Raw genomic sequence first — 55,602 nt, 5'->3', positions numbered from 1 at the left:
GCCGACGTGACGAAGCTGCGCAAGTCGACTCAAGCGGCGCGCTAGCTGTAGCGTAAAGCGTGAGCGCATGAAAAAGCGTCAACCGTCTTTCGGCGGTTGACGCTTTTTTCCATTCTGCGACGCACGCGGCTCGCGCGGTCTAGCGATGCTGTCCGACCTTTTGCCGCTTCTCCAGCACGCGTGCGTACCAGGTCAGCGGAAAGCACATCGCGAAGTAGATCATTGCGACCATCCCGTAGATCGGAAACGGCCGGAACGCTGCGTTCGTGATCATCGTGCCGGTCTTCGTCAATTCGGTGAAGCCGATAATCGACGCCAGCGCAGTGCTCTTGACCACCTGCACGAGAAAGCCGACCGTCGGCGCAACGGCGATTTTGAGCGCCTGCGGCCAGACGATATAACGCAACTGCTGGCTGAACGTCATGCCGAGACTCGCGCCGGCGGCCCACTGACCGCGCGGCACGGCTTCTACACAGCCTCGCCAGATGTCGACCAGATACGCGCTCGTGTAAAGCGTGAGCGTGACCGTGGCGGCGACCCACGGCGACACGTCCACGCCGAGGAGCGGCAGACCAAAAAACGCGAGAAAGAGTTGCATGAGTAGCGGGGTGCCCTGAAACACCTCCACATAGAGCACGACGATGCGGCGCAGCCACGCGAGCGGCGACACACGCATGGCGAGCAGGATCAGGCCAACGATGCCGCCGCCGACAAACGCGATCAACGAGAGCAGCACTGTCCAGCGCGCCGCCAGCAGCAGATTGCGAGCGATGTCCCACAGGGTGAATTCGACCATGATCAACGCTCCGCGGGCAGGGTGCGGGCGCCGCGCCACATCAGGCGGGCGCGCCAGCTGCGAGGCGCGCTGTCGGCGCCGCGCGCGGTGCGGCCCGCGAACAGGCCGCGTCCGAACCTGTTGAGGATTTGCCGCAGCACGATGGACAGCAGCAGATACGTCGCCGTGATGATCAGGTAGCTCTCGAACGAACGGAAATTGCGCGACTGGATGAAGTTGGCTGCGTAGGTGAGATCGGGAACGGAGATCTGCGACACCACCGCCGAGCCGAGCATCACGATCAGCACCTGGCTCAGGAGCGCGGGAAACACATTGGCGAGCGCCTGCGGCAGCACGATGTAGCGAAACACTTGCCGTCCGTGCAGACCGAGCGCTTGCGCGGCCTGAACCTGGCCGCGCGAAATGGAGTCGATGCCCGCGCGCACGATTTCGATTGCGTAGGCACCCAGGTTGACGGTCATCGCCAGAATCGCCGCCTGTATTTCGTCGATATGAACGCCGAGGCTCGGCAGGCCGAAGAACACGAAGAACAACTGCACGATGAACGGCGTATTGCGGATCAGTTCCACATAGCTCGCCACGACCCAGCGCGCCCATTTTGGTCCGGCCACCGCGACGCTCGCGCCTGCGATGCCGACGACACCGCCGAGCAAGGTCGAGATCGCCGTGAGTCCCAATGTGACGGCAACACCGCGCGCGAGCATCCCCGCATAGAGGCCGAAGCCGCTGAAATCGAACGCATAGGTCATGGCGTGGCGCTCATCGTGAAGTCAAACTCCGTACAGGAAATTCAGAGGTCGGCCGGCAACGGCGTGCGCAGCCATTTCTGCGAAATCGCGTTCATGGTGCCGTCCTTGCGGGCCTTGGCTATGGTTTCGTCGACTTTCTGCTTCAGACGCGGCTCGTTCTTGTTCAAACCGACGTGATCCGGCGAGCTGAAAAGCGAGAACTTCTGCTCGGGATCGTTCGCGGGATGACGCGCGAGAATCGTGGCGCCGACGTCGTTGCCGACGACCATCAACTGTACCTGACCAGAAAGAAACGCCGAAATTGCTCCGTTAGGATTGTCGAAACGTTTGATGTTCGCGCTGGGCGGCGCAATCTTCGTCACGCTCAGGTCTTCCAGTGTGCCGCGCGCGACCGAAATGGACTTGCCTGCCAGATCGGCGGCGTTTTTCACCGGCAATGCTTTCGGGCCGAACACGGCAAGGTAGTACGGCGCGTACGGCTGCGAGAAGTCGATCACCTTCTCGCGCTCGGGCGTCTGACCGACCGACAGCAGCATGTCGGCCTTGCGGTCCGCGAGGTACGCCATGCGGTTGTCGCCCGTCACCTGCACCAGTTCGACCTTGGCGTTGAGCGCGCGGCCGATCAGATTCGCGACGTCGATGTCATAGCCCATCGGCTTCATGTCCGGCCCGATCGAGCCGAACGGCGGATAGTCCATGAACACCCCAATGCGCACGGTGCCCGATTTGGCAATGCTGTCGAGCGCATCGGCATGAGCGGCCGGCGAGAACGCGCTGAGCGCGCCAGCGCCGGTGAACGCGAGCGTTGCGGCCAGCGTGGCGAATGCGCGGCGCGCTGTCGATCGAACGGGCTTGAGTTGATTCATGAGCTGATTCATGGTCTGTCCTCTGTCGAGTGTGTGCAACTGTTGTGTTGGAATGCGATTGATATCACTGCACCGCGCGCGCGGCGATCAGCTTGCACGCGTGCGGCGGCAGTTCGGCCAGCACCGGCATGCCGAGCGCAAGGCCAGGTGTTTCGCGCGGCGTGGTTGCGGCAGTCAGCGTAAAACCGGCGCAATCTATCGTCGCCTCAAGCGAGGCGCCCACGTCGCGGATGAACGTGACCGTACCGGCCAGCCGGTTTGGGCCCGCGGCGGCGGTCGCGGATTTTACGCAGACGTCCTCGGGACGTATCAGCAAGCGGATGTCGCTCGTGGACTCCGGAACGCGAGCCGCCTGCGACACCGCGATGCGCACGCCGCCCGGCAGACTGACCGCGCCCGCGCCGTCGTAAGTGACCGGCAGGATATTGCCCAGTCCGATAAAGTCGGCCACGAACTCGCTGACCGGATCGCGATAGATGTCGAGCGGCTTGCCGACCTGAGCGATGCGGCCTTTTTCCATCACGACGATTTCATCGGCCATCGTCATTGCTTCGCGCTGGTCGTGCGTGACCATGATCGTGGTGATGCCGAGGCGCTGTTGCAGCAGGCGGATTTCAACCTGCATCGCTTCGCGCAGTTTGGCGTCGAGCGCGGAAAGCGGTTCGTCCAGAAGCAGCAATTTCGGCTGCGACGCGATCGCACGCGCAATCGCCACCCGTTGCCGCTGACCGCCGGAAAGCTGGGTGACCGGCCGGTTCGCCATGTGCGGCAACTGGATCAGTTCGAGCAGTTCGGCGATCCGGCGCGCCTGTTCGGGCTTCGGCGTCTTACGCAGCTTCAGCGGATAGGCGACGTTTTGCGCGACGCTCATGTGCGGAAAGAGGGCAAGCGACTGGAACACCATGCCGAAGTCGCGCTGATTGGCCGGCACACGCGTGATGTCGCGGCCCGCGAATTCGATGCTGCCCGAGGTCGGCGTTTCGAGGCCGGCGATCATCCGCAGCAAGGTGGTTTTGCCGCAGCCGGACGGGCCGAGAAAGCACACGAGCTTGCCGTCCGGCACGCTCAGATCGACGCTGTCGACAGCATAGGCCGCGCCGAAGCGCCGGGTCACGGCCTGCAAGGTCAGATGAGTCATCGAATGCTCCAGCAAGAAGGCGTCGGAAAAACACGAGCGGTCACAGCGCAACCCCTTCGTCGCCGATCAGCTTTTCGAGCAGCCAGATCAGCGCGAAATCGATCGCGACGATAAACACCGCGAAGCAGAACACGGTCGGATCGAGCGACGACACCGTGCGGCTGTAGAGCCACACCGGCAAGGTCATCGTGTCGATGGTGTACAGGAAGAACGTCACGGTGAATTCGTTGAACGACACGATGAACGCGAACAGCATGCCGGCGAGAATGCCAGGCCGCATCAGCGGCAGGATCACGTCGACGAGCGCGCGGGCCGGGCTCGCGCCCATCACGCAGGCCGCTTCCTCGAACTCGGGACCAATCGAGGCGACCGACGCCGCGCAGTTTTTCACCGTGAAGGGCAGGGCCAGAATCACGTGCGCGATGATCAGGCGGAAGACGCCGAGTTCAACCGGCAGCACGTTGAAAACAAGCAACAGCGACAGGCCCAGCATCACGAGCGGATAGACGAGCGGCAGCGCGACCAGTTGCTCGACCGCCGGTTTGCCGTGAAAGCGATAGCGGCTGAGCGCGTAAGCCGCGGGCACGGAGACGAGCGTCGCGATCAGCATGGTCGACAGCGCGACGATCAGGCTCGTGCTCAACGCGGCGCCCATCGAAAGTGAACTGGTTGCGTCCGGCGACACGAAGCTTTGCCATGCGGCGCGATACCAGTGCAGACCGTACGCGCGCGGCGGGAATTCGAGCGTGTCGGCCGCGCTGAACGACATCGTGATCATGGTGAGAATGGGCAGCGCGGCGACGAACAGCACGATAGCCGCGAGCAAGGCCGTGGCCTTGCCGAGCTGACCGGGCAGAGCGTTGGATAGACGCGGCCAGCGGGGCGGCGGCGACGCGCGATGCAGGCGCGCACTCGGGATGGGCGTGCTCATGCGTGGGGCTCCTCGGCGAGACGTTGCGTGCGGCGCACGAGTCGTTGTGAAAGCGCCATCACGGCGAGCGTCGCGATCATCAACACGACACCGGATGCCGACGCGGCCGGCCAGTTCAGCAAAGGCGCGACCTGATCGTGAACCAGTACCGCGAGCATCGGCACGCGGCGCCCGCCGAGCAAAAGCGGCACGGCAAACGCGCTGGCGTTATAGGCGAACACGAGTAGCGCGCCCGACACCAGACCCGGCATGGCGAGCGGCAACAGGACATGCCGCAGCGTTTGCCAGCGCGTCGCGCCGAGCGTCGCCGCGGCTTCCTCGAATGAACTGGAGACGGCGCGCATGGCACTCGAAAGCGGCAGCACGGCAAGTGGAAACGCCGTCTGGATCAGGCCGAGCAGCACGCCGTTTTCACGGTACAGCCACATCAACGGACGATGCATGAGACCGCTGCCGAGCAGCGCATGATTCAGCAAACCAGCCGGGCCGAGGATGATCAGCCAGCCATAGCCTTGCAGCAGCAGATTGACGAGCAGCGGCAGCAGCACGCCTGCCAGCAACAGCCGCCGCGCGAGACGCGACTTGGTGCGCGCCATCGCGAGCGCGACCGGAATTGCCAGCAGCACCGCGCAGACCATGCTCTGGAACGCGAGCTTCAATGTGAGCCACAACGACCGCATGAAGTAGCCGTCCAGCAGATCAGCGTAGTTCTGCAGCGTGAAGCCATGCCATTCGTTGCCTTGCGTGCCGAAGCTCATGCGTAGCACGACGAGCGCCGCCGCGCCGAGCACCGCGAGAAACAGCAGGATCGGCGCGAGCAGCAGCCATGGCCGCGCCTTCTGCGCGGCGCTGGCCGCAGGCGCGTCGGGTCCTGCGGCGTCGGGTTTTGCGTTCAGTGCCGCGCGGGACGCGGCGCCCATGCCAGGCGCCGCCTCGTGAGCCGTAGCATCGGAGGAGGCCGCTGAAGCACGCCGCGAGAAGCGCGCGGGCATCGTCGTCATGCCGAAAAGATTTCGGTGTAGCGCTTGATCCACGCAGGCTGCACGGCGGCGAGCGCCTTGTCGTCATGCAGTACGGCTTTCTCGGCGATCTGCTGCGCGCTCGGCACGAACGCGCGACTCTCGGCAGGAATCACCGCTTTCGAATTGACCGGGCCGTTGAGCACGTCGGCGGCCATGCGGCCTTGCACGCCAGCATCGAGCGAATGGTTGATGAAGGCGTGGATGAGATCGATGTCGCCGGGATGCGATTTCGGGATCACGGTGAACATCAATTGCGTGGCGAAGCCTTCTTTCATGCCGTACGTCACGCCCATCTTGTATTCGGGCTTGCGGATCTGAGCGGGGAAAAACGCCGGCGAATAGATGCCGCCAATATCGAGCGAGCCGGTGCGAAAGAGATCGGCCACCTGATTCGGATTTTCACCGAGCGTCATAACGTGGTCTTTCAGTTGCATCAGTTTCTTGAAGCCGGGCTCGATGTTCTGCTGGGAGCCGCCGTTCATCTTCGCGGCGATGATCGCCAGGTCGACCGCTTCGGCCCATTCCGGCGGCGGCAGGAACAGGCGGCCGGCGTATTTGGGGTCCCACAGCGCTTCATACGACGACGGCGCAGTTTTCACCGTCGACGTGTTGTAGATCAGACCGTCGGACCACAGCAGGTAGCCAATGCCAAAGCCGTTCGCGCCAGTGCGGTATTGCGGCGCCACTTCTTTCAGGTTGGGCAGCTTGTCGAGATCGGGCTTCATCAGCAAGCCCGCGTCGCCGAGACCTGCTGCGCCCACGCCCGCGAGCGTGATGACGTCGTAGGTCGGGCGCTCGCCCGCAGCCTTGACCTTCGCGACCATGCCCGAGGTGCCGTCCGCTCGGTCGGCGATCACCTTCGCGCCGGTCTTCGCGGTGAACGTCGCGGCGATGTTGCGCAGCGCAGCCGCGCCCGTGTCGTCCGACCACGTCAGGAGCCGCAGCGTTTTGCCGCTGAAGTTCTGCTGCTGCGCGCGCAGATTGACGAACGGCATCGGCAACGTGGACGCCGCGAGCGCTGCGCCAATCGTCTTGATGGCCTGCCTTCTGCCCCGTTTGATCTCTTGCATGGCGGTCTCCCTGTGTTGAACGCCTGTTGCCTGGTGATAATCGCTGTGACCGCTGCGGCCGCATGGCACCGTTGGTTGGCGTTGGCGGATGCGTACTGTTGATGCACTCTAGGTTTGCCAAAATCCGTCAACAAACGAAATATGTGCATGGAGGGCATGACGTAATCTCATGCCGGGCACGTCTCGCGAAGTGCCGGGAGCGCGCCACGGGATCCGCTCGAAGGTTGAGCCACCGGCGCATTCGGGTTAACGTCCATGCTTTTCCGCACTCTGCGCCTGTCCGTAGGTATGAGCAAAGCTCGGTTCTGGTGCGCCGTGGGGGCCTCGTGCCCCGCTGCAGTGCGCGCCGCGCACCTTCGGCGCGTGTTTCGATCGATGCATGAGCGCAACGCATGGCGCCACGCGTTGCCACGACTCGTGCGGCGACGCGCGATCGCGTATCCTGTGGGCAGGCGACGAGCGTCGATATCGATCCTTCTCGCCGCACCCAATGATTTTTTCTAATCCGGATACCTGTTACTTCGATGCGACGCCTTCCGCCGCTCAACGCGCTGCAGATTTTCGAAACCGTTGCGCGCCACCGCAGCTTCACGCGTGCCGCCGATCATTTGTGCCTCACGCAAGGCGCGGTGAGCCGGCAGATCATCGCGCTGGAGGACTACTACAAGTTTCCGCTCTTCAAGCGCCACGCGAAAGGGCTGACGTTGACCGCCGAAGGCGAGTTGCTGCTGCCGGCGGTGAAGGAAAGCTTCGCGCGAATCGAAGAGATTTCGCTGCGCTTGACGCGCCAACGCACGGACCTCGCGCTGAAGGTGCCCACTTGCGTCATGCGCTGGATGCTGCCGAAAATCATGCGCTTTCAGGCCGAATATCCGGACCTGCATGTGCAGATCACCACGACATGGCAGCACGACGTCGACTTCCAGCTCGAACCGTTCGATGCGGCGATCATTTATGGCTCGTCGCCCGGTGCTGATGTGCAGGCGGTGCCGTTATTCGAGGAGCGTCTCACGCCCGTGTGTGCGCCCGATCTGTTGAAGGACAAGCCGCTCGCGGCCGTCGGGGATCTCGCGCGGCATACGCTGTTGCATCCCACGCGCGATCATCGTGACTGGAAAATGTGGCTTGCCAAGGTCGCCGAAGCGGACACGGCAAATACGCGCGAGATCGACGCCGAGCACGGGCCGAGCTTCGACACCCTCGACATGGCAACCAACGCCGCGTTGCAGGGCTTCGGCGTGGCGATCAGCGACCTGGCGCTAATCGACGAAGACGTGGCCGCGAGGCGTCTCGTGCGGCCTTTCGATATGGTCCTCAAAACGGGTTGGCGCTATTACTTCGTGTATCCCGATTCGGTTGCGCACCAGCAGAAGCTGAATCTCTTTCGCGACTGGATCGCCGCGCATTGGGAAGAGTAGGTGTCGATGTTCCGCGCGTTTGAAGGCGGAGCGGTAGAGCGCAAACCTTACGGCGCGAACGACAGAAACAGATATGCGGCGAAGAGCGACAGGTGCACCGCGCCCTGAAGGATCGTCGTGCGTCCTGTGCTCAGCGTCAGTGTGCCGACAATCAGCGTAAGCACGAGCAGCACGGTCTCCTTGCCGTCGAGGCCGAGCACGAGAGGTTGCCCCGTCGTCAGGAATACGGCCGCCACGGTTGGAATGGTCAAGCCGATACTCGCGAGCGCGGAGCCGAGCGCCAGATTCAGGCTGTTCTGCAAACGGTCGGCGCGCGCCGACCGCACGGCGGCGAGGCCTTCCGGCAGCAACACCAGCGCGGCGATGATGATGCCTACCACCGCCGGCGGCGCGCCGGCATTCTGAACCGCTGTCTCCACGACCGGCGACAACACTTTCGCGAGCAGCACCACCGCGACGAGGCACACCACTAGCAAGCCGCCGCTCGTAAGCGCGAGTCCGGCGCTGGGCGGCTCGGCGTGCACGTCTTCGTCCGGCACGTCGGCGAGAAAGTAATCGCGATGGCGAACCGTCTGCACGAATACGAACACGCCGTACAGCACTAGCGACGACACGCCGGCGAAAGCAAGTTGCGACGGCGACAGCATCGGGCCGGCGCTCGTCGTCGTGTAGTTCGGCATGACGAGGGTCAGCACCGATAAGGACGCCAGCACGGCGAGAGCCGCAGCCGCGCCGCGGCTCTGAAAATCCTGCTCGCGATGGCGAATGCCGCCCACCAGCAGGCACAGTCCGACGATCCCATTGCAGACGATCATGACCGCGGCGAACACGGTATCGCGTGCCAGGCCGGCTTTCTCGGGGCCGGACGTCAGCATGACGGAGACGATCAGCGCGACCTCGATTACGGTCACGGCGACAGCGAGCACTAGCGTGCCAAACGGCTCGCCGACGCGGTGCGCGACTACTTCAGCGTGATGCACTGCCGTGAACACCGCGGCGCAGAGCGCGATACCCACTAGCACGAGCAGTAACTGGTTGCCCGGCAACGCGTAGGCCGCGCCCAGTACGATCCACGCAACCAGCGGCACGGCGAGAGTCCAGCGGGGCAAGACGGTCGGCGGATTGGCCATCGGGCTTCCTTTTGTCTGGTACTTGTTCGTGAATCGTGCGACGAGGCGGGCTTTGGAAACGGGAGCGACGAATTAAACCGATGCGTTAGCAGGATGGTGCAACGGTCTGGATGGTAGAGCTTTTTGTCAGGCGCGGGGAAGGTTTGTTGATGGCGGCGCGGGTTCTGGCAGCGCGAGATTGCCACGCTGGAGGCCGCGCTGGAATGGCTTGGTCGGGATTGCCGACTGCGAACCGCTACACGTCAAAATGCAGCGACGCCTGCCAGGAGAGTTGCTCGAACCTGTTACGCCCGGCAGAGTGCCAACGTCAGGCAACTCGACGCCGGCACTCGCCTATATTGCTGCCGGCGCCACGTAAGCGCCGGCTTCTGCTCGTTACTGGCCGACCGGACGAACCGTCAATGCGTTCTTCACCGACGTCACGCCGGCCACGCCTTGCGCCGCTTGCGTTGCGATGTCGACTTGCGACTGGTCAGGCACCGTGCCGGCCAGCGTCACAGCACCGCCGCGTGCGCGCACGTTGATGTTCGCGACGCTCAAGCCCTTGGTCTTGGCGAGCGCGCTACGGACCTTGCGTCCGAGCGCACGGTTGGCAGCCTTGGCCTGCTTGCCCGTTGCCGCCGACGACGCCGCGGTTGCCGGTGCTGACGCCGCCGCGTCGCTGCTTTGTGCGGATGCGTTGAGCGATGCCAATACGATCAGCGCGCCGCCGACCATCTTCATTGCCGTGGATGCTTTCATGCGAGTTTCTCCTTGTCGTGAATATGCTCGTCCCCTGGCGGAGACCATGTGTTGCACTACGGGTACAGCGGAATCAAATCGGAAGGACGTTACTGCGGGTCTTGCAAATGCTTGAGTCTGGCGAGCTCATCGCGGCTGCTTCGACGGGCCGAAGCCCGCGTGAGCCGGCGCAGGCTTGCTTGGGGCCGGAAGCAAACGATACTCCAATTGGTTCCATGGTGAACGCGACGGTGCCCGGAATGAGGCTTTGCTACAACGGTGAAGCCATGATGAGCAAAGCTTTGCTGCATATCCGTGCGGGCTGGTGTAGGCCGTGGCGTCCCTTGGTCCCAGAGAGTGGACTAACCGTGGACTAACCAACCGTCAGCCCGCGGCCGAGCCAACGCATCAATCACTGCAACAAACAACGCATTCAAAAAAGGCACGCTGCATGAGCAAATCATTGCTTCCCATCATCCCGTTGTCGCGTAACGATTTGCCCGTGGGGGCGGCGGACCTCGCGCGTTTCATGATCGGCAAATACCTCGTGCACGATGTGCCCGAAGGGCGTATGAGCGGTCGCATCGTCGAGACCGAGGCATATCCGGTAGGCGATTCGACCAGCCATGCCTTCATCGGACGCCGTCCATACAACGGCTCGATGTTTCTCGCGCCCGGCTACGCCTACGTGCGGCTCACCTACGGGCTATCGTACATGCTCAATATGTCTGCCGAAGCGGAGAACGTCGGCGCGGGCATTCTGATTCGGGCGATAGAGCCGCTCGAGGGCCTGCCGCTGATGGAAGCGCGCCGCCCCGGCGTGCCGCTGCGCGACCTGGCGCGCGGACCCGGCCGTCTCACTATGGCGTTGGGCATCGGCCAGTCCTTCGACGGCCACGACCTTTGCGGCGGGCGTGAGCTGTGGATCGGTGTCATCGAAAAAGGTGATGTGCCGGTCGGTGTGACGACACGCATTGGCTTGTCCCGGGAAACGCATCGGCCGCTGCGCTTCTTCGAGCCGGGCAGCGCGTTCGTCAGCGGCCCGCGCAAACTGCTTCTCGCACCTCACGCAGATCTCGGCGGCAATTCGCAAATTTGACCGTCTCGCGTCTACGGACCTCCCGGATAAGTACCGCAGCTCCGGAAGACCGGAACGCAAGCGTGGCACGTCGGCGAAATTATTACGGCAACGATGCAAGCAGCATTTCGTGTGGCGGCAATTCAGTTTGACTTTTTCGATTACGACAATTATGTATCTCACAATTAGGGGTTTTCCCTTGGTGCCGCGGTGACTAGACTGGAATCACTCGCTTCCACACGGTGTGGCAAGCAGCAAATAAAACCAAGTCTGGAGGTAATAATCATGAAATCGCTTATCAAGGCAGTCGCCATTGCAGCCGTTCTCGCCGCTCCGGTCGCATCGTTCGCTCAATCGAGCCAGCAACCCGTGACGCGTGCCGAAGTCCGCAACGAGCTGATCCAGTTGGAACAGGCAGGTTACAACCCGGCAGTCAGCAATGACCCGAACTATCCGGCCGACGTCCAGGCCGCCGAGCGTCGCGTCCAGGCGCAAAATCCTGCAATTGCGCAAACCCAATTGCCGGTTGCCGACACCAGCGGCTACGGCGGCGTGGCGAATGGCTCGTCGCAATCGGGCGGCGTGCGTGAGCCCATGACCGGCCCGAAGTCGGTTTATTTCGGCAACTAAGGTTGGCAACTGAGTTTCCAACTGAGTTTCGGCAACCAGGCCGCGTCGGCAGAATCAACTAGTTGAGTCTGCAACCGGCCGGTCAGTTTCTTACGGCCGCAGAGCGTTGGATTCATCAAGCGCGATCCGCTGCTGCCGCAAGCATTGCAAGTCTGGATGGGAGCAGGAGAGCGCGCCGCTAGAACCGGCGGCGCGCCGGTCTCCCAGCCGGGATTGAAATACCGAATCACGTGGTTCTGACACGTTGGGCGGGCTAGCGCAAAGACTCAAATCCGTGGCCTATACCCGTCAGTCGGCGCCGTGGCCGCATGCGCTAGCGAGGCGGGTAGCTGGCAAAGCGTTGCGCGGTGTCACATACCGCCCAGGAATTCACAGGAACCTCCGCTGCCGCAAGGTAGCTTGGCCCAACCGTTCAGCGATTGGGCTTTTTTTGCGGCTCGTACATGCGGCAGGCGCGGCGCGTCAGGGACGCTCGCCGTGAATATAGAACTCGAGTTGCTGAATGGTGAACTGCTGTTCGGCGATGATGTTCTTCACGAGGTCGCCAATCGACACCATTCCCACCAGCCTGTCGTTTTCGATCACCGGCAAGTGGCGCATACGCCGCTCGGTCATGAGCGCCATGCAGTCGTCGGTGGTCTGCTCGGGGCGCACGAAGCGCACGGCTTTGCTCATGATCTCGCGCACCGGCGTGGCCTTCGATGACCGGTCCATCAACACGATCTTGCGCGCGTAATCGCGCTCGGTGACGATCCCCGCGATGCTGTCGCCGTCCGTAACGACGAGCGCGCCAATGCCTTTCTCAGCCATCAGCTTGATCGCTTCGTACACGGAGTCGTCGGCCCGTATCGTGTAGACGGTCGTGTTGTTCGGTTTGGTTTTAAGAAGCTGTGCAACGGTTGTCATGGAGCGGCTCCGTTTCGCGGTGCAGCACGCCGGCGCGGCGGCTGTCGAGGACCAAGCAATTCCAGTATAGGCGCGAGACGCCAGCGAGTGTGTTCGGGAATACCTGGAGCGCGCGAAGCGTTTACTTCGGGTAGTGCGGCCTCACACTGTTGCACTTGCGGTGCGTCGCGCGCTTCGCTGGTGCAAGATCCGTGCGCCATGCATGGGCATACGGTGTGGTCGGCCGATTAGCGGTAAACTCCTGTCCGTACCTTATCCCCGGTTTCATCGGGTTCATGTTCAGCACCTTTGTCTAACGCCATGCTCACGTCTCACGATCCGTCGCCCGCAGTAGACGGCGCCATCAACGGCGAATGCGTCGTTCTCGACGCCACCGCCACGCTTCCCACGCGCTACGGCACGTTCACCTCTTACGTGTTTCGCGTGGTCGAAAGTGGCGCCGAACATCTTGCTCTCGTGATGGGCGACGTCGCGAACAGGTCTTCGGTTCTGACACGTTTGCACTCCGAATGCCTGACGGGCGACGTGCTCGGCTCCTACCGCTGCGACTGCGGCGAGCAGCTCGATCTGGCGCTGCGCTATATCGCTGCCGAAGGCTGCGGCGTGCTTCTGTATCTGCGTGGGCACGAAGGCCGAGGCATCGGTCTGTCGAACAAGATCCGCGCTTATGCGCTGCAGGAGCAGGGCCGCGATACCGTCGAGGCCAATCTCGATCTCGGTCTGCCGGATGACTCACGCGAATACGACTCGGCGGCGGGCATTTTGCGGACGCTGAAAGTGACCTCGGTCCGCCTGATGAGCAACAACCCCGAAAAGTTCGACACGCTGTCCAAACACGGCATTCCGGTCTGCGAACGCGTCGCGCTCGCCATTCCGATGCGCGAGGAAAACGAGCGCTATATCCGCACGAAGCAGCTTAAGTTCGGGCATTACTTTGATGAGAATGAGTAGGCGGAAATCGGTATTTATGCGTAGTTGTGTGCGGTGAGAACGCCCGGGATTGCGGGCGAAAGCGATGGCCTTTGGTGGCTAATTTCCAAGCACGAGACCGAGGGGCTTCATTACGAGAATCGCGAGCCTTCAGCCTTGCATCATGCGGCGAATGTAGTCCTCCCGTTCCTCGTCATTCCTGTACAGGTGATACGGGTAAGCAAGAGGGTGGTCGTCGATGCCTGCGGCGATCGCCGCGTCCCTGTCCTGCAGCGAGGCGTTCTCCTTAGCCGCCATCCGGTTCGCTATGAGCCTTGACCTGGCCGCCCCCTGCAAAACTCACTTTATTCTCACGACGACCTTGCCCCTGGCGCGTCCCTGGGCCAGGTATTCGAGCGCTTCCTTCGCCTGCTCAAACGGAAACACCTTGTCGATCACTGGACGAAGCTGTTCCGACTTGAGGAGTCCGCCAATTTCAGAGAGTTGCGTTCCATCGGGGCGCACGAAGAGAAATGAATAGGCTACATCCCGCTTCTTCGCGAGCCGCTTGATCTTGCGGCTCATTAGCCCGAATACCAACCTCAGAATGAAGTTCAGCCTGCGGGCGCGGGCGAACGCTGCGTCCAGCGGCCCGACGAGCGACACGATCTTGCTCCCCGGTTTGAGGATGCCTATGGATTTCTCAATCGCATCGCCTCTGATGGTGCCAAGCACAACGTCGTAGCCGCCCAGAACTTTCTCGAACTCCTGCTTCTTATAGTCGACAACGTCGTCTGCACCCAGACTGGTTACCAGTTGTACGTTGCCCGTACTGGTTGTCGTTCCCACCCGGGCACCGAAGTGCTTTGCGAGCTGGATCGCAAACGTGCCAATGCCGCCGGACCCGGCAGGAATGAAAACTTTCTGGCCAGCTTGAAGATTAGCGCGCTCTTTCAACGCCTGCCACGAGGTGAGCCCGACCATCGGAACGGCCGCGGCCTGCACAAAATCGAGGTTGACCGGCTTCGACGCAGCAACGCTCTCCGGCACCGCCGCGAATTCAGCGATTGAGCCCCTGCCGAGATCGAAAAGGCTGGCAAAGATTGCATCGCCCGGCTTGAAACGCGTCACGTTGCTGCCGACCTCAGCCACCACGCCGGCAACATCGCTGCCCAGCGTAGCGGGCAACTCGAACTTGAGGACTGGCTTGAACGTCCCCGACGGAATCATGTTGTCGATTGGATTCAACCCCGCCGCGTGGACCTGGACCAACAGTTCATCAGGCTTGAGCGTGGGGCGGGGCACTTCGGCGAACCCGATTTCGGGTGTCTTGCCGTAGCGTTTAAAGGTGAGCGCTTTCATGGTGTTCCAGATCCAGTGTCGGGTACCTGTCGCCGGCCGCGATGTCTTCAATCATCAATGGCGAGGACTTGGCCCCCACACGGTCGATGCCCCGACCGCCCGCGGGCCCCGTGCCTGTGAGGATGAGCCTGCGCACCAGGTCCGGCGCCTTTAGCGCCACGTCCTGCGCGACGGAACCGCCGAGCGAAAAGCCGAGCAGATCGACCTGACTGAAACCCATCGCGCGAATCAACGCGATCGTGTCGCGCGCCATCTCGTCCACGGTCACGGGCGCGCGGCCGCCAGATAGCCCGATGCCGCGATAGTCGATGGCGATGATGCGATGCTTGCGGGCCAGGCCATCGACGATGCGCGGATCCAAGTTGTCCGGCACGGCGCCCCAGTTGTTGAGCAGGATCAGCGGAATGCCGCCACGCGGGCCAAGCTCGCGGTATGCGAAAGTGGTTCCGGCCGCCCAGACATGGTTGTTCTGTGCGCGGGCATAGGACGTTGCCGACTGGCTAACCCTGCCGGTCGAGTCGATCGTCTGCAACGCGCGCGAGCGTCGTGTGTGCATGATAGTCATCGAGCTACATCTCAAGAACTGAGCCGGGGTATCCGTCGATAAGGCATGGCTGGCTTTCGGGTAAAACAGAAGCCGCAGTGTTCAGGCTTCTGAACGATAGCGATCGGCCGCGTGCGCTTGTCGAATGTCCGACAGGAGCCCTTGACGCGCGCCATCCAGCGCGTCCCAGCGGCCGGCCACATGCAGCGGCGGGATGGTGACCAGTTCGCGGCGGTCGAAGCCGACGAGCGCCGCGTCAACCAGTTCGCCGACCTCCATCACCTCGGCAAGCGAATTGACGTCAATGCCGGCGCGCTCCCAGATCTCCGTACGGGTCGCTGCCGGCAGCACCGCCTGCACGTAGACGCCGCTAGGCGACAACTCGAGGTGCAGTCCCTGCGACAGGAACAGCACGAACGCCTTGGTGGCGCCATAGATCGTCATGCCAAACTCGGGCGCGAAGCCCACCACCGAGCCAATGTTGACGATCGCGCCTGTGCCCGCCTGGACAAAGCGCGGAGCGACTGCGGCTGCCAGCCGCGTCAGCGCGGTGGTGTTGAGCGTGATCAGGCGTTCGATTCCCTCAGTGGTCTGTTGCAGGAAGCCGCCCGACTGGGCCATTCCCGCGTTATTGATCAGGATACCTATGCGAGCGTCCTCCCGCAGACGAGTCTCGACTGCTGCCAGGTCCCCCGGCTGGGTCAGATCAGCCTGCAACACTTCGACGGCAACACCGCTTTGTTCACGCAGGCGTGCGGCCAGCGTATCGAGGCGTGCCTTGTCGCGTGCGACGAGCACAAGGTCGTGGCCGCGGCGTGCGAAGCGCTCGGCGTAGATGGCACCGATGCCGGAGGATGCGCCGGTGACGAGAACAGTCGGAAGCGTGGTCATGAGTGGTTTCCTTCGAATGAGCGGTTTGGATGCGGGAGCAAGCGCTGCGCGCCTCGCGCGGTGATGGGTGGGTAATCGGTGTAGCCCGCGGCGCCGCCACCATAGAGCGTGGCGAAATCGGGCTGAGCCAGCGGGGCGCCGGTCTTCAGGCGTTCGACCAGATCGGGATTGCTGATGAAGGCACGGCCGAACGCGAACAGGTCTGCGGTGCCATGACAAAGCGATTGGCAAGCGTCAGGCGGCCAAGGGCGTAGGGCTCGAAGGGCGTCGTTCCGGTCATGTCGGTCAGTTTCTGGGTTGTCAACGGAAGCAATAATGACGGTCATAATCAAACGTGTCAAGGTTTTGATGATGATCGACATCAATGTATAATCGAGCCATCGAACACATGAACCACTGTGGTCACGAAATGAAGATCACCAAGGCACAGGCGCAGGCCAACCGGGAACGCGTCGTCGAGACGGCGTCAAGGCTGTTTCGGGAGCGCGGCTATGATGGAGTGGGAGTTGCGGATCTGATGGCAGCCGCTGGCTTCACGCACGGTGGCTTTTACAAGCAGTTCGGCTCCAAGTCCGATCTGATGGCGGAATCGGCGGCCTGCGGTATCGCGCAGACCGTGGCGCTGAGCGCGGGTGTCGACGCACCTGAATTTGTGCGGTACTACCTTTCCCGCGAACACCGCGACGCCCGCGCGACCGGTTGCACGATGGCTGCGCTGGGTGGGGATGCCGCGCGTCAGTCGGACGCAGTTCGGGCCGAGTTTGCGGCCGGTATCGAGAGCCTGCTGACTGTGCTCTGCGCTGAAGGCAGTGCCGTGGACGGTGGGCACGCAGGCCAGGCGCGAGCCCGTGCCCTCGACATGCTGGCGCATGCGGTCGGTGCCATTGTCGTGTCGCGCGCCTGCCCCGACGATTCGCCGTTGGCCGACGAAATCCTTGCGGCGTGCCGCGACCAGATTCTGGCGTCAATGAGCCCATCGACGACCGCGGGCGAAGCACCGTAAGGGCATTGGCCGGTACCGGTGCAAGCTCCGCGATCTGTCGCCGTGTGCGTTCTCGGTGGACGGAAGCCAAGCCCGCATGTGCGCGTTCGCCTGGCCGTTGAGCCACCGCGCGAAAAGCAGAGGGCAGATGCGAGAAATTTCTGTGCTGACTGAAAACGCGTGAAAAAATCCCGCCGGGCGGAGTGGCCGGCGGGCCCCGAGATCCGAACCTCGGTGACAAGTCCGGATGGTTCGGCAGGAGAACGAACTACGATGGCTGGACCAACCGCTTGGCCCTCCCGCTGCGCTCCCCTGGTATGAAGCTGTCAGACACTGCAAAGCATCCATCATGCGATCCGGGCTTGCGACTCTCGATCGCTGGACTCATGCCTTGACAAATTGCAGGCCGCCGAAATTCTGGATCGTGGGAATGTCTACTTTCGTGTACGTGCCGATCTGGGTAACCGGTGCGACCACGATACTCGGGCTGGCGAAGCCGCCGCCATAAGCAGCATTGACGTTTCCAAAGTTGTAGTTGCTGCCGCCGCGTACAGCGGACAGAGCCTTGGCGGACAGTTCTTCGCTGTGGGCGATATCTTTAATGGTCAGCGACGTCATGATAGGTCTCCTGGGGCTGTTTCAGTGTTTCGGTTTAAAGAGTACGGTTCGACGTGTAAGCGGGGAGAGCGCACCTCTATGGGATCGAACGGCATCCGATGTGAGCGCGACTCTCCGCGGCGCTTAACTCACGCCTTGGCAAACTGCAGGCCGCCGAAGTTCTGGATCGTGGGAATGTCTACTTTCGTGTGCGTGTCAGTCTGCGTGACGGGCGCCACCACGACGCCCGGGCTGGCGAAGCCGCCGCCATAAGCAGCATTGACGTTTCCAAAGTTGTAGTTGCTGCCGCCGCGTACAGCGGACAGCGCCTTGGCGGACAGTTCTTCGGTGTGGGCGATATCTTTGATGGTCAGCGAGGTCATGGTAGGTCTCCTGGGGCTGTTTCAGTGTTTCGGTTTAAAGAGTACGGTTCGACGTGCAAGCGGGGAGAGCGCACCTCTATGGGATCGAACGGCATCCGCTGTCAGCGCGACTCTCCGCGGCGCTTAACTCACGCCTTGGCAAACTGCAGGCCGCCGAAGTTCTGGATCGTCGGGATCTCGACTTTCGTGTACGTGTCAGTCTGCGTGACGGGCGCCACCACGACGCCCGGGCTGGCGAAGCCGCCACCGTAGGCAAGGTTGAGGTTTCCTGCGTTGTAGTTGCTGCCGCCGCGTACAGCGGACAGCGCCTTGGCGGACAGTTCCTCGGTATGGGCGATATCTTTGATGGTCAGCGAGGTCATGGTAGGTCTCCTGGGGCTGTTTCAGTGTTTCGGTTTAAAGAGTACGGTTCGACGTGCAAGCGGGGAGAGCGCACCTCTATGGGATTGAACGGCATCCGCTGTCAGCGCGACTCTCCGCGGCGCTTAACTCACGCCTTGGCAAACTGCAGGCCGCCCAAGTTCTGGATCGTCGGGATCTCGACTTTCGTGTACGTGTCAGTCTGCGTGACGGGTGCCACTACGACGCCCGGGCTGGCGAAGCCGCCACCGTAGGCAAGGTTGAGGTTTCCTGCGTTGTAGTTGCTGCCGCCGCGTACAGCGGACAGCGCCTTGGCGGACAGTTCTTCGGTATGGGCGATGTCTTTGATGGTCAGTGAGCTCATGGTAAATCTCCTGTGAGGGTCTTCGGTCTGGATGGAAGAGCACTATTTGTCGCGCTCACAGGGGTATTTGCATAGGGTGTGCCAACGTCAATTGTGCAAGGCTGTGATTGGCATTTAACCTGCTGAATTTAAAGGGAAAAATAAAATCGCCCGCGGAATTTTTCATGCGGTTGCGGGGCGCGAGCCAGCAAAAGGTGTCGTGGGATAGCAAACACGTTTTGGCCAAGTGTCTGCCTTGAGAGAACGCCGCCCATTCAGGCGCATTTATTCGTTCGAATGACGGGGCTCGTCAGTTAGTTGACGCGATATCTGACGTACTTGGACCTGCGGCTGCGACAGCTTTAAAGCGCGGTGGTGACGTTCGGAGAAACTAAGCCAAGGCGATCTCGCGGCGTTTCTCGCGACGACGCGCAAGCCGCCCACCATGACTGCTGGCGACAGGCTCGCTGAGCGGCGCCGATATTTATTGTGTCCAAGGCCACCGCTGAGGCCGTCATATCAGCGCAACAACACCGCTTAAAACAAACCAAAATCATCGTTGCTATCGGGAATCGCATTGAGCAGATCCCGAAGCGCACGCCAGCCCACCAGTGCCGATAAAGTCAGCACGAGCGCGAGCAAGCCGCTCGCACGACTGGGCATTCTTCTCGCCTCGCATCTCAAGGGGCAGGTCGACATCTCCATGCTCCTCGATCAAACGTTCTGTGCCGCGTTCTGCGGCACGATAGCCGCTAACGCCTGCGTCAACGTAGTGGGACCGAATCGCCGTTCACTAACCCCCGTTTGCACGTCGATGCGCCCCGCGTTGTGCGCGTCGTAGAGATCCACGATGAGCCGCGCGTGCTGCTCGCCCAAGCCTGCGCCTTCGAGCATCGCGGCCCATTGCTCCCGCGGCACCGCGTGCGGCACGACAGGCCGGCCGGACAGTTTGCCGATAATGCGCGCAACGTCTTTCACACTGACGCGCTCTTCACTTTCTATGCTCACCACGCGAGGCGAACGCTCACGCGGCTCGCCGTCGAGCAGCAATTGAGCCGCCAGCGCGCCGACATCCTGCGCAGCCACAGTAGGAAAGCGCTTTTCGAGCGGATGATGCAGGCTCGGCAACACGCCCTTGGACAATGCGAGCGGCAGTACACGCGCCCAGTTGTGCATATGCTCGGCCGCGCGTAGGAACGTCAACCGGGTGTCGACGGTACCGAGCTGGGTTTCGAGGTAGTGGAAAAGCGTCGTGATGCCCGTTCCGCTCGCCTGCTCGGCGCCATAGTCCGAAAGCGCGAGTACGTGCAGCGGCGGATTTGCGCGCAACGCTTCGACGCTCACATCGATCATGTCGCGCATCGCGTTTGCCGGGTCGTCGTCATGGCGCGGCAGCGGGCACACGATCTGCACCGCGCGCGCGTTTTCCAATGCGCGAGCCACCGCAGCCCGGTCGTGCAAATCCGCGACCGCGACATCGCAGCCGATTCGCTCGAACGCATCGGCCTGCGCCACGCTATGAACCACGGCGCGCACTTCGCGGCCGGCGCGTCGCAACGCGGCTACGCTCACTTTGCCGACATTGCCGCCGGCTCCAAAAATCACGAACATGAGGTGCTCCTTACCGGATCGTCATGAGAGGAGCATAAGGACGCACCCAGCGCAAAGCGCGCACGCAAGGATGCCCATGAGCAGATTCGGATGACTCGTTGCTCGTCGGCGCTGCGCACGAGGAGCGAGGAGGCTTACTGAGCGTAGGCGCGAAAAACCATGCACAATGCCCGCAGACCGACTGCCATCCGCGAGATAAACGATGAATGCCGTCCCCGAGACCCGCACGCAGATCCCACCCGCGCATACCGGCTCCCGTATTGCGCTGCGTTCGAGCCGACTGCTCGGCTGGCAGGGTTTCGGCGCGGAGCTGGTGAACGTGTCAGCCGGCGTGCACCGGATACCTGCTTTCAAGCACCATCGAATCGGCGTGCATGTGGGCGCGCCCGTCCGGGCGCACTGTCATTGCAACGAGAAACCGCACTCGCGCATTCAGGCGCACGGCGACGCCGACGTGATTCCGGTAGGACTCGACGGGCAGTGGAGCGATGAATCGGCCTGCACGATTTTTAGTATCTGGATCGGCGAAGATTTCGCGCGCAGGACCGCTGAACAATTGGCGCTCAAACCGGACGGCGCGCAGATTCGCCCGCAATTCCAGATGCGCGATCCGCGCTTTCAGCACCTGGCGTGGGCGTTGCGCGCGGAACTGGAAGCAGACGTCGCGTCTGAGCCGCTCTATGCCGAAAGTCTGTGCACGGCAATGGTGGTACGTCTGATTGGCGGCGCTGCGTCGCTCGACGACAAGCGGCGCACGCTCGCGCCGAGGACCGCGGCGCGCGTGACGGAGTTTATCGAAGCGCATCTCGACCGACGCCTCACGTTGAGCGAGCTTGCCGCGCTTGCCGAGCTCAGCGTGCCGCATTTCAAGGTGCTATTTCGCTCGACGCTCGGCGTGCCGGTGCATCAATATGTGGTGCAGCGGCGCGTAGAACGCGCGCGAACGTTGTTGCTGCAAGGCCGGCTGAGCGCCAGCCAGGTCGCGCTCGACGCGGGCTTCGCACACCAGAGCCATATGGCGCACTGGATGGGGCGGCTCCTCGGTATCACGCCGCGCGAGCTCGTGAAGTCGAGCGCGCGCTGACGAACCCAATAGACCGTATCCGCATCAGCTCGACGGCGGCGCCGCTGCCGTCAATTGCGAGTACACGTCATGCGACAGTTGCAGCAACTGCTTGCGGTCGATACCGCCTGACACCGCATAGCCGAAATCGCCGTCAACCCAATAGAACACGTTGACCGGCCCGTCCTGATACAGCTTGAACGCTGTCGTGTTCGCGTTCACCTTGCGGCGCGAGATGCACAGCGTCACCCGTTCGCCATTCTGGCCGCGATACATGAACTGCGCGGTGTCGCCGTCCGGACCAGGCAGCAGGCGGCCACCCGAGAGCGCAAAGCCTGCCTTCGACAACATGGGCGGATGCACATTCGTGCCGAGGCGACTCGCCAGCCACTTCACGAAGTCCTGCTCGTGATCCGCATTCATGTCGGTGGGCCGGTCGACCGCCGGCATATAGACGACATGCGCAACCGCAGCCTGACGCGCGAGTACTTCGCTGCTGTCCGCACTGACAGGGCGCGTGTCGGACGAACCTGCCACCGAAGGCAACGTGTCGCGTCCCATATGCGTGCCGACGCCGATGCCAATGCCCATTACCAGCGCCGCCGCCATGCCCGCGAACTGCGGCCAGTTGGCAGCGACGCGCGAGCGGCGCGGCGCGCCCGGCTGTAAGCGCTTCGGCACGGGTTCGTTCAGCACGCGGTCGTAGCGCTCATGGAACATGCTGTTCAGCGAGAAATAATCGCTGATGCGCGTGGCCAGATCCGGATTCTGTTCGAGCGCGCGCTCGACCTCCGCACGTCGTTCCTCGGACAGCGTGCCGTCCACATAGGCGTGCAGTTCTTCTTCGCTAACTGGCGTAATTTGCTCGCTCATCGCACCACCTGTAATTTCGCACCGGGCTGGCTGCCCGCCATCAATGCCCGAAGCCGTTCGCGACCGCGCGAAAGCCGCGACATGACCGTGCCGATGGGCACGTTCAGCGCGAGCGCGACGTCGGCGTAGCTCATTTCCTCCAGTCCCACCAGCAGCACGACTTCGCGCTGCTCGACGGGCAAACGCTGCAACGCGTAGTCGAGATCGCGCATTTCCAGCGAACGGGATTGTTGCGCCGGCACGGCGAACTCGCTTTCATGCACGCTTTCGTCGTCGACCGCGACGTGAACCGCGCGTGACGACGCCTTGCGCGCCTGATTCGCGAACACGTTGTGCATGATCGTAAATAGCCAGGCGCGCAGATCGGTGCCGGCCTGGAACAGTTCGGTGCGGCCGAGCGCGCGTTCGAGCGTGTCCTGCACCAGATCGTCCGCGAGGTCGCGATTGTTGATCAGCGCCCGCGCATAGCGCCGCAAGCGCGGCACGTGTTCCATCAACTCGTCACGAACATCCATTATTCATCCCGGTCATGGGGCCTCTCGTGGACACGGAGCGGCGGCGCTTCGTCGGGCGTCGCACGCGTTTGTAGTGCAAACAGGCGTGAACGCATTTTATTCCGTTGCTCGAGCGACTCGCCGCAAGATCGTGCGGTTTCATTGGATGGTCATGGCGTCGGCGGCGCGCATCAGGCCGTGTGTGCGTGCATTGCCGGCGACCACGAAGCGCTGCCGTTGCGCCGTCCATGTCAACAGACGTACATCGCCGATGCGGCGCGCCGACCATTGCGGCTGAGCGGGCGCGAGCAGTGCGAGCGTCGACAGCACTACGACCGGCTCGTTATCGCCATTCAGATAGATGAATTCGGTGGCGCGCTGCAGCAGACCCAGCGACACGACGCGCTGATCCACGAGCCGCAGCCCGATCGCTTCCAGGTTGGGAGCGGACGGGTCTCTGCGAGTTGGCGATCCGGCAGGAAACGGGGCGGCGGCGGTTTCGGCCAACGCCATGATGGCCGCGTTGTTAAGCGCCTGCCGCGTGACCTCGGTGGCCGCGAACCAGCCGCTCACGGCGATGCACGCGATGACGAGCGCAACCAGCACCCTGAGCGGCTTGCGCAAGCGCAGCCTTACAGCGCTGCCCCAGCGGCTGCCGGCGTTGTGCCGCCCGTTGAACGCGCTGGCCTCGGGTTCGTCGGCGGTCTGAAAGGAGCGTTGCATCTGTTCGTTGAGCTTGCCGTAAAAGGCGACCCGGCGGGCTTCTGCCGGATCGCGGCCGAGGTAGTCGCGCAGAAACGCGGCGCGCGCCGGCGACAACGTGCCGTCGGCGTAGGCCTGAATGTCGGCTTCGGAAAGCGGCGAATCGTTGGGGGCGTCGGTCGGGTTCATGAGAAAAGGTCTCCGGGCAAAATCCGGCTATTGAGGTGCAAACACCGCCGCGCTCCGGTTTATTCCGCTCTCGTAACCGGGTTTGCGCAACATCTTTTACTGTGCCATCGCGACGTCGCGGAAGCTAGCAAACCCGTTCGCGAATTGCTTTATTCCGCGCAATGGAAATGTTTTTCCCACGTGGCTTGCGCAGGAATAAAAGCCGGTGAGGCGTGGTTCTCCCTGATGCAAACCCGCAACCAGCTCACCGGAATTCATCATGAAGAAGATTGCTTTTGCCGCATTGTCCGTCGTCGTTCTGGCCGCATCGTCGAATGTTTTTGCGCAAGGAAAAACCCGTGCTGAGGTCTACCAGGAACTGATCCAGGCACAACAGAACGGTCTCGATTACGTGACCGACGCATCATATCCGGACGTCAGCCCCGTCTTCGCGCATATGGTCGAACAACACAAGCAGGCGCTTGCTGCCGAGGCGGCCGCGAACCGCGTCGCGAGCGACGCCAGGCCGACGGACAGCATGAATTGAGGGCATTTGAAATGCCGATGGCCGGCGCGCGTGGCGAACGGGCGCGCCGGAAATCGAACGGAATAGACTTGCGCCGCGCGTGTTAGCAAATCAACGCATCGATTCAGCAAGGAGTCTCCGTGACAAAAAACACCGTTCCCGATCATCTACCTCGCTGCGTGCCGTGCCGGCTTGCCGCGATAGGCGCCGTCGTGCTTCTGTCCGCAGGCGGCTTCGCTTATACGGCGGGGTGGTTGACGCCGCAACGCCTGAGCGCGCCGCGCATCGTCGATACGCTGCAGGCCGTGGCGGGTCAACCGCATCCGGGCTATCGGCGCAATCATGCGAAGGGCCTGTGCGTCGAAGGTTATTTCGACAGTAATGGCCAGGGCGAGCGTGTCTCGCGGGCCGTCGTATTCGCACCCGGACGCACGCCGGTCACCGGACGCTTTGCGGTGCCCGGCGGCAATCCGTCCGCGCCCGATACGAGTTCCCCGGTGCGCAGTCTGGCGCTGCTCTTTCAATTGAAGGACGGCGAGCAGTGGCGGACCGGAATGAACTCGACACCGGTCTTCGCCGTGCATACGCCTGAGCAGTTCTATCAGCAACTGCTCGCCGCAACGCCCGATCCGGCGACCGGCAAACCAGACCCGGCCCGGCTCAAGGCCTTTTATGCAGCCAATCCGGAGACCCGACCCTTCCAGGCGTGGGTGAAAGCGCATCCGCCTTCGTCGAGCCTCGCGAACGCCGCGTACTACGGAATCAACGCGTTCCGCTTCACCAACCAGAGCGGCGACACGCGCGCGGTGCGCTGGGCGATGGTGCCCGAGACGCCGTACGCGCCGATTACGGACGCGCAAAAGGCCGGGAAGAATTTCCTCGCGGCGGACCTGGACGAGCGTCTGCAGAGCGGCCCGTTGCGCTGGCATCTGATCCTGACCGTTGCCCATCCGGGCGACCCCACCGACGACGCCACGCTGCAATGGCCGTCCGATCGGGAAAATATCGACGCGGGGACACTCGTGATCGAACGCAGCACGTCGCAGGAAAACGGCGCTTGCCGCGACGTCAATTTCGATCCGACGATCGTGCCGTCGGGCATCGCGCCGTCCGACGATCCTTTGCTCGCCGCGCGCTCGGCGGCCTATGCGCTGTCGTTCAAGCGCCGCACGCGCGAGGAAACGCTGCATCCCGAGCTTCATCAAACCCCGACGACACATGGAGAGCGCTCATGACGCGGACCCGCACGCACTTCAGTCCGCTAGCGCGGTTTCTGCACTGGACGATGGCGCCGCTCATCGTCGCGATGCTGTTTATCGGCGTAGGCATGGTCGCAACGGTGTCGCGCGCGCATGACACGTTGATTGCGATTCACAAGCCGCTTGGCATCGCTCTGCTGCTGCTCGTGGTGATACGCGCAAGCGTGCGCATACGGCGCGGCAGTCCGCCATTGCCTCACGACATGCCCGCATCGCAAAAAATGGCGGCGAAGGGCTCGCATGCGGTGCTCTATGCACTGATGTTTGCGATGCCGCTGATCGGCTGGGCGATGCTGTCCGCGGCGGGCTATCCGCTCACGCTATGGGGTCCGCTGCATTTGCCGCCGATCGCGCCGCATAACGTCGAACTTTTCGCGGTGCTGCGCGCGTTGCACACGTGGCTTGCTTTTGCGCTGTTCGGCACGGTGCTGCTGCATCTCGCGGCGGCCCTGTTTCACGGCCTGATCCGCCGCGACGGCGTGTTTTCGAGCATGGCGCGCGGCGGTCGCTAGACGCCGCGCGCTAGTTGCGGATTCGCTCGGAGCGAGGATCGTAAGGCGCTTTCAGGTGCAAAGTAGCCGGCAGCAATTCGCCGGCTACGTCGATCGCATATGCGCCGCTCGTCAGATACGCGGAGTCTGCTGCGCCATCGGAGTTGTTGACGTAGCCCATCGCGACCGGACAGCCGAGCGTATGGCCGAATGCCGCCGAACTCACGAAGCCGACCGGTTTGCCGTCGCGGAGAATCGCTTCGCCGCCCCAGAGCGTGCGATCCGCTGCGCCGTCCACGGTCAGCACCACCATGCGGCGGCGCAGCGGCTTGCCGCGGAGTTCGAGCAGTGCGTCGCGGCCGCGGAATGGAATGTCGGTATCGAGTTTGCACGCGAATGCAAGGCCCGCTTCAAACGGATTCATGTCCGGTGTGAGCTCCCGGCCCCATGCGCGGTAACCTTTTTCGATGCGCAGCGAGTCGATCGCGTAGTAGCCCGCATTGACGAGGCCGAACGCCTTGCCGGCTTCATGCAGGATCTCGTACACGCCCACTGCGAATTCGACCGGCACGTACAGTTCCCAGCCCAGTTCGCCGACATAGGTGAGGCGGGTCGCGCGCACGGGTGCATAGCCGATATCGACTTCGCGGCTTTGGCCGAACGCGAACGACTCGTTGCGCCAGTCTGCTTTTGACACGCTTTGCAGAAGTTCACGCGAGCGCGGCCCCATCACGGCGAGCACCGCATACTGGCTCGTCACGTCGACGAGCGCGCAGTGCTTATCGCGCGGAATTGCTTTGTCGATCATGTCGAAGTCGCGCGTGGTTTGCGCCGTGCCGGTGACGAGCAGGTATTGATCTGCGGCGAGGCGCGTGAGTGTGAAGTCCGATTCGTAATTGCCGCGTTCGTTGAGCATGCCGGTGTAGACCGTGGTGCCCGGCGGCACATCGACGTCGTTCGCAACCAGGTTTTGAAGGACGCTTTGCGCGTCGCGGCCTTTGACAAGAAATTTGGAAAACGACGTCATGTCGAAGAGCGCCACGCGTTCACGGCACGCACGGTGTTCGGCGCCGCTTAACGGCAGCCAGTTCTGCTGGCCGAACGCATAGTCGATGCGTGCTTCGTCGCGCGTCGGCGCGAAGAAATTGGCGCGCTCCCAGCCCATCTTGCTGCCGAAACACGCGCCGTCCTCGTGCAGCAAAGCGTAGAGCGGCGAGCGGCGAAACGGACGGGCGCTGTCGAGTTCGCGATTGGGCCACGGCATCGCATAGTGCAGGCCTAGCGTTTCCTTCACGCGATCGTGCAGCCACGTGTCGTTACCGTTGAAGCGCGCAAAGCGGCGAATGTCGACCGGCCACAGATCCATGGTCGGCTCGCCCGCCACAATCCATTCGGCCAGCGCCATGCCGGCGCCGCCCGCCGAGGCGATGCCCATCGAGTTGAAACCCGCGCCGACAAAAAAGCGCCGCAACTCGGGCGCCTCGCCGAGCATGAAGTTGTTGTCGGGAGTGAACGATTCGGGACCGTTGTAGAACTGGCGTACCTGCGCCGTTTCGAGCGCGGGTACGCGTTGCAGCGCGTTCGTCATCAAAATTTCGAATTGATCCCAATCGTCGGGTAGCAGCTGGAATTCGAAGTGTTCGGGAATGCCTTGCATGCCCCACGGTTTCGCGTTGGGCTCGAAACCGCCCATGACGAGGCCGCCCACTTCTTCCTTGAAATAGATGAAACCGTCCGGATCGCGCATGACGGGCAGGTCGGGGTGCACGCCGGCAATGCGTTCGGTGACGATGTAGTAGTGCTCGGCCGAGTGCAGCGGCACCGTCACGTCGCACAGGCGGCCCACGGCCTTGGCCCACTGGCCGGCGCAATTCACGACGATCTCGGCGCCAATCGTCCCCTCTTCGCCGTTCTTGTTGCGCCACGCAAGCCCAGTCGCTTCCCGCGCGCCGTGCGCGTCGCTTGTGTGGATAGCCGTCACACGCGTGTTCTCGACGATGCGCGCGCCGCGCATGCGGGCGCCGCGAGCCAGGGCCTGAGTCAGATCGGTGGGATTCGCCTTGCCGTCGCCGGGCAGCCAGACGGCGCCCAGCAGGTCGTCGGTGCGCATGACAGGCCATAGATCGCCGGCCTCGCGCGCGCTGATCACGTCGCAGGCCACGCCATACGCGCGAGCCACGGCGGCGGTGCGCTTGAGTTGAGTCATCCGCTCGGCTGTGCGGGCGACCGACAGCGAGCCGCATTGTTTCCAGCCCGTTGCAAGACCAGTCTCGGCTTCGAGTTCCGCGTAAAGCGCGGTCGAATAGCGGATCAGCTTCGTCATGCTTTCCTGAGCCCGCAACTGGCCGACCAGACCGGCCGCATGCCACGTCGTCCCGCAGGAAAGCTGGCCTTGTTCGAGCAGGACCACGTCGGTCCAGCCGAGCCTGGTCAAGTGGTACGCAACCGAGCAACCAATGATGCCGCCGCCAATGATGACGACGCGCGCGTGCTGAGGGATAGATGTGGACATGTGTTGGAATTAGAGGACCGGTACGCGAAGATTGACGCTTAAATGCACATAATGCAACGGGAGGTCGTTGCAAGCTCTGAGGTGGCAGCTTGACATGAGGCTGTCATTTATCGCTTGCGACACTTACTGTACGGGCGCTAATAGCGTGGCGCGGACCCTGAGTCGACCGCTTTGCAATCACTGCAGACTTAAATGTGGCTTTGCGTGGGAATCGATGTGAAGTCTCACGCTGAACTGTGGTTTTTGTTAGACTCACCGAAGTCCACATTTGCGCACTCCATGTTCTCGACCCAACGCCAGAGCGAAATCCTGCAGCTTGTCCGCGAGCAACGCACCTGTACGATCACCGGTCTCGCGGCGCGCTTCGAGGTTTCAGACGAGACTATCCGCCGCAATATCAAACCGTTGATTGCGCAGGGCCTGCTTCTCAAAGTCCACGGGGGCATCATGCTGCCCGAGCGCCTCGACGAACCGCCGTTCGAGCGGCGCATGGCGGCCAGCCTCGCGGGCAAGCGGGCAATCGGCGCGCGCGTCGCTGAACTGGTGCGCGACGGCGACTCTCTGATTCTCGACGGCGGCAGCACCTGCGTGCATATCGCGCGGGCGCTGACGGCGCGCTCGCGGCTCACGGTCGTGACCAACTCCATCGAAGTGGCCCGGCTGCTCGCGCCGCGCAACGGCAACCGCGTGTTCATCGCGGGCGGCGAACTGCGTGCCGACGACAGCGCCGCGATCGGCGACAGCGTTCAAGCTTTTCTGCGCCAGTTTCATGTGCGTTACGCGATCGTCTCCGTGACCGCGATCGACATGCAGGGGCATTTCATGGACGCGCTTCCCGCCGACGTCGCGTATTCGCTCGCGGCGTTCGCTCAGGCCGAGCGTCGCGTGGTCGCAGCGGACCACGCCAAATTCGGACATAGCGCGCTGCTGCACGCGTTTGCCGCCGATTGCGTGGACCTGCTGGTTACCGACGAAACTCCCGCGCCGGCGCTTGCACAAGTGTTGACGGCCGCAGGTGTCGAGGTGCTCGTCGGCGCGCCGCCCGGCGGCGGGGCGAGAAGCGGCGAGAAGGGTGGGCAGGACCAGTACGACCCGAAGAACGGGAACGACGGGAACGGCAAGAACGGCGCGCGCCCGCGCTAGCAACCGGCCTCGCTGAGAGCGGTTCGAACGCGGACACTGGCGAACGCACACCCAACCCCGCCCAGAGCCTCGCCCCACGCGAGCGCCGCCCGCGCACAGCCAATTCCCGCCGACGCGTAAAATGGCCGGTTATCACTGGCAGCCTGGCTCCGGGCGAACGAAGCGGTGGACTGCGCCGTCCGCCGGCAGTTGCCTTCCGCGCCGCCTGCCTTCGCCGGCTTGAAGAGGATGCACCCTGATGTCGTCAGTTTTCTTTGATCGGGAACGGATTGCAGAATGGCTCGGTGAGAACACCGTCGCCAAGGCGCGCGCGGTCGGGCCCGTCAGCAAAGTCGCATGGCACGGGGCCACGCTGACTGGCGACGTACAGGGCTCGCAGCCGCTTCCTTACAGAACGCGTGTCCGTTTTCGCACCGACGGCGGCTTGCCGTGGGCGCAGAGCGACTGCACGTGCCCGGTCGGCCGCAATTGCAAGCACGTCGCCGCGCTGCTGCTGGCCGAGCTCGAATACCACGACGAGATGGACCACATCATCGACGTGGACGGCAATGAGCGCGAAGATAGCGCCGCCGTTTTCGCCCGATCTGCATCGGCGGAACGCGCTGCTTTGCAACCTGGCGTGCGTCCCGAACTGGTCAGCTGGCTCGAACGCTTCCGGGCACGCGTGGAAGCCGCCGATGCGGCTGTCCAGAAGGCAAGCGCCGCGCGCACCGAGACGCTCGCCTATCGGCTGAACTGGTCCGACTTCCACATGCGGCACGAGGTCGTGCTGCACCGCGCGCGCTGCGATCCGGACGGTCGGATCGTCTCCGTCGGCGAAACGTGGGGCAACGTCGAAGCGGCGCTCGTCAAGCAACCGGGGTTCGTATCGGACGAAGACCTCTCCATCTTGCGCGGCCTGTGGCTCGGCCGTTCCCGCGAAGATTTCGGGCAATTCATTCTGCGCGGCACGAACGGCGCGGAGATGTTGCAAAAGCTCATTGCCACCGGGCGCCTCTTCGTCGACTTCAGAATTGCGCCCGGTGATGACGGCCCCACGCCGCTCACGCGCGCGGCCGACCGGCCCGGGCGCATCGAATGGGAGCCGCTTGCCGACCAGCGGCTGCGCCCGGTTCTGTGCACCGAGCCGCGCGCGAGCATGGTGTTGCCCACCGAGCCCGTCTGGTATGTGGACGGCGCGGCAAACGAGGCGGGTGTGGTCCGCTCGTCGCTACCGTTCCAGCAATTGCCCGATTACCTCGCAATGCCGCCGATCTCGCTCGCCGAAGCGCCCCTTGTCGCGTCGGTGCTGCGGGAGGTTGCGCCCGATTTGCCGTTGCCGCCCACGCATGATTCGCGGGCGATCCGGGTGATCGACGTGGAGCCGGTGCCTGTGCTGACGCTCAATAGCCACGCGTTGCCGTCCGCCGGAAAGGCAAAAGGCCTGGCCGTCGAACTGGCCGGCGTGAGCTTCGACTACGACGGCGTCAGCATCAACGTGGACAGCAGCGTGACACTCGTGCCCATGCCGGGCGGCGACGTCATTCATATCCGCCGCCGCTACGAGGTCGAGAAGAAGCGCCTGCTCGAACTTCGCAAGAGCGGGCTGCAGAAGGTGCCCACGAGCCGCGTGTTCACGTCGCGGCAACTGCCCGATACGATGCTCGGCCTGGGCGATGCGGACGCCTGGTCCTCGTTTGTCAGCGACGCGGTGCCGGAACTCGTCAGCAAAGGCTGGCGCGTGACGATGGCGCCCGAGTTCCGCTACAACGTCATCGAGATCGACGCGATCGACGGCACCGCGCATCAGGCGGGCGACGGCTGGTTCGATCTTGAAATGGGTATCCGCATCGGCGAGCGCAATGTGCGGCTCGAGCCGCTGCTCGCCGATCTGTTCCGGCGCGACCGGCGCTGGGTGGGCGGCACGCTGGAGGCGATCGCCGACGACGAGCCGATTGAACTGAAGACCGAAGAGAACAAGCGCCTGCGGCTGCGCGCGGACCGGTTGAAGCCGGTGGTGCGCGTGCTGGTCGATCTGTTCGACTCGCTCGGTGCGAGCCTGGCCGAGGGCGCGCCGCTGCGCGTGCCTTCCGTGGACGCAGGCCGCCTCCAGGCATTGAGCGATACGGGACGCTGGCAATTTCGCGGCGACGATTCCATTCGCGAACTCGCGCAGCGTCTGCAAGCCGGTCCCGGCTTGCGCGAGGTGCCGGTGCCTCGCAGTCTGCGCGCTGAACTGCGCGCGTATCAGCAGCAGGGTCTCAACTGGATGCAGTATCTGCGCGAGCAGGGTCTCGCCGGTGTACTCGCCGACGACATGGGCCTTGGCAAAACCGTGCAGACGCTTGCGCATATCCTCGCCGAGAAGGAAGCGGGCAGGCTCGACCGGCCGGCGCTGATCGTGGTGCCGACCACGCTCGTGCACAACTGGCGCGAGGAGGCACGGCGCTTCGCGCCCGAACTGAAGGTGCTGGTGCTGAATGGCCCGCAACGCAAGGAGCGCTTCGATCAGATCGGCGAACATGAACTGATCCTGACGACGTACGCCTTGCTGTGGCGCGACCAGAAGGTACTCGCTGAACACGAATATCACCTGCTGATTCTCGATGAGGCGCAGTACGTGAAGAACGCGACGACGAAAGCCGCGCAGGCAATCCGTGGCTTGAACGCGCGGCACCGGCTGTGTCTGACCGGCACGCCGCTCGAAAATCACCTGGGCGAACTGTGGTCGCAGTTCGATTTTCTGCTGCCGGGTTTTCTCGGCAGCCAGAAGGATTTCACGCGCCGCTGGCGCAATCCGATCGAAAAGAATAACGACGGCGTGCGCCGTTCGTTGCTTGCGCGTCGCATCCGGCCGTTCATGCTGCGGCGTCGCAAGGACGAGGTCGCGAAGGAGTTGCCGGCCAAGACGACAATCGTGTGTTCCGTCGATCTGGAAGGCGCCCAGCGCGATCTGTACGAAACCGTGCGTACGGCGATGCAGGAGAAGGTGCGCGCGGCCGTGAGCGCACAGGGCCTAGCGCGCAGTCACATCGTCGTGCTGGACGCGCTGCTGAAGCTGCGGCAGGTGTGTTGCGATCCGCGACTGGTGCGCACGCTCAGGACCGCGAACGAGGGCGCCGAACGCAGCGAGGACGCAGCGCCAAAACTGGCGAGCCCTGATAAGGCGGAAAAGGGCGCGCGAGGTATGCGCTCCGCCAAACTCGACCTGCTGCTGTCCATGCTGCCGGAACTGATCGAAGAGGGACGCCGCGTGCTGTTGTTCTCGCAGTTCACCGGCATGCTCGCGCTGATCGCCGAGGCGCTGGACGAAGCGGCGATTCCCTATGTGATCCTGACGGGCGACACGACGGATCGGATCACGCCCGTCGAGCGCTTTCAGCAAGGCGAGGTGCCACTGTTCCTGATCAGCCTGAAGGCGGGCGGCGTGGGCCTGAACCTCACCGCTGCGGACACCGTGATCCACTACGACCCGTGGTGGAATCCCGCCGCCGAGAATCAGGCCACCGACCGTGCGCATCGACTCGGACAGGATAAGCCCGTGTTCGTCTACAAACTGATCGCGGCGGGCAGCATCGAAGAAAAGATCGTGGAGTTGCAGGAGCAGAAGGCAGGTCTTGCCGACAGCATTCTTTCGGAAGACGCCGCCGGCGCAGCCAAGTTCTCCGACGACGACATCGACGCGCTGTTCGCGCCGATGCCCGAGCTCGAAGGCGGAAGGTGACGCGAACCGTTTCCGGGACAGTGCGCGCGAGTCGCGCACTCTTCAGCCACTGAATGCCGACGTTTTCCGGTATCCAATATTCCCAGATTTGACTCCGCATTGTTCAAAGACGTCACAAGTCGTCAAGAAACGCGGAGTTTGTCTGCCTGCCGTCAACGGTTGCTTCCCGTACTCGTTGAACACGCGACCGTCATCAGGTCAGTCAACTCAGTACGTTAAGGAAATAACCGTTATGAACAAGCATTTCGTCGCCGCCGCTGTTGCCGGCCTTTTCTCGATCGCAGCGTTTGCGCAAGCTTCGGCACCGGTCGCGGCATCGTCGCAAGCTGCTGTTGCTACTGCTCAGCAGGAAGCAGCGCCGGCAGTCAAGCACCATCACACCACGAAGCAACACAAGCACGCGCATAAGCATTCGCACCATGCAGCATCGGCTGCCGGCGGCGGACAGGGCGCCGCACCGGTGTCCGACGAAGCAGCGCCCGCCAAGCCGTAACCGTTACGCCGCCTAGCGAGCCTCTGAAGACGCGGGCCGGTGCATGACATCGGCCCGTTTGCTGCCTGCGGTTCATCGAAGAAAACCTGCGCAAGACACAACACTCGGTCTTCAGGCGGTTCGGTGGCTGGCCGTCGGTCGCCGGTCGTCGGCGCAGAGCCTCATTCGCGTTGCCGCCTGGATTCACCTCGGTTTAGTTAGGACTATATATGAAACGTATCTGTCTTTCGATCGCATTCGGCTGCGCGATGAGCCTGTCCGTCGTCGCTCAGGCAAAGAGCTTCAGCTTCGAGCTCAGCCCGTCCACACGCACGACTGCGAATGCTCCAGCGACACAAGACTGGCACGACGGACGCTATTGGGACGGTCATCGTTCGTGGAGCCGCGACGAGTGGGAAGGGCGGCGCACGCGTGCAGCAGGCCACAACGATGCTTATCGCTTCAATCGCGACGCTCATTGCCCGCCGGGCCACGCGAAGAAACACGATTGCTGATGTTCTCGCCCGCACTGAACGCGCCCGCCGCCTGCGCAGCGTGTTGACAGGCGGACCTCGCCGTGCTGACGGCCATGCCGATCGCCGCGCCGCCGCAGCAACGGTCGCCCGATGCGCCGCCTTGCACTACCCCGATCTCGCCCACTGCTTCAATGAAAATCTGTTTGCCCCGTTTCGCCACACCGGCTGTCCCAATCCTGCTCGTCTTCTCGTTGGCAGGCGCGCTAAGCGGTTGCTCCCTGCTCGCGCCGAGCGGCCCGCCCGCCAGTCCGCCGTTAGCGTGGCACTCCAGCTGGCCGCCCGCAGTGCCTGCAGTGCCTGCAGTGCCTAATGAGGCAATGGTTCCGGCTGGGTTCTATCGGGTGAATTCGGGCGATACCTTGACCGGCATCGCCAAGGCTTTTGGCCGCGATGCTGCGGCCATTGCGCAGTGGAATCACCTGTCGGCGGATGGCGCACTGGATGCCGGGCAACTGCTGCGTGTCGCGCCGCCACCGGGAGTGGCGAGCACGCCTGCCGGATTAAATGCGCGCACGCCTGCAAGCCCTGAACCCCGCGCGAAAGCAGTGCAGAGTGTCGCGCCCATCGGCAAAGCGCGGCTCGCATGGCCGGTCAACGGGCCGGTTGAAGCGCCGTTCGTCGCAGGAAAAACCAGGGGAATTGCGATCGCTGCGGCCGCTGGCGAACAGGTGAGAGCGGCGGCGAGCGGGAGAGTCGTGTACGCGGGAGGCGGCATTGCGGCTTATGGTCTGCTGATCATCATCAAGCACGACTCACATTTGCTGACCGCCTACGCCAACAACCGCGCGCTGCTGGTGAAAGACGGCGCGCTCGTGAAGAAAGGGCAGGCGATTGCCGAGCTTTCGTCGGACTCCCACGGCGACGCGTCTTTGCATTTCGAAGTGCGCGACGGCGGCAAGCCTGTCGATCCGCTCCTCTATCTTCCGAAGCGCCCTTAAGCCGGTGCCCACGCGGCATTGCCGCTTTCCTCGAACCGGACCGACGCGGCGTGCTGTTACATGCAGCGCGCTGCGCAATGGAATGCCCTATGACCTTTCGCTTCACCCACCGCACCGGCTCAACCGGTTTTACCGGTTTTCTTCGCGCGGCTGCAAATCCTCTCGGTCTCACGCTCGCGTCGCTTGGCTGTGTGTGGGCGCTGGCGGGTTGCGCGCCGTCGGTCGTCGAACCCGCCGGGCTGAGCAGCGGCGCGCCGCCCATTCGTACAGTCGGGCAGACAGCGCCTCATGCGTTGCAAGGCGGCTACAACGATGGCGACGAGCGCGGCGCTGCACTTGCCCCGAGCTTATCGGCTGCCGAGCCGCGATCCGACGCGCAGTCCGCAGATGACGATTCGCCGGCCGCGCCGGCTTGCGCTTGCAGCAGGCGCTTTCTGCAGACCGGCCTCGCGTCGTGGTACGGGAAGATGTTCCATGGTCGTCGCACCGCGAGTGGCGAGCGCTACAACATGCACGCATTGACCGCGGCGCACCGCACTTTGCCCTTGGGCGCCTGTGTGCGAGTGACGGCAGTGGGGCGAGAACGCTCGGTGATCGTGCGCATTAACGACCGTGGGCCGTTCGTGCACGGACGGATCATCGATCTATCGTATGCCGCTGCGGAGGCGATTGGTGTGAACGTTGCGGGTACCTTGCCCGTCAAGCTCGAACACATTGCGCCCGCGCGTGGTCTGGACGGCGCTCGTCGCTGCGTAGACCGGGCAGCATGAGCGTTGGCCGCTTTCTTTGGCAGGTTCCGCTGCGGCCGGAATACGCGTGACTCATGCGCGAGAGAATGCAGTTCTGGCGTGCGAGTTTCTCGCTTTACGGCCTGGTGTAACAAATCATCGCCGTCTGTAAATGTTCACACGGCCGCACTTTTCATCCCGATGATTCGTTGCCGCGCGGGGTTGCAACGTCGGCGGTTGTTGTTATGGCCTGCGTAATATCTACCGCGTCGTTCGTTACAAACGTAGTTCTTTCATCTTGAGAATCAATTTCTGAGCGGTTAATTTCTGTGCACTCGTGAGGTAGCCCCCGCGAGCGTGTGATGTTTTTTAGCGGCGTCGTCCTGACCAGGCACGACGCCGTTTTTTTTGCTATCGACGGCCGGCGCGCAACGACACACTGGCGTACTGTCGGACAACCGCCTCAGGCGGCGCGCCGGCTGAGCCGCGCGAGACGCGCGGGACGCCCGGGCAAGCGGAGCGCGACACGGTTATTGAGCGGTTGACCAAGATATAACCTGAAAGCTTTGCTCCGCGATTAATTACACGTGGCAACAGTGTGAGGTCGATGTGGCTATCCACTCATCCATTTTCTTTCGACTGGTTTGTACGGACTTGACGGCTTTATTGCGCATCTACAACAGCGGCACCCACCAATTTGACAATCCTTAAACGATTTATTTTGAGACCGTTTCTATACTCACTCAAATTGTCAAATCGCCGCATCCCGAAAAGCTTGTCGCGGTTTGAAAAGACAGGCGCGGGGCTTGTACCGTGCGAGAGAGACCACTTTTTTATATGGCAAGCCCATGCAGGCTGAAACTGGCCGGCGGGACCTGAGAGGCGTCGGGAACGGCGCGCAAAACCGGCAGAAGCGGCATGCGAGCCGACAGCTGCCGCGGAATCGTTTAATGGCATTCAGCAAAGATCGCCCGTCTTTTCGATTATGATTATCGGCGGTTGATAATCGCCGCTCCCAAATCGAAAAATGCGCGCTAATTTTGAGATGGGGTGGCAGCAGGGTTGTACGGGGCGCGAGGCGAAGGACCATTAGTCGAAAGAGAGTCAAACAAACTTCGAACCGAAGATGAATGAAAGGCCGGAAAGCCGGTGCAAGCGAGTACAGGCATCCCGGTCGATCCGCCGGCTTGCCGGTAATGGTCGCGGCCGCTGATGCGCCGCTGCGCCCGTTACCGGCAAACGACGAACGAACGACGAACAAACGACGAAGTCGCGTTGCGGGGTTTTTATGAGAATTGCTGTCCTGGATGACGATTCGGCGCAGGCCGATCTGGTTTGCCAAACAATGTCGGCAGCGGGCCATGTCTGTCACGCATACGGCGCGGGGCGCGAACTGGTGCGGCAGTTGCGGCGCCAGTCATTCGACCTGCTCGTGCTCGACTGGAATGTGCCTGATATGTCGGGCGAGGAAGTCTTGCGCTGGGTGCGAGAAAGCCTGTCAGAACGCTTGCCCGTGCTGTTCATGACGAGCCGCGGCCAGGAGAGCGACATTACGTCGATCCTGAACATCGGCGCCGACGACTACGTCGTCAAGCCAGTCCCGGCCGCCGTACTGCTCGCGCGCGTCGGTTCGCTGCTGCGCCGCGCCTATCACCTGAAGCCGTCGGCGGCGACGGAAGTCTTCGGCGAATTCGAGTTCGATCTGCATGCAAAGCATGTAGTGGTGCGCGGCACCAAGGTGGCGGTCACCCAGAAGGAGTTCGAACTCGCGCTGTTGCTGTTCCAGCATCTGAGCCGGCCGCTGTCGCGCGCGCATATTCTCGACGTCGTCTGGAAGCAGGCGACGGACATTCCGTCGCGCACGATGGACACGCACGTGTCGATGCTGCGCAGCAAGCTCGGCCTGCGGCCCGAACACGGCTACCGTCTGACGCCAATTTACGGCTATGGCTACAGACTGGAGCGGCTGGAGTCAGCGAGCGATACACCGGCAGCCGCAGACCGTTCGCAAGCGGGGCAGGCGTGACGTTTTGCGTCGACGACGCTTCAGTTATACGCGGCAGGACCGGCTCGGCTGGCCGCCGCGCGAGCGCCGTGCTGGCCGCCGCGGGACTCTTCGCCTTCGCCTGCTTCGCGTCCGCTTCGGCACATGCGCAGCCGTCACGCGCGCCAAAGCAGCGCGCGAAAACCGCGCCTCCCGCCTATGTTTCCTATGTGACGCAGGCAGGCGACACGCTCTATGAAATCGCGAGCCGCTATCTCAGCGACACCGCCGACTGGGCCGTGCTCAGTCGCCTGAATCACGTGCCCGCACCGCGTCGCATGCCGGCCGGCATTGCGCTGCGTCTGCCAGCCGACAAACTGAAGCAGGACCCGGAGACGGCACGTTTGATCGCGACGAGCGGTCCGGCCGAACATGCGTCGGGCGGGAGCCCTTATCTGCCGCTCATGACGGGCGCGACGCTTGGCGAAGGCGACCGCATCCGCACCGGGCCCAACGGTTTCGTCACACTGGAGTTGTCCGACGGCTCTCATCTCACGATGACGCAGGACGGCGCGCTCGACATCGACAGGTTGCGGCGGACCACGCTGACGGGCGCGGGCGACCGTCAACTGGAACTGCGCCGCGGGCAGGTCGAGAGCCAGGTCACGCATGCGACGAAAAAAGACGACCGCTTCCAGATCCGTTCGCCTTCGGTGGTTGCGGGCGTGCGTGGAACGCGCTTCAGGGTCGCTTACGACGGCGACGCGCAAACCACGGCTGTCGAAGTGCTGGACGGCGCGGTCGGCGTCGACCCGGTCGCGGCGCTTTCGCGCAAGTCTGCACCGCCGCCAGGCGTGCCGCTGCGGGCGTCGGCGCAACTGCTCACGGCGCGCTTTGGCAGCGTGACGCGAGGCGGCGCCGCGGTAGGCAATGCAGTTGCGCTGCTTCCCGCGCCTGCGCTCAGCGAGCCGGCGAGAGTGCAAGACGGCAAGACGGTGGCTTTCGATCTGATTCCGGCTGAGGCCGCTGCAACCGCCGACACCGCACCAACCTACCGCGTGCAGATCTCTCGCGACGCCGACCAGCTCGACCTCATCCGCGACATTCGTGTGAGCGCGCCACATGCGGACTTCGGCGATCTGGCAGACGGCACGTACTTCGTGCGCATTGCGGCGATCGACGCGAACGGGCTCGAAGGTTTGCCGCAGGTGTATGCCTTCGAGAGACGGCAATTCGCGGTCGGTGCGTCGGCCGCGGCGCGCGTGGGCAGCCACGATTACGAATTTCGCTGGTTCGTGAGCCGCGCGCCGGCGTCGGCGCAAACGCGTTTTCGCTTCGTCATGGCGACGACGGCCAATCTGCGTCATCCGATCGTCGACCGCGCGGATCTGACGGGCGGGCAACTGGTGGTGAGCGATCTGCCGCCAGGCGTCTATTACTGGACCATCGTTGCCGAGCAGTTCGACAACGGCCGCTTGTACGAGACGGCCAGCGCAGTTCGCACGTTCACGCTTGCGCGCTGACGCTGGTAGATTCACTGGCCCGGAAGTGGCCCGGTCCGCTCGCTGTTTTTGGCTTTCTACCTTCTGACATCACGCCTTGCCCAACACATCCACGCGCTTGAGCCTCGACCCGCGCGCCCGTCTCGGACGGCGCGCCGGCCGTCGTTTTCTGATCGAATGGGCGGCTATCGGATGCCTGGGTCTTGTCGTGATCGCGCTCAGTTCGTTGGGTCGCATGAGCGCGAGCGTCGATCATCTGGTGTACGACCGCTTACTGAGTCTGCATGCGCAGGCGGTGCTGCCGGACATCGTCGTGCTGGAAATCGATAATGAAAGCATCGCGCAACTCGGCCGCTGGCCGTGGCCGCGCAGCGTACACGCCCGATTGCTCGAGCAGGTCGCGAAGGCAAAGCCCGCCGCGGTCGTCTACGACGTGCTCTTCACAGAAGCCAATCCCGACGATGCCGAACTTGCCCGCGCCATTGCGCTGAGTCCGACCTATCTGCCGGTGCTCCTCACGGATGTCGGGCGAGGCGCACCGGCTGTCGTCGTCGAACCGGTGGCGCCGCTCGTGCGCGCGGCGGCCGGCCTCGGGCATATCAATCTCGAAGTGGACAGCGACGGCATCGTGCGCAGCGTCGCCCAGTTCGAAGGCGACGCCGACTCGCGCTGGCCGCAGTTGATGCTCACGGTGGCGCGCGCGGCAGAACGCGGCGCGCTAGGGTTGAATGTGCAGTCGGCGAGGCGCGCGTCTCTGGAATCGGCGAGCGACGCAAGCGATCGGGGCACCGGTGCGCGCAACGACGCTGCGAGCGACGGCCGCTTCCTGATCCCGTTCAGCCCGAATGCACAGAGCTACGCGAAGCTCAGTTTCGCGAGCGTGCTCGCGGGCCAGGTCCCGCCCGAGAAATTGCGCGGGCGCATCGTCGTAATCGGCGTGACCGCATCGGGTCTCTACGACCGGTTTGCGACGCCGGTATCCGGTGCATTGGGGCCGCTGCCCGGCGTCTATATCCACGCGAACGTGCTCGATACGCTGCTCACCGGCCGCGAAGTCGCGCCTGCCGCACGATGGCTGCTGCTCGTCGTCTCACTGGCTCCGCTCGCGGCGTTGCTGGCCGGTTTCCTCGTGCTGTCGCCGCGCCGCTCGCTGCTGCTGACGGGCGCGCTGTGCCTGCTCGCGATGTCCGGCAGTGCGATTCTGCTGTACGGCGCGCAGCTGTGGTTGTCGCCCGTGCCCGCGATTCTCGGTGTGGTTGCCGTTTATCCGATCTGGAACTGGCGCCGCCTCGAAATGACGATGGCGTATCTGCGCAAGGAGTTGCAGCGTCTCGCGGACGAACCGCATCTGCTGCCGCAAACGCCGCAAACGCCGCAGCGCCGGCGCCAGTTCGGCGGCGACGTGCTCGAACAGCACATGGCGCTGATGGCGCAAGCCGCCCAACGCGTGCAGGACATGAAGCGCTTTATGTGGGACAGCCTGGACAGCATGCCCGAGCCGATTCTCGTGAGTGACATGCAGGGCATCGTGCTGATCGCGAACCATGCCGCGAAGGCGCACTTTGCACGGCTTGGTGCGCCGATGCCCGAGGGGCGTTCCATGCAGACGGTGCTGGGTGGCCTGACGTTCGTCAAGGCCATCGACAGCGGAGCGGGATCGGATGCCGAAAACGATTTGCTGTCCCGCGCGCACTGGCCCGCGCTGCTCGATCCCACGAGCCGCGAATTTGCCGCACTGATGGCGCAGGGCGTTGAGGTGCGCGACGCCGACGGGCGCGATCATCTGCTGCGTTGCGCGAACTGCACGAACGCTCAGGGCGAGACGACCGGATGGATAGCCGGCCTCGTCGATGTCTCTGCGTTGCACGCCGCCGAGCGCCAGCGCGAAGACGCACTTCGGCTGCTGTCCCACGATATGCGCTCGCCGCAGGCGTCGATCCTGGCCCTCGTCGAGATCGAGCGGGCCCGCGAGAAGCCGGTGCTCGCGCGCGGCTTGCTTGAGCGCATCGAACGTTACGCGCAACGTGCGCTGACACTCGCCGATGACTTCGTACAACTCGCGCGCGCCGAGTCGCAAACCTACATGCTGGAGCCGGTGAATCTCGCTGAGCTGATGATCGACGCGAGCGATGAGGTCTGGCCGCAGGCACACGCGAAGCGGATCGCGTTGCATACGGAAACAGACCTATCGGCAGAAGGCCGCGACATAGGCGATAACGGGGACGAGGGCCACTGGATCTGCGCCGATCGTTCGCTCCTGACGCGTGCCCTCGTCAACATCCTGAACAACGCAGTCAAATACAGTCCGCCCGATACGCATATCACCTGCGAGCTATCGCACGTGGTGCCCGCGCGCACCTCGACGACGGCCGGTTTCACTTCGGCCGTTACATCGGATCGCGCGACGAGACGCGTGTCGTGCACGATCCGCGACCAGGGCTATGGGATACCGCAAGAGCAGCAGGCACAGCTATTCGAACGCTTCAGACGTTTTCACGAAACAGAGCGGCCAGAAGTGGGCGGCGCCGGGCTCGGCATGGCCTTCGTCAAGACCGTGGTCACGCGCCATGGCGGTGAAGTCAACGTGGCGAGCGCGCCCGGGCGGGGCACGGCAGTCACGATCTATCTGCCGGCACTGGAAGAAGCGCAACTGGATCGGCCTGCGAGCCGGCGTCATGACGCCTGAGCGCGCGTCTTATCGAATCGGGGAGCGAATTGTGAAAGCGATGAATGCGATGAAAGCGGTGAACGCGACTCTTGTCTGTATCGCGTTTGCTGTGGCGACGCTCGCCGGATGTACCGGCATGCACGCCGACGTGCACGCCGCGACGCCAGCAGCCGCATTTGCTGGCGAGCGGACGTACACATTCGCGGGTCCGCCGACGCAGGAAGCGCGCGCCGACCATGCGCAGTTCGAAACCGTGCTGCGCGACGAACTCGCGAAGCAGGGTTTCGCGGATACGGCCGAGCGGCCCGCGCATTACGTGCTCTCAGTCGGATACGAGACGCGGCCCGCGCAAATCGGCGTTGGTGTGAGCGACTGTGCGTCTGGCAATTGCGGCCCGCAGACCGACGCATCGGTCTCGCTATTCGGCGCACGCGTTTACCGTCATACGCTCACGCTGCGGTTTTTCGAACGCGAGAGCGGGCGGGAAGTGTACAAGGTCAGCGCAGCCAGTACAGACCGCGACGCCGATCCGCTGCGCGCCACGCCCGCGCTGATCAGAAGCGCCCTAGTGCAATTCCCGTTCGACGCACCAACCGACTGGCGCGTGAAATTGCGCCCGAATCCAAAAGGCAGCCTGCCTGAAGTGGTCTCGGTGATGCCGTTGCAACGATAACGCCGGCTACAGCGGATCGCACGGCGACTGCTCCTGCGGTATCGGATCTTCGGGCCAGCGGTTTTCAAATACGCAATCGGCGAGCGGCGTGCGCTCCGCCCATCGTTCGGTTTGCAGCATCGGCTCGCTATAAAAGCGGTCGACGTGGCCAAGGCATAGTATCGCGACCGGCCGCGCGCCTTCCGGCATGCGCAGCAGCCGACGCACTGCATCGACGTCGAAGAGGGACACCCAGCCCATGCCGAGCCCTTCCGCGCGGGCGGCGAGCCACATGTTCTGGATCGCGCAGGCCACCGATGCGAGGTCCATTTCCGGCAGCGTGCGGCGGCCGAAGATGTGCCGCTCGCGGCCGTCCATCAGCGCCATGACGAGCAGTTCGCCGCACTCCAGCATGCCTTCCACTTTCAGCTTCATGAACTCTTCGCGGCGCTTGCCGAGCGCGTCGGCGGTGGCCAGCCGTTCGCTTTCGACGTTCGCATGCAAGGCAATACGCAAGGCGGGATCGGTGATGCGCGCGATGCGCCACGGCTGCATGAAGCCCACGCTCGGCGCGTGATGCGCGGCATCGAGCAGACGCTGCAATACCGCGGCATCGACGGAATCGCGCACGAAGTGGCGCATGTCGCGGCGCTCGTAAATCGCGCGATAAACCGCGTCGCGGTCGGCTTCGTTAAAAGGCTTCGCCATTGAACAGAGCGGCCGTGAAGGCCGGGTTGGAGGGCCAGTAAGCGTGCATGTAAGTCGCGACAATCGAGCCGACGCGATATATCGCCTCGCCGGGTGCATCGCCTTGAGGCCGCGTGGCTGAGCGCAACGGCGAAAGCGGCGTGCCGAGCTTCGAGTAGTGAAACGTGTGGCCGGTCACTGGGCCATGCATGCTGTCGATCTGCTGCATGCCGAGCGCGGTGAAGCGTGTTTGCATCGTCGCGTGACCAGGCAGCAAGCCGAGCATCGACGTGCTGACACCTTGTGTGTCAGTGAGCCTATCGAGTAGATAGAGCATGCCGCCGCATTCGGCGACGAGCGGTTTGCCAGCCGCCGCGTGCGCGCGGATCGCCGCGGCGCTGCGGGCATTCGCGGCGAGCGCCGCGGCGTGCAGTTCAGGATATCCGCCGGGCAGGTACAGCGCATCGGTGTGGGAGGGCGGCGCTTCGTCAGCGAGCGGCGAAAAGTAGTGAATGTGGGCGCCGAGCGCTTCGAGCAGCGCGACATTGGCCGGGTAGATGAACGAAAACGCGGCATCGCGCGCGATGGCGATTTTCCTGTTGTCCAGAAGGCGGGGAAGTACTTGTGGCGTAGCCGCGCCAAACTCCACCGCGGGCGGCAGCCCGGCCAGCGCTGTATGACTCAGCGCATCGGCGGCGCGATCCAGACGCGCGTCGAGATCGTCGATTTCCGCGGCCTGATGCAAGCCGAGGTGGCGATCGGGCAATTCGATTTCATCGCTGGCGGTAATGTGCCCGCACCAGTGCAGCGTCGGCGGCAACGCCTCTTCGAGCATCTGCGCGTGACGCGAGGAACCGACGCGGTTTGCGAGCACGCCATGAAACGGCACCTGGGGCCGGAAATTCGCGAGGCCGAACGCGACCGCGCCGAAGGTCTGCGCCATCGCCTTCGCCGAAATCACCGCGAGTACCGGCACACCGAACTCGGCTGCCAGATCGGCGCTGCTCGGCGTGCCGTCGAAGAGGCCCATCACCCCCTCGATCAGGATCAGGTCGGCTTCGTCCGCGGCCTGCGCGAGAAGATTGCGGCAGGCGTCCTTGCCGACCATCCACAGATCCAGCGACAGCACGGGCGCGCCGCTTGCGCGCGAGAGGATCATTGGATCGAGAAAGTCGGGCCCGGTCTTGAACACGCGCACACGCCGTCCCAGTCGCCGATGGTAGCGCGCGAGGCCCGCGGTGATCGTGGTCTTGCCTTGACCCGACGCGGGCGCGCTAATAAAGAGCGCAGGGCAGGCGGACACGTTCAGAACTCCACGCCGCGCTGCGCCTTGACGCCTTGCTCGCGATACGGATGCTTGACGATGCGCATCTCGGTGACGAGGTCGGCGGCTTCGATCAGCGCATCGGGCGCGTGGCGGCCCGTCACGACCACATGCAGCATCGCCGGACGCGCGTTGATGACGGACAGCACTTCGTCGAGCGGCAGATATTCGTACTTGAGCACGGTGTTCAGTTCGTCGAGGATGACCATCTGATAGTCGCCGCTTTCAATCATCCTGCGTGCTTCGTCCCAGCCTTTGCGCGCGGTGGCCATGTCGGCGTCGCGGTTCTGCGTGTTCCAGGTGTAGCCGTCGCCCATCGTCACGAAGTCGCAATTTGCAATCGCGCCGAGGAAGTCGCGCTCCGACGTATGCAGCGCGCCCTTGATGAACTGCACGACGCCAAGCCGCATGCCGTGGCCGAGCACACGCACGGCCATGCCGAAAGCGGCAGTTGTCTTGCCCTTGCCGGTGCCCGTGTTGACGATCAACAGGCCTTTTTCGACGGTCGCGTTGGCCTGCTTCTTTTCATGGCCTTCGCGCCGGCGTTCGGTCATGCGTTGGTGGGACTCGGGATCGGTCTTCATGGAAGGTCCTGTTGGATGGTGGTGACACTGTGTGCTGGTGCGGTCGATGCGATCGCCACGGTGACACCAGCGTAAACGGTTTTGCGAGCGATCAGATGTGCGGTGCGACCGGCGGCCACCGCGAGCAGCGCGCACGGTTCGCATACGCCGTCCACACCGAGATGCTCGCGCGCGGCGGCCGACGGTTCGTGCACGCGAATCGCGAGAATCTGCTCGCGGTTGAACACTTGCAGCGCGAACCCGTGACGCGCGCAGAACTCCAGCAGGCCCGGTTCGTCCGCTTTCGTTCCAATTGAGGCTACCGTTGCAATCTGTTCGAAGGTGTGCGAACCGAGCGCGGCGCGCACCGCCGTTTCGATCTCGTCCGCCGATGTATGCAGGCGGCAGCCGATGCCCACGCTAAGCGTTTTCATTTCGCGTCCGGCGAAGATGCCGTATCTGATGAGCTTGCCGCGGCGGCACGCGCGAGCGCGAGCGACGCCACGCCGCCTATCACCACGATCGCAGGTGAGCCGAGTCCCGCGCGCGCGACGGCATCGGCAAATTCGCCTAGCCTCGAAAGCGCATGGCGTTGCTCCGGACGCGTAGCCGACTCGATCGCCGCACACGGCGTGTCGGCGCGCATGCCGGCTGCGAGCAATGCGCCGACGATATCGTTCAGACGCCGCATGCCCATGTAGATGACGAGCGTCATGTGGGTGGCGGCGAGCGCGCCCCAATCCGGTTCGCTGCTGCCCGCGCCGTGGCCGGTCACGAATATCACGCCTTGCGCATGATCGCGGTGTGTAACCGGAATGCCGATAGCTGCGGGCGCCGCGATTCCGGCTGTGATCCCGCTGACAATCTCCACCTCGATACCGGCCGCATGCAGCGCCTGCTGCTCTTCGCCGCCTCTGCCGAATACGAACGGGTCGCCGCCCTTGAGTCGCGCGACGCTGCGCCCAGCATGCAGATGCTCGAGCATTTGCGCGACGATGCCTTCTTGCGGCGTCGACGGATGACCGCCGCGTTTGCCGACATAAACAATAAACGCGTCGGCGCGCGCGAATTGCAGCACGTCGTAATTCACGAGATCGTCGACGAGTATCACGTCGGCTTGTGCGAGGGCGCGCGTTGCCTTCAACGTCATCAGTTCGACGTCGCCGGGCCCTGCGCCGATCAGCCACGCGCGTGTCATCGCGCCTCGCTAACCGTGCACGGCAACGACGTTGCGCGTCCCGCCGGCGTACGCCATGCGGTGCCGCATGCGAACGGGCCCAGGTGATTGGAGATCGAAGTCATTCAAGCGGTGTCTTCACGCACGACGGCACGCGCGGGTGCGAACCCGGTCGCCTCGTCGTGCTTCAGCGCCTTCACATCCGTCCCTCGCGGATTCCGGCTGCCGGCGGCGTGACGTCGAGAAACGCACGGCCGCCTCCGCATCTGGCCGGTATCCGGGCTGGCGGCCTCACGCGCTTTGCCTTCCCGCCCGCATTCATTCGAATGTATCGGACAGTGGCATCGAAAACGCATGCGCGGTGCAGCATGAACATTGCACCGCAGGTCGCTTACCGTTGCGGGGACAGCACAGATTGAGCGCGGGAGCGCTGCCTGTTTCCCGTTTAACTGCACACGCGAATGCATGTGCGGGCACCAAACGCGCGCATACGATAGCACACGAGAAGCCCGTGCGATAAGCGCGCCGGGCCCGCGTTTCCTTGACGGCGCCAGACGGTCGGCCTAAACTCGCACGCACTTCTGGTGCTCGTGTGCGCGCTCGTGCGCATGCAGTTAAACGGGAAACAGGGCACCCGCCTGTCACGGTTTGGGTCAACCTGTGCTGCCCCCGCAACGGTAAGCGAAAAGTGACGTCATGGCGGTTTGCGTGGCGTCGCAGTGCCGGCTTCGGTGTCCACGCGCAAGGCCGCGTGGGCATATCACCACTGGGCGAGAAATCACTCGTTCGGGAAGGGGAAGCGGCGCTTTCGCCAGCCCGGATACCGGCCGGAACACGAAGGGCGAACGTCGCGGGGATGCGGCGCTGCGCTCATGCCCTCACACCCGTTTTCTGCGTTTTTCCTGTTGTAGCAAGGTCGTCGTTCATGCCTGAGGCACGCGCTGGACCTCATGCGTGCGGGCTACGCCGGCCGGCGCCTGCAACTCCTGGGATGGACCTCACGATGCAAACTCAAATGCGCAAGATCCCCGTCACGATCGTCACGGGCTTTCTCGGCAGCGGCAAGACCACTCTGTTGCGGCACATTCTCCAGCACGCGGGCGGCAAGCGCATCGCGGTGATCGTTAACGAGTTCGGCGAACTTGGTATCGACGGCGAAATCCTGAAGGGTTGCGGCATCGGTTGCGACGAGAATGGTGTCGAATCGGAAGGGCAACTGTATGAACTCGCGAACGGTTGCCTCTGCTGCACGGTGCAGGAGGAGTTCTTTCCGGTGATGGAAAAGCTCGTTGAGCGCCGTGAGCAGATCGACCATGTGCTGATCGAAACCTCGGGTCTCGCGTTGCCGAAGCCTCTCGTACAGGCGTTCAACTGGCCGCAGATCAAAAACAGTTTTACCGTCGATGCGGTGATTACCGTGGTCGACGGCCCCGCTGCCGCGAGCGGCCAGTTCGCGGAAAACCCGCTCGCTGTCGACGCGCAGCGCAAAGCGGATCCCAATCTGGATCATGAATCGCCGCTGCACGAGTTGTTCGAAGATCAGTTGGCTTCAGCCGATCTGGTGATTCTGAACAAAACAGATCTGCTCGATGAGGCTCGTCAGAACGCGGTCGAAGCCGTGATCCGCGAGGAGATTCCGCCGCAAGTGAAGGTCGTGCGCGCGCACATGGGGCAGCTCGATCTGCACACGTTGTTCGGGCTCGAAGCGGCATCCGAAGAAACGATTCACTTGCGCCACGACCATCACGGTTCGGCGGACGACGCGGACCATCACCACGATGAATTCGATTCGGTAGTGGTGCATGCAAACGTGCTGTCGCGTGACGCAGTAATCGCCGCACTGCAAACGCTTGTTCAGAGCAACACGATCTACCGTGTAAAGGGTTTCGCGGCCTTGCCGGGCGCAGCAATGCGTCTCGTGATTCAGGGCGTGGGCCGGCGCTTCGACAGCTATTTCGACCGGCGCTGGCAACCTGGGGAGGCGGGCGAAAGCCGCTTCGTGCTGATCGGTGAAGACCTCGATCAAGCTGCGCTGCAGCGCGCGTTCGACGCGGCGCTGGGCATATCGAACGCTCAGGTTCCGGGCGTCGCAGCGCAGCAGGCGTAAGCGCACATGCATCTTCTGCGCACCACGCCGGGCGGTTTCGTCGACGATACGCAGGGCGTGATCCGTATCGATCAGCGGCCTGCGGATATCGTCGTGCTCAGTTCTGCGGACACCACGTTGTCGCTGCTGGCAAGCGTGTTTCCTCGTCTCGGCGACGGCTTTCCCACCGTGCGCCTCGCGAACGTAACGTATCTGCGGCAACCGGCGTCGGTGGATTTCTACGTCGAAGACGTGTTGCAACACGCGCGCGTTGTCGTAGTCGATCATCTTGGCGGCGAGGCGTATTGGCCGTACGGTATCGAACAGGTCGTCGCGCTAGCGGAGCGCAAACAGCAAACGCTCGCGATGTTTTCGGGCGATCTGCAGGAAGATCCCAATCTGCTTGCGCGCAGCACCGCGGACGCAGATCTATGCCATCAGTTGTGGCGTTATTTGCGGGAAGGCGGTCCCCAGAATGCCGAGGCGTTTCTGCGCTGCATTGCGCATCGCGCGCTCGGTTGGGGACACGAGCCTGCGCCGCCCCGCGCGTTGCCGGCCGCGTCGCTTTACCATCCACAACGCGACACGCCGACAATCGCCGACTGGCAAGCGCGCTGGCGGCACGATGCGCCCGTCGCGGCGATACTGTTTTACAAGGCGCATCTTCAGGCGGCCAACACAGCGGTGTTCGACGCGCTGGTCGAAGCGCTCGAAGCACAAGGCGTGAACCCGCTGCCAATCGCGATTACGTCGTTGAAGGACGCGGTGAGTCGCGAAGTCGTGCAGTCGTTGTGCGCGCAACATGACGCGGCGCTCGTGCTCAACACGACTGCGTTCGCCGCTTCCGCGATCGATGATCCCGAACCGCTCGCGCTCGCCGGCGACGCGCCTGTGCTTCAGGTGATCCTGAGCGGCGGCAACCGCGAGGACTGGCTCAAGGACAATCAAGGCCTTAATTCGCGCGACATCGCCATGCATATCGCGCTGCCCGAAGTGGACGGTCGCATCATTACGCGCGCGATCAGTTTCAAGGGACTCGCGTATCGCTGTCCGCATACGGAAGTCGACGTGGTGCGTTATCAGCCGGATCGCGAACGCGTGAGCTTTATTGCCGAGTTGAGCCGCCGCTGGTGCCGCCTGCGCTCGCTCGACAACGCGGACAAGAAACTCGCGCTGATTCTCGCCAACTATCCGATGAGCGAGGGGCGCATTGGCAATGGAGTCGGACTGGATACGCCGGCGTCGGTAGTCGGCATTCTGTCGATGTTGCGCGACGAAGGCTATCGCGTAGCAACCGTGCCCGAAAACGGCGACGCGCTATTGCAGAAGCTGACCGAGGGCGTGACGAACGATCCCGTGGTGCGCGATCTGCGGCCCGCTTTGCAAAGCTTTGCGCTTGGCGATTACCTCACACATTTCAACGCGCTGCCCGCCGAAGCGCGCAACGCGTTGAATGCGCGTTGGGGTCCGCCGGAGCACGACCCGAGCGTGCGGCACGGCCGTTTCATGATTGCGGGTTGGCGTTGCGGGCACGTATTCGTGGGCATTCAGCCGTCGCGTTCGCGCGAGCAAGGCGATTACGCGAGCTATCACGACGCCGAGCTCGTGCCGCCGCATGCGTATCTCGCGTTCTATTTCTGGCTGCGTCATCAGTTCGGCATCGACGCGGTCGTGCATGTCGGCAAGCATGGCAACCTCGAATGGCTTCCCGGCAAGAGTGTTGCGTTAAGCGATACGTGCTGGCCGGATCTGATTCTCGGGCCCATGCCGCATCTGTATCCGTTCATCGTCAACGATCCGGGCGAGGGCAGTCAGGCCAAGCGCCGCGCGCAAGCTGTCATTGTCGATCATCTGATGCCGCCGCTCACGCGCGCCGAAAGCTACGGTCCGTTGCAGGACCTCGAGCGCCAGGTCGACGAATACTATGAAGCGCTGATGGTCGACCCGCGCCGCTCGAAACTGTTACGGCGCACGATTCTTGCGACTATCGTCGAACATAAGCTGCATGAAGAATTGAGCCTGTCCGAGCCGAAAGGTGAAGACGACGAAGATGCGTTGCTCACGCGCGTCGATGCGTGGCTGTGTGAATTGAAAGAAGCGCAGATTCGCGATGGTTTGCACACGTTCGGCCAATCGCCGCAAGCAGTGCAACGACGCGATACGCTGCTTGCGCTAGCGCGTTTTCCCGTCGGCGATGGGCAAGGTGGCAACGCAGGGTTGATCGATGCGTTGGCGCGCGATCTGCAGATCGATCATTTCTTCGACCCGCTATCGGTCGATTGGTCCGCGGCCTGGACAGGTCCGCGTCCTGACATTCTGCAACACGTCAGCGATGCGCCCTGGCGGCATTGCGGCGATACGCGCGAGCGTCTGGAACTGTTCGCAGCGGAAATGCTGCGGAGCCTATGCGAACCGCAAGCGCATGCGGATACGGCGAACGCGTTGGCGGAGGCGCCGCTGCCGCAGGCCTGGCGCGTGATCGAGCGCTTGCGAAACGACGTGCTGCCTCGGCTCGACGCATGCGGTACCCAGGAGATGACGCATCTCAGGCGCGGTCTCGAAGGGCGTTTCGTGCCGCCGGGGCCGAGCGGTTCGCCATCGCGTGGCAGACCCGATGTACTGCCGACCGGCCGAAATTTCTATTCGGTCGACACGCGAGCGGTCCCAACGCAAGCGGCCTGGTCGCTGGGACTGAAGTCGGCGCAGCAGTTGATCGAGCGGCATTTGCAGGAGCACGGCGATTACCCGCGTGCGATCGGTCTGTCTGTGTGGGGCACCGCGACGATGCGCACCGGCGGCGACGACATTGCGCAAGCGCTCGCATTACTTGGGGTACGACCCAAATGGGCGCCGGGCAGCCATCGCGTGACCGACTTCGAAATCATGCCGATCGAAGCGTTCGACCGGCCGCGCATCGACGTCACGCTACGTGTATCCGGTTTTTTCCGCGACGCGTTTGCGAACGTGATGCATCTGTTCGATGCTGCGGTTCAAGCCGTTGCAGAACTGGATGAACCTGCAGAACTGAACCCGATTCGCGAGCGTGTGCTGCGGGAACGCGATGCGTTGATCGCACACGGTATGGACGCGGCCGAGGCTCGCAAGCGCGCCGGCTGGCGCGTATTCAGTGCGCGTCCGGGCGCTTACGGCGCCGGTTTGCAGGACATGATCGACTCGCAACAATGGCAGACCGATTCCGACCTCGCGAATGCATATCAGGCTTGGGGCGGTTATGCGTACACGCAGAAAAGCGCCGGCGAAGAAGCGCATCACGCATTCGGCACACGCCTCGCCGCGATGGATGTCGTATTGCAGAATCAGGACAACCGCGAACACGATCTGCTCGATTCGAACGACTACTATCAGTTTCAGGGCGGCATGGTCGCAGCCGTGCGCCATCTTGCCGGCAATCAGCCGAGCGTTTATCACGCCGACCATAGCAACCCCGCCGCGCCGCGCGTTCGCACGCTTCACGAGGAAATCGCGCGCGTAGTGCGCTCGCGCGTGGTCAACCCGAAATGGATCGACGGTGTAAAGCGCCATGGTTATAAAGGCGCTTCTGAAATTGCAGCAACGGTCGATTATCTCTATGGCTATGATGCGACCGCGCGCGTGGTCGCGGACCATCAATATGCGCTCGTCACCGATGCTTATCTGAACGATGCGGATACGCGCGAGTTCTTGCAACGGCACAATCCGCATGCGTTACATTCGATTTGCGAGCGCCTGCTGGAAGCGATGCAGCGCGGTCTGTGGCAGACGCCCGGCGACTATCGCGCGCAGGTCGAACAGCATCTGCTCGCGAGCGAACAGCAGATTGAAGGAATGCAATCATGAATGCAGCCACGCAAGATGCGCGGCCAAATCCTGCGCAAAGCCCCGCGCAAAGGCCGGCGTTTCCTTTCTCCGCATTGATCGGTCAGGCGCCGTTGCAGCAGGCGCTGTTGCTCGCGGCGATCGATCCGGGGCTCGGCGGCGTGCTGGTGAGCGGGCCGCGAGGCACGGCTAAGTCGACCGCGGCGCGCGCGCTCGCCGAACTGCTGCCGGAAGGGCAACTGGTTAATCTGCCGCTGGGCGCGAGCGAGGATCGTCTGATCGGCACGCTCGATATCGAAACCGTACTGCGCGACGGCTCCGTGCGTTTTTCGCCGGGTCTGCTGGCCAAGTCGCATCGTGGCGTGCTGTATGTGGATGAAGTGAACCTATTGCCCGATGCGCTCGTCGACGCGTTGCTCGACGTCGCAGCGAGCGGTGTGAACACCGTCGAACGCGACGGCGTATCGCATAGTCACGAGGCGAGCTTCGTGCTGATCGGCACCATGAATCCCGAAGAGGGCGAGTTGCGGCCGCAATTGATCGACCGCTTCGGCTTGATGGTCGAGTTGCAGAACTGTTTCGAGCCGAGCGTGCGTGAAGAGATCGTGAAGGCGCGGCTCGCGTACGATCTCGATCCGGTGGCCTTTCGCGCCCGTTACGCTCGTGAGCAGGCGTATTACGTCGAGCGGATCCGTGCGGCACGCAACAAGCTCGCGCAGCTTTCTTTCGACGACGCCGTGCATGCGCATGTCAGCGCGTTGTGTATCGACGCCGCAGTAGACGGCTTGCGCGCCGACCTGGTGATGCTCCGCGCCGCGCGAGCGCTCGCGGCGCTGGAGCAGAGCGATGCTGTGACGTCGCAGCATGTGGATTGCGTCGCCGAAGCGGTGCTGGTGCACAGGCGGCGTCAGCGCGATACGTCGACTGCTGACAATGCGGCTGGTGGCGAAGCAATCTCGCGTGATTTACCGCGGAGTTCGGCTATGCCTTCATCGTCTGATGTCGAGGCCGGCGATGGCGACTGGGGTTATCTGCCGCCGCAGCCATCCGCGACGACGCGCGTCAAAGGCGTCATACCGCTTAACGTAAAAAAACGCTGAGCCATCGGAAGGGCGCCGCCGCTGACTCGCGCAGCGGTTTCCGATGGCGGCAACAGGCGCAGACGCACTCGCGGTTGTACAGCGATGCGCGTGCAGATCCGCGTGGCAAGCTAACGCGGCGTATCGCATGGCCGCAGACGTTTGCTGCGAGTGGACAGCGACGAGCGAAAGAGCAGCGGGAAGAGCGCGGGCAACCCGCGCTGCGTGCCGAAGATTTGCGTTTCGTGCGCGAGACGCCGTCCGGCGGTGTGCTGCACTGCTTCGTGCTCGACTGCTCCGGCTCGATGCTGGCCGGTCAGCGCCTCGCACTCGCGAAAGGTCTGCTGATTGCGCTATTCGACCGTGCGAGTGCAATGCGTGCCGAGGCTGCGCTGATCTGCTTCGGCGGAGCCGGCGCAGACCTGCGCTTTGGCCCAGCAGTGCCGCGCTGGTGGAACGAGCGTTGGCTTGAGCCCGTCGGCGGTGGCGGCGGGACGCCGTTCGCAGCGGGCATTCGACATGCAACGCAGTTGCTCGGGCGCAGCGCGCGCCGCAACCCGGCGCAACAGCGCTGGCTTTGGGTCCTGACTGACGGCCGCACGACTGATCAAGCGACGCGCCCGCTGGATGCAGACGAAGTCGTATTCGTCGACTTCGAGCGCGGCGCGATACGGCTCGGCCGCTGCGAGCGGATGGCGAGCGCGTGGGGCGCACGCCGCGTCACGCCGGAAGAACTGATTGGTTGATAGGCAAGCGCGCTTCGCGCACTGCTTGCTGCGGGCTTATTTGAAGCCGTGCGACCACTGCTGCACATCGTCCTGACGATCGAACACGAAGACCTTTAACGCTATCTGCTGAGCCGGTTCGAGTTGATCGAATTCGAGTCCATGTACCGAAGAAGTATCGGCGCCGGTGCTTTTCTGCAGGTTTCGGATCACGGCCGTGGTCTGTATCTCTGTGTCCATCTCCTCCGATCCGAGCCGGAAAGCCACGCGCAATCGGTCGCCGGCGGCACCCAAGGCCCACGGCGCCATCAGCGACATGCCAAGCGCGCTGAGGCTCTTCGCTACGCCGAGACCGTCGTACGTGTCCCCGGTTTCGCCGATGCCGAAGCGCACCGCGAAATGCGTTTGAACGCGTATCGACTTGCGTTCGCGCAGACGCCGGATGGGGCCGGGGCGCGATAGCACCACATAATCGAACGGAGAGCGGCAGACGGCTTCGACGGTGCATACGAATCGGAACACCGCTTGGCTTGCAATCGCGACGATGTCGATGTTTTCGCCGAGGCTGAGCGCAAGCATGCGGCCCTGCTGAAGCGGCGGAGTGATGAACACCGAATGATTCGGCGCAAAACCGATGATGCGGCATGGATGCATGGGTGCACCGCTGCCCAATTGCAGGCGTACGCCAACCAATGCACCGATTTCGACGTGCATGTCGGCGAGCGTCAGCGGTGTTTGCGCTTCGGCATGCGTATCCGCTACGGCTGCTGGCTGTGCTGTCGCGTCCGCCAGGTCGCCGCGGCGCGGCTGGAAGTGCTTGAAGAGAAAGGTTTTTTCGTCGGCTGTCGCGAGAACTGTGGCGCTTGCGAAAAGCAGCGAGCCGTCTGCATCGACGATCGGCCATTCGAGCGGTGTGCCTACCGGTACCGCGTCGGCGCTGAGGACCGACGAAGGCGCTGCTGGCGCGGGATTCGGGACTTGCTGGTCGGCTGATTCGTCCATTGAGCAGCGATCGTTCGAGTGGCGGGATATCCAGTTTAACGGCGACCGGTGAGAGAGCTTTAATTGGTGCGGGACCGTAGGGGCAGTTCTTTCGTGTGTTCGTAATCGGGCAGGCCGGCAAATTGTGTTGGATACCTAACTATTTGCAGGTGTGGGGGAAAAGTACTGCTCGTTCCGTTTTTCAACTTTTTGAAAATAATTGCAGATGAGGGGTTGACGGGCTGCGGGCTGCATCGCATAATTCGCCTCCCGTTTGATGACGGACGCGAAGAAAGCAGAGCTTCTTCACGAAT

General features: G+C 63.2%; 53 protein-coding genes, 2 pseudogenes and 2 riboswitches (1 of these 57 only partly in view). Of the genes and pseudogenes, 24 read left to right on the top strand and 31 right to left on the bottom strand.

Features of this window, described 5'->3' with window-relative positions:
• A protein-coding gene (locus BCA01S_RS25430) for a cytochrome c (protein WP_027779334.1) crosses the window boundary here: on the top strand, positions 1-45 show its end. Its footprint begins 1,251 nt before the window's first position; 45 of the gene's 1,296 nt are visible here — the last part of the coding sequence; its start codon lies beyond the left edge, outside the window; the stop codon is at positions 43-45.
• A 94-nt stretch (positions 46-139) separates the two neighbouring features.
• On the opposite strand, the gene BCA01S_RS25425 is transcribed toward BCA01S_RS25430, so the two are convergent.
• From BCA01S_RS25425 to BCA01S_RS25395, 7 genes are all read right to left on the bottom strand, one after another.
• Positions 140-796 (bottom strand): amino acid ABC transporter permease, encoded by a 657-nt coding sequence (locus BCA01S_RS25425; RefSeq protein WP_027779333.1) that lies wholly within the window; start codon positions 794-796, stop codon positions 140-142.
• Positions 797-798: 2 nt separating this feature from the next.
• Positions 799-1,545 (bottom strand): amino acid ABC transporter permease, encoded by a 747-nt coding sequence (locus BCA01S_RS25420; protein ID WP_027779332.1) that lies wholly within the window; start codon positions 1,543-1,545, stop codon positions 799-801.
• A 41-nt stretch (positions 1,546-1,586) separates the two neighbouring features.
• On the bottom strand, positions 1,587-2,411 hold the full coding sequence (locus BCA01S_RS25415) for a transporter substrate-binding domain-containing protein (RefSeq protein ID WP_027779331.1): 825 nt from the start codon (positions 2,409-2,411) through the stop codon (positions 1,587-1,589).
• A 64-nt stretch (positions 2,412-2,475) separates the two neighbouring features.
• Positions 2,476-3,549: an ABC transporter ATP-binding protein gene (locus tag BCA01S_RS25410; protein ID WP_027779330.1), complete on the bottom strand. Its 1,074-nt coding sequence runs from the start codon at positions 3,547-3,549 to the stop codon at positions 2,476-2,478.
• A 40-nt stretch (positions 3,550-3,589) separates the two neighbouring features.
• On the bottom strand, positions 3,590-4,480 hold the full coding sequence (locus BCA01S_RS25405; protein ID WP_027779329.1) for an ABC transporter permease: 891 nt from the start codon (positions 4,478-4,480) through the stop codon (positions 3,590-3,592).
• Positions 4,477-5,400 (bottom strand): ABC transporter permease, encoded by a 924-nt coding sequence (locus tag BCA01S_RS25400; RefSeq protein ID WP_425176886.1) that lies wholly within the window; start codon positions 5,398-5,400, stop codon positions 4,477-4,479. Before BCA01S_RS25400 ends, BCA01S_RS25405 begins: the two co-directional genes overlap by 4 nt.
• 77 nt (positions 5,401-5,477) lie before the next feature.
• Positions 5,478-6,572: an ABC transporter substrate-binding protein gene (locus BCA01S_RS25395; RefSeq protein WP_027779327.1), complete on the bottom strand. Its 1,095-nt coding sequence runs from the start codon at positions 6,570-6,572 to the stop codon at positions 5,478-5,480.
• A gap of 524 nt (positions 6,573-7,096) precedes the next feature.
• Between BCA01S_RS25395 and BCA01S_RS25390 the strand changes: the two genes are divergently transcribed.
• Entirely contained in the window at positions 7,097-7,990 is an 894-nt protein-coding gene (locus BCA01S_RS25390) for a LysR substrate-binding domain-containing protein (protein WP_027779326.1), read from the top strand.
• A 47-nt stretch (positions 7,991-8,037) separates the two neighbouring features.
• Here the strand turns inward: BCA01S_RS25390 and BCA01S_RS25385 are convergent, their stop codons facing one another.
• Together BCA01S_RS25385 and BCA01S_RS25380 are read right to left on the bottom strand one after the other, a co-directional pair.
• The gene (locus tag BCA01S_RS25385; protein WP_027779325.1) at positions 8,038-9,120 is read right to left on the bottom strand and encodes a calcium:cation antiporter; all 1,083 of its coding nucleotides are present in this window, start codon (positions 9,118-9,120) and stop codon (positions 8,038-8,040) included.
• 375 nt (positions 9,121-9,495) lie between these two features.
• A complete protein-coding gene (locus BCA01S_RS25380; RefSeq protein ID WP_020070427.1) occupies positions 9,496-9,861 on the bottom strand; it encodes a BON domain-containing protein in 366 nt (121 codons plus the stop codon).
• A gap of 430 nt (positions 9,862-10,291) precedes the next feature.
• Here BCA01S_RS25380 and BCA01S_RS25375 point away from each other — a divergent pair, with 430 nt between their 5' ends.
• Positions 10,292-10,939: a DNA-3-methyladenine glycosylase gene (locus BCA01S_RS25375; RefSeq protein WP_027779324.1), complete on the top strand. Its 648-nt coding sequence runs from the start codon at positions 10,292-10,294 to the stop codon at positions 10,937-10,939.
• Between the two features lie 264 nt (positions 10,940-11,203).
• On the top strand, positions 11,204-11,548 hold the full coding sequence (locus BCA01S_RS25370) for a DUF4148 domain-containing protein (protein WP_027779323.1): 345 nt from the start codon (positions 11,204-11,206) through the stop codon (positions 11,546-11,548).
• A gap of 462 nt (positions 11,549-12,010) precedes the next feature.
• Here BCA01S_RS25370 and BCA01S_RS25365 read toward each other — a convergent pair whose 3' ends face one another.
• Positions 12,011-12,454, bottom strand: coding sequence for a CBS domain-containing protein (locus BCA01S_RS25365; protein ID WP_027779322.1), 444 nt, complete (start codon positions 12,452-12,454; stop codon positions 12,011-12,013).
• A 300-nt stretch (positions 12,455-12,754) separates the two neighbouring features.
• On the opposite strand from BCA01S_RS25365, the gene ribA reads away from it, so the two are divergent.
• A complete protein-coding gene (ribA, locus tag BCA01S_RS25360) occupies positions 12,755-13,405 on the top strand; it encodes a GTP cyclohydrolase II (protein WP_027779321.1) in 651 nt (216 codons plus the stop codon).
• 129 nt (positions 13,406-13,534) lie between these two features.
• Here ribA and BCA01S_RS35315 read toward each other — a convergent pair whose 3' ends face one another.
• The 5 genes and pseudogenes from BCA01S_RS35315 to BCA01S_RS37355 all read right to left on the bottom strand — a co-directional run.
• Positions 13,535-13,681, bottom strand: a complete 147-nt coding sequence (locus tag BCA01S_RS35315; protein WP_156955088.1) for a hypothetical protein — start codon at positions 13,679-13,681, stop codon at positions 13,535-13,537.
• A 42-nt stretch (positions 13,682-13,723) separates the two neighbouring features.
• The gene (locus tag BCA01S_RS25350) at positions 13,724-14,725 is read right to left on the bottom strand and encodes an NADP-dependent oxidoreductase (protein ID WP_027779320.1); all 1,002 of its coding nucleotides are present in this window, start codon (positions 14,723-14,725) and stop codon (positions 13,724-13,726) included.
• A gap of 40 nt (positions 14,726-14,765) precedes the next feature.
• Positions 14,766-15,281 (bottom strand): annotated as a pseudogene (locus BCA01S_RS35310) (alpha/beta fold hydrolase); the annotation flags it as partial.
• Between the two features lie 90 nt (positions 15,282-15,371).
• The gene (locus tag BCA01S_RS25340; protein ID WP_027779319.1) at positions 15,372-16,160 is read right to left on the bottom strand and encodes an SDR family NAD(P)-dependent oxidoreductase; all 789 of its coding nucleotides are present in this window, start codon (positions 16,158-16,160) and stop codon (positions 15,372-15,374) included.
• A pseudogene (locus tag BCA01S_RS37355) lies at positions 16,157-16,375 on the bottom strand (hypothetical protein); the annotation flags it as partial. The gene BCA01S_RS25340 and the pseudogene BCA01S_RS37355, both read right to left, overlap by 4 nt.
• Before the next feature lie 194 nt (positions 16,376-16,569).
• Between BCA01S_RS37355 and BCA01S_RS35305 the strand changes: the two are divergent.
• Positions 16,570-17,163: a TetR/AcrR family transcriptional regulator gene (locus BCA01S_RS35305; protein WP_042319414.1), complete on the top strand. Its 594-nt coding sequence runs from the start codon at positions 16,570-16,572 to the stop codon at positions 17,161-17,163.
• A 363-nt stretch (positions 17,164-17,526) separates the two neighbouring features.
• Here BCA01S_RS35305 and BCA01S_RS25325 read toward each other — a convergent pair whose 3' ends face one another.
• From BCA01S_RS25325 to BCA01S_RS25300, 6 genes are all read right to left on the bottom strand, one after another.
• A complete protein-coding gene (locus BCA01S_RS25325; protein WP_027779317.1) occupies positions 17,527-17,760 on the bottom strand; it encodes a hypothetical protein in 234 nt (77 codons plus the stop codon).
• Positions 17,761-17,888: 128 nt separating this feature from the next.
• Positions 17,889-18,122, bottom strand: a complete 234-nt coding sequence (locus BCA01S_RS25320) for a hypothetical protein (RefSeq protein ID WP_027779316.1) — start codon at positions 18,120-18,122, stop codon at positions 17,889-17,891.
• Between the two features lie 128 nt (positions 18,123-18,250).
• The gene (locus BCA01S_RS25315; RefSeq protein WP_027779315.1) at positions 18,251-18,484 is read right to left on the bottom strand and encodes a hypothetical protein; all 234 of its coding nucleotides are present in this window, start codon (positions 18,482-18,484) and stop codon (positions 18,251-18,253) included.
• 128 nt (positions 18,485-18,612) lie between these two features.
• Positions 18,613-18,846: a hypothetical protein gene (locus tag BCA01S_RS25310; RefSeq protein ID WP_027779314.1), complete on the bottom strand. Its 234-nt coding sequence runs from the start codon at positions 18,844-18,846 to the stop codon at positions 18,613-18,615.
• A 516-nt stretch (positions 18,847-19,362) separates the two neighbouring features.
• Positions 19,363-19,488 carry a hypothetical protein gene (locus tag BCA01S_RS39175; protein WP_255218482.1) on the bottom strand — a complete coding sequence of 42 codons (126 nt, stop codon included), beginning with the start codon at positions 19,486-19,488 and terminating at the stop codon, positions 19,363-19,365.
• A 51-nt stretch (positions 19,489-19,539) separates the two neighbouring features.
• Positions 19,540-20,436, bottom strand: coding sequence for an NmrA family NAD(P)-binding protein (locus tag BCA01S_RS25300; protein WP_027779313.1), 897 nt, complete (start codon positions 20,434-20,436; stop codon positions 19,540-19,542).
• Between the two features lie 202 nt (positions 20,437-20,638).
• Here BCA01S_RS25300 and BCA01S_RS25295 point away from each other — a divergent pair, with 202 nt between their 5' ends.
• On the top strand, positions 20,639-21,520 hold the full coding sequence (locus BCA01S_RS25295; RefSeq protein WP_027779312.1) for an AraC family transcriptional regulator: 882 nt from the start codon (positions 20,639-20,641) through the stop codon (positions 21,518-21,520).
• Positions 21,521-21,544: 24 nt separating this feature from the next.
• Here the strand turns inward: BCA01S_RS25295 and BCA01S_RS25290 are convergent, their stop codons facing one another.
• From BCA01S_RS25290 to BCA01S_RS25280, 3 genes are all read right to left on the bottom strand, one after another.
• The gene (locus BCA01S_RS25290) at positions 21,545-22,372 is read right to left on the bottom strand and encodes an anti-sigma factor family protein (RefSeq protein WP_027779311.1); all 828 of its coding nucleotides are present in this window, start codon (positions 22,370-22,372) and stop codon (positions 21,545-21,547) included.
• The gene (locus BCA01S_RS25285; RefSeq protein ID WP_027779310.1) at positions 22,369-22,887 is read right to left on the bottom strand and encodes a sigma-70 family RNA polymerase sigma factor; all 519 of its coding nucleotides are present in this window, start codon (positions 22,885-22,887) and stop codon (positions 22,369-22,371) included. Before BCA01S_RS25285 ends, BCA01S_RS25290 begins: the two co-directional genes overlap by 4 nt.
• Before the next feature lie 138 nt (positions 22,888-23,025).
• Entirely contained in the window at positions 23,026-23,757 is a 732-nt protein-coding gene (locus BCA01S_RS25280; protein ID WP_027779309.1) for an anti-sigma factor family protein, read from the bottom strand.
• A gap of 259 nt (positions 23,758-24,016) precedes the next feature.
• Here BCA01S_RS25280 and BCA01S_RS25275 point away from each other — a divergent pair, with 259 nt between their 5' ends.
• From BCA01S_RS25275 to BCA01S_RS25265, 3 genes are all read left to right on the top strand, one after another.
• Positions 24,017-24,283 carry a DUF4148 domain-containing protein gene (locus tag BCA01S_RS25275; protein WP_020071520.1) on the top strand — a complete coding sequence of 89 codons (267 nt, stop codon included), beginning with the start codon at positions 24,017-24,019 and terminating at the stop codon, positions 24,281-24,283.
• Between the two features lie 119 nt (positions 24,284-24,402).
• The gene (locus tag BCA01S_RS25270; RefSeq protein WP_027779308.1) at positions 24,403-25,497 is read left to right on the top strand and encodes a catalase family peroxidase; all 1,095 of its coding nucleotides are present in this window, start codon (positions 24,403-24,405) and stop codon (positions 25,495-25,497) included.
• A complete protein-coding gene (locus BCA01S_RS25265) occupies positions 25,494-26,033 on the top strand; it encodes a cytochrome b (protein WP_027779307.1) in 540 nt (179 codons plus the stop codon). Before BCA01S_RS25270 ends, BCA01S_RS25265 begins: the two co-directional genes overlap by 4 nt.
• Before the next feature lie 10 nt (positions 26,034-26,043).
• On the opposite strand, the gene BCA01S_RS25260 is transcribed toward BCA01S_RS25265, so the two are convergent.
• Entirely contained in the window at positions 26,044-28,524 is a 2,481-nt protein-coding gene (locus tag BCA01S_RS25260) for a GcvT family protein (RefSeq protein WP_027779306.1), read from the bottom strand.
• 279 nt (positions 28,525-28,803) lie between these two features.
• Between BCA01S_RS25260 and BCA01S_RS25255 the strand changes: the two genes are divergently transcribed.
• The 10 genes from BCA01S_RS25255 (at position 28,804) to BCA01S_RS25210 (ending at position 42,871) form a co-directional block, all read left to right on the top strand.
• Positions 28,804-29,667: a DeoR/GlpR family DNA-binding transcription regulator gene (locus tag BCA01S_RS25255; RefSeq protein WP_027779305.1), complete on the top strand. Its 864-nt coding sequence runs from the start codon at positions 28,804-28,806 to the stop codon at positions 29,665-29,667.
• A gap of 238 nt (positions 29,668-29,905) precedes the next feature.
• On the top strand, positions 29,906-33,370 hold the full coding sequence (locus BCA01S_RS25250) for a DEAD/DEAH box helicase (RefSeq protein WP_027779304.1): 3,465 nt from the start codon (positions 29,906-29,908) through the stop codon (positions 33,368-33,370).
• A gap of 232 nt (positions 33,371-33,602) precedes the next feature.
• A complete protein-coding gene (locus BCA01S_RS25245) occupies positions 33,603-33,863 on the top strand; it encodes a hypothetical protein (protein WP_027779303.1) in 261 nt (86 codons plus the stop codon).
• Positions 33,864-34,072: 209 nt separating this feature from the next.
• Complete coding sequence (locus BCA01S_RS38110; protein ID WP_027779302.1) at positions 34,073-34,357, top strand: hypothetical protein; 285 nt, start codon at positions 34,073-34,075, stop codon at positions 34,355-34,357.
• A gap of 152 nt (positions 34,358-34,509) precedes the next feature.
• Positions 34,510-35,316 carry a peptidoglycan DD-metalloendopeptidase family protein gene (locus tag BCA01S_RS25235; protein WP_027779301.1) on the top strand — a complete coding sequence of 269 codons (807 nt, stop codon included), beginning with the start codon at positions 34,510-34,512 and terminating at the stop codon, positions 35,314-35,316.
• 89 nt (positions 35,317-35,405) lie between these two features.
• A complete protein-coding gene (locus BCA01S_RS25230) occupies positions 35,406-36,086 on the top strand; it encodes a septal ring lytic transglycosylase RlpA family protein (protein WP_027779300.1) in 681 nt (226 codons plus the stop codon).
• 1,246 nt (positions 36,087-37,332) lie between these two features.
• Positions 37,333-38,070, top strand: coding sequence for a response regulator transcription factor (locus BCA01S_RS25225; RefSeq protein ID WP_027779299.1), 738 nt, complete (start codon positions 37,333-37,335; stop codon positions 38,068-38,070).
• Positions 38,067-39,551, top strand: coding sequence for a FecR domain-containing protein (locus BCA01S_RS25220; protein WP_027779298.1), 1,485 nt, complete (start codon positions 38,067-38,069; stop codon positions 39,549-39,551). Before BCA01S_RS25225 ends, BCA01S_RS25220 begins: the two co-directional genes overlap by 4 nt.
• 76 nt (positions 39,552-39,627) lie before the next feature.
• Entirely contained in the window at positions 39,628-42,216 is a 2,589-nt protein-coding gene (locus tag BCA01S_RS25215) for a CHASE2 domain-containing protein (RefSeq protein WP_027779297.1), read from the top strand.
• A gap of 40 nt (positions 42,217-42,256) precedes the next feature.
• Entirely contained in the window at positions 42,257-42,871 is a 615-nt protein-coding gene (locus BCA01S_RS25210) for a DUF4136 domain-containing protein (RefSeq protein ID WP_244146065.1), read from the top strand.
• Positions 42,872-42,877: 6 nt separating this feature from the next.
• Here the strand turns inward: BCA01S_RS25210 and bluB are convergent, their stop codons facing one another.
• Genes bluB through cobA form a run of 5 tightly spaced genes read right to left on the bottom strand, consistent with a single transcriptional unit; the run spans position 42,878 to position 46,622 of the window.
• A complete protein-coding gene (gene bluB / locus BCA01S_RS25205; RefSeq protein WP_027779295.1) occupies positions 42,878-43,558 on the bottom strand; it encodes a 5,6-dimethylbenzimidazole synthase in 681 nt (226 codons plus the stop codon).
• Positions 43,542-44,840, bottom strand: coding sequence for a cobyrinic acid a,c-diamide synthase CobB (locus BCA01S_RS25200; protein WP_027779294.1), 1,299 nt, complete (start codon positions 44,838-44,840; stop codon positions 43,542-43,544). Before BCA01S_RS25200 ends, bluB begins: the two co-directional genes overlap by 17 nt.
• Positions 44,841-44,842: 2 nt before the next feature.
• Positions 44,843-45,445, bottom strand: coding sequence for a cob(I)yrinic acid a,c-diamide adenosyltransferase (gene cobO / locus BCA01S_RS25195; protein WP_020071504.1), 603 nt, complete (start codon positions 45,443-45,445; stop codon positions 44,843-44,845).
• Positions 45,442-45,858 (bottom strand): cobalamin biosynthesis protein, encoded by a 417-nt coding sequence (locus tag BCA01S_RS25190; protein ID WP_027779293.1) that lies wholly within the window; start codon positions 45,856-45,858, stop codon positions 45,442-45,444. The genes cobO and BCA01S_RS25190 overlap by 4 nt, the downstream gene beginning before the upstream one ends.
• The gene (gene cobA / locus BCA01S_RS25185; protein WP_027779292.1) at positions 45,855-46,622 is read right to left on the bottom strand and encodes a uroporphyrinogen-III C-methyltransferase; all 768 of its coding nucleotides are present in this window, start codon (positions 46,620-46,622) and stop codon (positions 45,855-45,857) included. The genes BCA01S_RS25190 and cobA overlap by 4 nt, the downstream gene beginning before the upstream one ends.
• A gap of 230 nt (positions 46,623-46,852) precedes the next feature.
• A riboswitch (cobalamin riboswitch) is annotated at positions 46,853-47,097 on the bottom strand.
• A 69-nt stretch (positions 47,098-47,166) separates the two neighbouring features.
• Positions 47,167-47,447: riboswitch (cobalamin riboswitch) on the top strand.
• 157 nt (positions 47,448-47,604) lie between these two features.
• Here cobA and cobW point away from each other — a divergent pair.
• From cobW to BCA01S_RS25165, 4 genes are all read left to right on the top strand, one after another.
• Entirely contained in the window at positions 47,605-48,708 is a 1,104-nt protein-coding gene (gene cobW, locus BCA01S_RS25180) for a cobalamin biosynthesis protein CobW (protein WP_027779291.1), read from the top strand.
• A 6-nt stretch (positions 48,709-48,714) separates the two neighbouring features.
• Positions 48,715-52,524, top strand: a complete 3,810-nt coding sequence (gene cobN, locus BCA01S_RS25175) for a cobaltochelatase subunit CobN (protein ID WP_027779290.1) — start codon at positions 48,715-48,717, stop codon at positions 52,522-52,524.
• Positions 52,521-53,603, top strand: a complete 1,083-nt coding sequence (locus BCA01S_RS25170) for a magnesium chelatase ATPase subunit I (protein ID WP_027779289.1) — start codon at positions 52,521-52,523, stop codon at positions 53,601-53,603. Before cobN ends, BCA01S_RS25170 begins: the two co-directional genes overlap by 4 nt.
• 74 nt (positions 53,604-53,677) lie before the next feature.
• Positions 53,678-54,328, top strand: a complete 651-nt coding sequence (locus BCA01S_RS25165; protein WP_027779288.1) for a vWA domain-containing protein — start codon at positions 53,678-53,680, stop codon at positions 54,326-54,328.
• 36 nt (positions 54,329-54,364) lie between these two features.
• Here BCA01S_RS25165 and BCA01S_RS25160 read toward each other — a convergent pair whose 3' ends face one another.
• The gene (locus BCA01S_RS25160) at positions 54,365-55,309 is read right to left on the bottom strand and encodes a flagellar brake protein (protein WP_027779287.1); all 945 of its coding nucleotides are present in this window, start codon (positions 55,307-55,309) and stop codon (positions 54,365-54,367) included.
• Between the last annotated feature and the right edge of the window lie 293 nt (positions 55,310-55,602).

The organism is Paraburkholderia caledonica NBRC 102488, assembly GCF_000685095.1.
In the GTDB taxonomy this organism is placed as follows: Bacteria; Pseudomonadota; Gammaproteobacteria; order Burkholderiales; family Burkholderiaceae; genus Paraburkholderia; species Paraburkholderia caledonica.
Note: the sequence above shows the minus strand (reverse complement) of the source record. Positions and strands in the feature narration are given on the sequence as shown.

What these genes read in the sequence shown, in the direction of transcription:
- BCA01S_RS25405 (WP_027779329.1), bottom strand. Translation starts at nt 4,480, where the DNA reads ATGAGCACGCCCATCCCGAGTGCGCGCCTGCATCGCGCGTCGCCGCCG.
- BCA01S_RS25280 (WP_027779309.1), bottom strand. Translation starts at nt 23,757, where the DNA reads ATGAACCCGACCGACGCCCCCAACGATTCGCCGCTTTCCGAAGCCGAC.
- BCA01S_RS25370 (WP_027779323.1), top strand. Translation starts at nt 11,204, where the DNA reads ATGAAATCGCTTATCAAGGCAGTCGCCATTGCAGCCGTTCTCGCCGCT.
- BCA01S_RS25385 (WP_027779325.1), bottom strand. Translation starts at nt 9,120, where the DNA reads ATGGCCAATCCGCCGACCGTCTTGCCCCGCTGGACTCTCGCCGTGCCG.
- BCA01S_RS25265 (WP_027779307.1), top strand. Translation starts at nt 25,494, where the DNA reads ATGACGCGGACCCGCACGCACTTCAGTCCGCTAGCGCGGTTTCTGCAC.
- BCA01S_RS25320 (WP_027779316.1), bottom strand. Translation starts at nt 18,122, where the DNA reads ATGACCTCGCTGACCATCAAAGATATCGCCCACACCGAAGAACTGTCC.
- BCA01S_RS25260 (WP_027779306.1), bottom strand. Translation starts at nt 28,524, where the DNA reads ATGTCCACATCTATCCCTCAGCACGCGCGCGTCGTCATCATTGGCGGC.
- BCA01S_RS25375 (WP_027779324.1), top strand. Translation starts at nt 10,292, where the DNA reads ATGAGCAAATCATTGCTTCCCATCATCCCGTTGTCGCGTAACGATTTG.
- ribA (WP_027779321.1), top strand. Translation starts at nt 12,755, where the DNA reads ATGCTCACGTCTCACGATCCGTCGCCCGCAGTAGACGGCGCCATCAAC.
- BCA01S_RS25160 (WP_027779287.1), bottom strand. Translation starts at nt 55,309, where the DNA reads ATGGACGAATCAGCCGACCAGCAAGTCCCGAATCCCGCGCCAGCAGCG.
- BCA01S_RS25170 (WP_027779289.1), top strand. Translation starts at nt 52,521, where the DNA reads ATGAATGCAGCCACGCAAGATGCGCGGCCAAATCCTGCGCAAAGCCCC.
- BCA01S_RS25245 (WP_027779303.1), top strand. Translation starts at nt 33,603, where the DNA reads ATGAACAAGCATTTCGTCGCCGCCGCTGTTGCCGGCCTTTTCTCGATC.
- BCA01S_RS25340 (WP_027779319.1), bottom strand. Translation starts at nt 16,160, where the DNA reads ATGACCACGCTTCCGACTGTTCTCGTCACCGGCGCATCCTCCGGCATC.
- BCA01S_RS25400 (WP_425176886.1), bottom strand. Translation starts at nt 5,400, where the DNA reads ATGGGCGCCGCGTCCCGCGCGGCACTGAACGCAAAACCCGACGCCGCA.
- BCA01S_RS25190 (WP_027779293.1), bottom strand. Translation starts at nt 45,858, where the DNA reads ATGAAAACGCTTAGCGTGGGCATCGGCTGCCGCCTGCATACATCGGCG.
- BCA01S_RS25285 (WP_027779310.1), bottom strand. Translation starts at nt 22,887, where the DNA reads ATGGATGTTCGTGACGAGTTGATGGAACACGTGCCGCGCTTGCGGCGC.
- BCA01S_RS25225 (WP_027779299.1), top strand. Translation starts at nt 37,333, where the DNA reads ATGAGAATTGCTGTCCTGGATGACGATTCGGCGCAGGCCGATCTGGTT.
- cobW (WP_027779291.1), top strand. Translation starts at nt 47,605, where the DNA reads ATGCAAACTCAAATGCGCAAGATCCCCGTCACGATCGTCACGGGCTTT.
- BCA01S_RS39175 (WP_255218482.1), bottom strand. Translation starts at nt 19,488, where the DNA reads ATGCCCAGTCGTGCGAGCGGCTTGCTCGCGCTCGTGCTGACTTTATCG.
- BCA01S_RS25230 (WP_027779300.1), top strand. Translation starts at nt 35,406, where the DNA reads ATGACCTTTCGCTTCACCCACCGCACCGGCTCAACCGGTTTTACCGGT.
- BCA01S_RS25295 (WP_027779312.1), top strand. Translation starts at nt 20,639, where the DNA reads ATGAATGCCGTCCCCGAGACCCGCACGCAGATCCCACCCGCGCATACC.
- BCA01S_RS25255 (WP_027779305.1), top strand. Translation starts at nt 28,804, where the DNA reads ATGTTCTCGACCCAACGCCAGAGCGAAATCCTGCAGCTTGTCCGCGAG.
- BCA01S_RS35315 (WP_156955088.1), bottom strand. Translation starts at nt 13,681, where the DNA reads ATGGCGGCTAAGGAGAACGCCTCGCTGCAGGACAGGGACGCGGCGATC.
- BCA01S_RS25275 (WP_020071520.1), top strand. Translation starts at nt 24,017, where the DNA reads ATGAAGAAGATTGCTTTTGCCGCATTGTCCGTCGTCGTTCTGGCCGCA.
- BCA01S_RS25415 (WP_027779331.1), bottom strand. Translation starts at nt 2,411, where the DNA reads ATGAATCAACTCAAGCCCGTTCGATCGACAGCGCGCCGCGCATTCGCC.
- BCA01S_RS25425 (WP_027779333.1), bottom strand. Translation starts at nt 796, where the DNA reads ATGGTCGAATTCACCCTGTGGGACATCGCTCGCAATCTGCTGCTGGCG.
- cobO (WP_020071504.1), bottom strand. Translation starts at nt 45,445, where the DNA reads ATGAAGACCGATCCCGAGTCCCACCAACGCATGACCGAACGCCGGCGC.
- BCA01S_RS25350 (WP_027779320.1), bottom strand. Translation starts at nt 14,725, where the DNA reads ATGAAAGCGCTCACCTTTAAACGCTACGGCAAGACACCCGAAATCGGG.
- BCA01S_RS25250 (WP_027779304.1), top strand. Translation starts at nt 29,906, where the DNA reads ATGTCGTCAGTTTTCTTTGATCGGGAACGGATTGCAGAATGGCTCGGT.
- BCA01S_RS38110 (WP_027779302.1), top strand. Translation starts at nt 34,073, where the DNA reads ATGAAACGTATCTGTCTTTCGATCGCATTCGGCTGCGCGATGAGCCTG.
- BCA01S_RS25365 (WP_027779322.1), bottom strand. Translation starts at nt 12,454, where the DNA reads ATGACAACCGTTGCACAGCTTCTTAAAACCAAACCGAACAACACGACC.
- BCA01S_RS25420 (WP_027779332.1), bottom strand. Translation starts at nt 1,545, where the DNA reads ATGACCTATGCGTTCGATTTCAGCGGCTTCGGCCTCTATGCGGGGATG.
- BCA01S_RS25210 (WP_244146065.1), top strand. Translation starts at nt 42,257, where the DNA reads ATGAATGCGATGAAAGCGGTGAACGCGACTCTTGTCTGTATCGCGTTT.
- BCA01S_RS25390 (WP_027779326.1), top strand. Translation starts at nt 7,097, where the DNA reads ATGCGACGCCTTCCGCCGCTCAACGCGCTGCAGATTTTCGAAACCGTT.
- BCA01S_RS25315 (WP_027779315.1), bottom strand. Translation starts at nt 18,484, where the DNA reads ATGACCTCGCTGACCATCAAAGATATCGCCCATACCGAGGAACTGTCC.
- BCA01S_RS25410 (WP_027779330.1), bottom strand. Translation starts at nt 3,549, where the DNA reads ATGACTCATCTGACCTTGCAGGCCGTGACCCGGCGCTTCGGCGCGGCC.
- cobN (WP_027779290.1), top strand. Translation starts at nt 48,715, where the DNA reads ATGCATCTTCTGCGCACCACGCCGGGCGGTTTCGTCGACGATACGCAG.
- BCA01S_RS25395 (WP_027779327.1), bottom strand. Translation starts at nt 6,572, where the DNA reads ATGCAAGAGATCAAACGGGGCAGAAGGCAGGCCATCAAGACGATTGGC.
- BCA01S_RS25325 (WP_027779317.1), bottom strand. Translation starts at nt 17,760, where the DNA reads ATGACGTCGCTGACCATTAAAGATATCGCCCACAGCGAAGAACTGTCC.
- BCA01S_RS35305 (WP_042319414.1), top strand. Translation starts at nt 16,570, where the DNA reads ATGAAGATCACCAAGGCACAGGCGCAGGCCAACCGGGAACGCGTCGTC.
- BCA01S_RS25290 (WP_027779311.1), bottom strand. Translation starts at nt 22,372, where the DNA reads ATGAGCGAGCAAATTACGCCAGTTAGCGAAGAAGAACTGCACGCCTAT.
- cobA (WP_027779292.1), bottom strand. Translation starts at nt 46,622, where the DNA reads ATGACACGCGCGTGGCTGATCGGCGCAGGGCCCGGCGACGTCGAACTG.
- bluB (WP_027779295.1), bottom strand. Translation starts at nt 43,558, where the DNA reads ATGGCGAAGCCTTTTAACGAAGCCGACCGCGACGCGGTTTATCGCGCG.
- BCA01S_RS25310 (WP_027779314.1), bottom strand. Translation starts at nt 18,846, where the DNA reads ATGAGCTCACTGACCATCAAAGACATCGCCCATACCGAAGAACTGTCC.
- BCA01S_RS25235 (WP_027779301.1), top strand. Translation starts at nt 34,510, where the DNA reads ATGAAAATCTGTTTGCCCCGTTTCGCCACACCGGCTGTCCCAATCCTG.
- BCA01S_RS25300 (WP_027779313.1), bottom strand. Translation starts at nt 20,436, where the DNA reads ATGTTCGTGATTTTTGGAGCCGGCGGCAATGTCGGCAAAGTGAGCGTA.
- BCA01S_RS25380 (WP_020070427.1), bottom strand. Translation starts at nt 9,861, where the DNA reads ATGAAAGCATCCACGGCAATGAAGATGGTCGGCGGCGCGCTGATCGTA.